This window comes from Nocardioides bruguierae, from assembly GCF_023554635.1.
In the GTDB taxonomy this organism is placed as follows: domain Bacteria; phylum Actinomycetota; class Actinomycetes; order Propionibacteriales; family Nocardioidaceae; genus Nocardioides; species Nocardioides bruguierae.
Window position 1 is genome coordinate 57672 of record NZ_JAMJPH010000025.1, and the last position, 57042, is coordinate 114713.

51 protein-coding genes and 1 riboswitch (2 of these 52 running past the window's edge) are annotated in these 57042 nt (G+C 74.9%); of the genes, 32 read left to right on the forward strand and 19 right to left on the reverse strand.

The window, feature by feature from the left end:
- The 7 genes from gatA to M8316_RS14050 all read left to right on the forward strand — a co-directional run.
- Nucleotides 1–1299 carry the 3' portion of an Asp-tRNA(Asn)/Glu-tRNA(Gln) amidotransferase subunit GatA gene (gatA, locus tag M8316_RS14020; RefSeq protein WP_250055518.1) on the forward strand. It extends 258 nt beyond the left edge of the window, so only the last 1299 of its 1557 coding nucleotides appear in the window; the start codon falls outside the window, past its left edge; its stop codon occupies nucleotides 1297–1299.
- Nucleotides 1296–2795, forward strand: coding sequence for an Asp-tRNA(Asn)/Glu-tRNA(Gln) amidotransferase subunit GatB (gene gatB / locus M8316_RS14025; protein ID WP_250055520.1), 1500 nt, complete (start codon nucleotides 1296–1298; stop codon nucleotides 2793–2795). Before gatA ends, gatB begins: the two co-directional genes overlap by 4 nt.
- Before the next feature lie 120 nt (nucleotides 2796–2915).
- Nucleotides 2916–3007: riboswitch (cobalamin riboswitch) on the forward strand.
- Between the two features lie 107 nt (nucleotides 3008–3114).
- The gene (locus M8316_RS14030) at nucleotides 3115–4254 is read left to right on the forward strand and encodes a prenyltransferase/squalene oxidase repeat-containing protein (RefSeq protein ID WP_250055522.1); all 1140 of its coding nucleotides are present in this window, start codon (nucleotides 3115–3117) and stop codon (nucleotides 4252–4254) included.
- Nucleotides 4255–4256: 2 nt separating this feature from the next.
- Nucleotides 4257–5330: a hypothetical protein gene (locus M8316_RS14035; protein WP_250055523.1), complete on the forward strand. Its 1074-nt coding sequence runs from the start codon at nucleotides 4257–4259 to the stop codon at nucleotides 5328–5330.
- On the forward strand, nucleotides 5327–6586 hold the full coding sequence (locus M8316_RS14040; protein WP_250055525.1) for an energy-coupling factor transporter transmembrane component T family protein: 1260 nt from the start codon (nucleotides 5327–5329) through the stop codon (nucleotides 6584–6586). The genes M8316_RS14035 and M8316_RS14040 overlap by 4 nt, the downstream gene beginning before the upstream one ends.
- Complete coding sequence (locus tag M8316_RS14045; protein ID WP_250055527.1) at nucleotides 6583–8244, forward strand: ABC transporter ATP-binding protein; 1662 nt, start codon at nucleotides 6583–6585, stop codon at nucleotides 8242–8244. Before M8316_RS14040 ends, M8316_RS14045 begins: the two co-directional genes overlap by 4 nt.
- Nucleotides 8241–9170 carry an ECF transporter S component gene (locus tag M8316_RS14050; protein WP_250055529.1) on the forward strand — a complete coding sequence of 310 codons (930 nt, stop codon included), beginning with the start codon at nucleotides 8241–8243 and terminating at the stop codon, nucleotides 9168–9170. The genes M8316_RS14045 and M8316_RS14050 overlap by 4 nt, the downstream gene beginning before the upstream one ends.
- On the opposite strand, the gene M8316_RS14055 is transcribed toward M8316_RS14050, so the two are convergent.
- Together M8316_RS14055 and M8316_RS14060 are read right to left on the reverse strand one after the other, a co-directional pair.
- On the reverse strand, nucleotides 9157–9432 hold the full coding sequence (locus M8316_RS14055) for a hypothetical protein (protein ID WP_250055531.1): 276 nt from the start codon (nucleotides 9430–9432) through the stop codon (nucleotides 9157–9159). The two genes, M8316_RS14050 and M8316_RS14055, sit on opposite strands and share 14 nt — an antisense overlap.
- A gap of 57 nt (nucleotides 9433–9489) precedes the next feature.
- On the reverse strand, nucleotides 9490–10461 hold the full coding sequence (locus M8316_RS14060) for an EamA family transporter (protein ID WP_250055533.1): 972 nt from the start codon (nucleotides 10459–10461) through the stop codon (nucleotides 9490–9492).
- A 204-nt stretch (nucleotides 10462–10665) separates the two neighbouring features.
- Between M8316_RS14060 and M8316_RS14065 the strand changes: the two genes are divergently transcribed.
- Nucleotides 10666–11136, forward strand: coding sequence for an SRPBCC family protein (locus tag M8316_RS14065; RefSeq protein ID WP_250055535.1), 471 nt, complete (start codon nucleotides 10666–10668; stop codon nucleotides 11134–11136).
- Between the two features lie 16 nt (nucleotides 11137–11152).
- Here the strand turns inward: M8316_RS14065 and M8316_RS14070 are convergent, their stop codons facing one another.
- Nucleotides 11153–13747 (reverse strand): glycoside hydrolase family 65 protein, encoded by a 2595-nt coding sequence (locus M8316_RS14070; RefSeq protein WP_250055536.1) that lies wholly within the window; start codon nucleotides 13745–13747, stop codon nucleotides 11153–11155.
- The gene (locus M8316_RS14075; RefSeq protein ID WP_250055537.1) at nucleotides 13744–14514 is read right to left on the reverse strand and encodes an HAD family hydrolase; all 771 of its coding nucleotides are present in this window, start codon (nucleotides 14512–14514) and stop codon (nucleotides 13744–13746) included. Before M8316_RS14075 ends, M8316_RS14070 begins: the two co-directional genes overlap by 4 nt.
- Before the next feature lie 173 nt (nucleotides 14515–14687).
- On the opposite strand from M8316_RS14075, the gene M8316_RS14080 reads away from it, so the two are divergent.
- Nucleotides 14688–15806 (forward strand): FUSC family protein, encoded by a 1119-nt coding sequence (locus tag M8316_RS14080; protein ID WP_250055538.1) that lies wholly within the window; start codon nucleotides 14688–14690, stop codon nucleotides 15804–15806.
- On the opposite strand, the gene M8316_RS14085 is transcribed toward M8316_RS14080, so the two are convergent.
- On the reverse strand, nucleotides 15773–16102 hold the full coding sequence (locus M8316_RS14085) for an antibiotic biosynthesis monooxygenase family protein (protein WP_250055539.1): 330 nt from the start codon (nucleotides 16100–16102) through the stop codon (nucleotides 15773–15775). The genes M8316_RS14080 and M8316_RS14085 overlap by 34 nt on opposite strands.
- A gap of 94 nt (nucleotides 16103–16196) precedes the next feature.
- Between M8316_RS14085 and M8316_RS14090 the strand changes: the two genes are divergently transcribed.
- Nucleotides 16197–17432, forward strand: coding sequence for a kynureninase (locus M8316_RS14090; protein WP_250055540.1), 1236 nt, complete (start codon nucleotides 16197–16199; stop codon nucleotides 17430–17432).
- A gap of 5 nt (nucleotides 17433–17437) precedes the next feature.
- Entirely contained in the window at nucleotides 17438–18493 is a 1056-nt protein-coding gene (locus M8316_RS14095) for a S66 family peptidase (protein WP_250055541.1), read from the forward strand.
- A gap of 10 nt (nucleotides 18494–18503) precedes the next feature.
- Here the strand turns inward: M8316_RS14095 and M8316_RS14100 are convergent, their stop codons facing one another.
- A complete protein-coding gene (locus tag M8316_RS14100) occupies nucleotides 18504–19157 on the reverse strand; it encodes a Pr6Pr family membrane protein (protein ID WP_250055542.1) in 654 nt (217 codons plus the stop codon).
- Between the two features lie 91 nt (nucleotides 19158–19248).
- On the opposite strand from M8316_RS14100, the gene M8316_RS14105 reads away from it, so the two are divergent.
- The 5 genes from M8316_RS14105 to ilvC all read left to right on the forward strand — a co-directional run bounded on the left by M8316_RS14105 (nucleotide 19249) and on the right by ilvC (nucleotide 24109).
- The gene (locus M8316_RS14105; RefSeq protein WP_250055544.1) at nucleotides 19249–19668 is read left to right on the forward strand and encodes a VOC family protein; all 420 of its coding nucleotides are present in this window, start codon (nucleotides 19249–19251) and stop codon (nucleotides 19666–19668) included.
- The gene (locus M8316_RS14110; protein ID WP_250055546.1) at nucleotides 19665–20396 is read left to right on the forward strand and encodes a 4a-hydroxytetrahydrobiopterin dehydratase; all 732 of its coding nucleotides are present in this window, start codon (nucleotides 19665–19667) and stop codon (nucleotides 20394–20396) included. The genes M8316_RS14105 and M8316_RS14110 overlap by 4 nt, the downstream gene beginning before the upstream one ends.
- 309 nt (nucleotides 20397–20705) lie before the next feature.
- Nucleotides 20706–22460 carry an acetolactate synthase large subunit gene (locus M8316_RS14115; RefSeq protein ID WP_250055548.1) on the forward strand — a complete coding sequence of 585 codons (1755 nt, stop codon included), beginning with the start codon at nucleotides 20706–20708 and terminating at the stop codon, nucleotides 22458–22460.
- On the forward strand, nucleotides 22460–23005 hold the full coding sequence (gene ilvN / locus M8316_RS14120; protein ID WP_250055550.1) for an acetolactate synthase small subunit: 546 nt from the start codon (nucleotides 22460–22462) through the stop codon (nucleotides 23003–23005). The genes M8316_RS14115 and ilvN overlap by 1 nt, the downstream gene beginning before the upstream one ends.
- Before the next feature lie 75 nt (nucleotides 23006–23080).
- Entirely contained in the window at nucleotides 23081–24109 is a 1029-nt protein-coding gene (ilvC, locus tag M8316_RS14125; protein WP_308196027.1) for a ketol-acid reductoisomerase, read from the forward strand.
- Nucleotides 24110–24216: 107 nt separating this feature from the next.
- Here ilvC and M8316_RS14130 read toward each other — a convergent pair whose 3' ends face one another.
- Nucleotides 24217–25083 (reverse strand): ABC-2 transporter permease, encoded by an 867-nt coding sequence (locus M8316_RS14130; RefSeq protein ID WP_250055552.1) that lies wholly within the window; start codon nucleotides 25081–25083, stop codon nucleotides 24217–24219.
- Nucleotides 25080–26012, reverse strand: coding sequence for an ABC transporter ATP-binding protein (locus M8316_RS14135; RefSeq protein ID WP_250055554.1), 933 nt, complete (start codon nucleotides 26010–26012; stop codon nucleotides 25080–25082). The genes M8316_RS14130 and M8316_RS14135 overlap by 4 nt, the downstream gene beginning before the upstream one ends.
- 187 nt (nucleotides 26013–26199) lie before the next feature.
- Here M8316_RS14135 and M8316_RS14140 point away from each other — a divergent pair, with 187 nt between their 5' ends.
- The 4 genes from M8316_RS14140 to efeB all read left to right on the forward strand — a co-directional run bounded on the left by M8316_RS14140 (nucleotide 26200) and on the right by efeB (nucleotide 30489).
- Nucleotides 26200–26916: a DsbA family oxidoreductase gene (locus M8316_RS14140; protein WP_250055556.1), complete on the forward strand. Its 717-nt coding sequence runs from the start codon at nucleotides 26200–26202 to the stop codon at nucleotides 26914–26916.
- Between the two features lie 122 nt (nucleotides 26917–27038).
- Entirely contained in the window at nucleotides 27039–27908 is an 870-nt protein-coding gene (gene efeU, locus M8316_RS14145) for an iron uptake transporter permease EfeU (protein ID WP_250055558.1), read from the forward strand.
- Between the two features lie 73 nt (nucleotides 27909–27981).
- The gene (gene efeO, locus M8316_RS14150; protein WP_250055560.1) at nucleotides 27982–29187 is read left to right on the forward strand and encodes an iron uptake system protein EfeO; all 1206 of its coding nucleotides are present in this window, start codon (nucleotides 27982–27984) and stop codon (nucleotides 29185–29187) included.
- A gap of 33 nt (nucleotides 29188–29220) precedes the next feature.
- Nucleotides 29221–30489 carry an iron uptake transporter deferrochelatase/peroxidase subunit gene (efeB, locus tag M8316_RS14155; RefSeq protein ID WP_250055562.1) on the forward strand — a complete coding sequence of 423 codons (1269 nt, stop codon included), beginning with the start codon at nucleotides 29221–29223 and terminating at the stop codon, nucleotides 30487–30489.
- On the opposite strand, the gene M8316_RS14160 is transcribed toward efeB, so the two are convergent.
- Complete coding sequence (locus M8316_RS14160) at nucleotides 30471–32204, reverse strand: ABC-F family ATP-binding cassette domain-containing protein (protein WP_250055565.1); 1734 nt, start codon at nucleotides 32202–32204, stop codon at nucleotides 30471–30473. The two genes, efeB and M8316_RS14160, sit on opposite strands and share 19 nt — an antisense overlap.
- A gap of 238 nt (nucleotides 32205–32442) precedes the next feature.
- Nucleotides 32443–33879 carry an MFS transporter gene (locus tag M8316_RS14165; RefSeq protein WP_250055567.1) on the reverse strand — a complete coding sequence of 479 codons (1437 nt, stop codon included), beginning with the start codon at nucleotides 33877–33879 and terminating at the stop codon, nucleotides 32443–32445.
- A 186-nt stretch (nucleotides 33880–34065) separates the two neighbouring features.
- Between M8316_RS14165 and serA the strand changes: the two genes are divergently transcribed.
- Nucleotides 34066–35886, forward strand: a complete 1821-nt coding sequence (serA, locus tag M8316_RS14170; RefSeq protein ID WP_250055569.1) for a phosphoglycerate dehydrogenase — start codon at nucleotides 34066–34068, stop codon at nucleotides 35884–35886.
- Nucleotides 35887–35913: 27 nt separating this feature from the next.
- Nucleotides 35914–36378, forward strand: a complete 465-nt coding sequence (locus M8316_RS14175) for a globin domain-containing protein (RefSeq protein WP_250055571.1) — start codon at nucleotides 35914–35916, stop codon at nucleotides 36376–36378.
- Between the two features lie 34 nt (nucleotides 36379–36412).
- On the opposite strand, the gene yczR is transcribed toward M8316_RS14175, so the two are convergent.
- Nucleotides 36413–37861 carry a MocR-like transcription factor YczR gene (gene yczR, locus M8316_RS14180; protein WP_250055573.1) on the reverse strand — a complete coding sequence of 483 codons (1449 nt, stop codon included), beginning with the start codon at nucleotides 37859–37861 and terminating at the stop codon, nucleotides 36413–36415.
- A 62-nt stretch (nucleotides 37862–37923) separates the two neighbouring features.
- Between yczR and yczE the strand changes: the two genes are divergently transcribed.
- Nucleotides 37924–38628 (forward strand): membrane protein YczE, encoded by a 705-nt coding sequence (yczE, locus tag M8316_RS14185; protein ID WP_250055575.1) that lies wholly within the window; start codon nucleotides 37924–37926, stop codon nucleotides 38626–38628.
- Nucleotides 38629–38678: 50 nt separating this feature from the next.
- Here the strand turns inward: yczE and M8316_RS14190 are convergent, their stop codons facing one another.
- Entirely contained in the window at nucleotides 38679–39248 is a 570-nt protein-coding gene (locus tag M8316_RS14190; RefSeq protein ID WP_250055576.1) for an O-methyltransferase, read from the reverse strand.
- Between the two features lie 348 nt (nucleotides 39249–39596).
- Between M8316_RS14190 and M8316_RS20740 the strand changes: the two genes are divergently transcribed.
- The 5 genes from M8316_RS20740 to cimA all read left to right on the forward strand — a co-directional run bounded on the left by M8316_RS20740 (nucleotide 39597) and on the right by cimA (nucleotide 45904).
- Complete coding sequence (locus M8316_RS20740; RefSeq protein ID WP_272495245.1) at nucleotides 39597–39725, forward strand: hypothetical protein; 129 nt, start codon at nucleotides 39597–39599, stop codon at nucleotides 39723–39725.
- Between the two features lie 10 nt (nucleotides 39726–39735).
- Nucleotides 39736–40851, forward strand: coding sequence for a 3-isopropylmalate dehydrogenase (locus M8316_RS14195; protein ID WP_250055579.1), 1116 nt, complete (start codon nucleotides 39736–39738; stop codon nucleotides 40849–40851).
- A gap of 283 nt (nucleotides 40852–41134) precedes the next feature.
- Nucleotides 41135–42214, forward strand: coding sequence for a branched-chain amino acid aminotransferase (locus M8316_RS14200; RefSeq protein ID WP_250055581.1), 1080 nt, complete (start codon nucleotides 41135–41137; stop codon nucleotides 42212–42214).
- A gap of 93 nt (nucleotides 42215–42307) precedes the next feature.
- Complete coding sequence (locus M8316_RS14205; RefSeq protein ID WP_250055582.1) at nucleotides 42308–44056, forward strand: serine/threonine-protein kinase; 1749 nt, start codon at nucleotides 42308–42310, stop codon at nucleotides 44054–44056.
- A gap of 255 nt (nucleotides 44057–44311) precedes the next feature.
- Nucleotides 44312–45904 (forward strand): citramalate synthase, encoded by a 1593-nt coding sequence (cimA, locus tag M8316_RS14210; protein ID WP_250055583.1) that lies wholly within the window; start codon nucleotides 44312–44314, stop codon nucleotides 45902–45904.
- Here cimA and M8316_RS14215 read toward each other — a convergent pair.
- Nucleotides 45873–46490 (reverse strand): TetR/AcrR family transcriptional regulator, encoded by a 618-nt coding sequence (locus M8316_RS14215; protein ID WP_250055584.1) that lies wholly within the window; start codon nucleotides 46488–46490, stop codon nucleotides 45873–45875. The genes cimA and M8316_RS14215 overlap by 32 nt on opposite strands.
- A gap of 161 nt (nucleotides 46491–46651) precedes the next feature.
- On the opposite strand from M8316_RS14215, the gene M8316_RS14220 reads away from it, so the two are divergent.
- The 3 genes from M8316_RS14220 to M8316_RS21175 all read left to right on the forward strand — a co-directional run bounded on the left by M8316_RS14220 (nucleotide 46652) and on the right by M8316_RS21175 (nucleotide 49397).
- A complete protein-coding gene (locus tag M8316_RS14220) occupies nucleotides 46652–47191 on the forward strand; it encodes an NADPH-dependent FMN reductase (RefSeq protein ID WP_250055585.1) in 540 nt (179 codons plus the stop codon).
- A gap of 149 nt (nucleotides 47192–47340) precedes the next feature.
- Nucleotides 47341–48774, forward strand: a complete 1434-nt coding sequence (locus tag M8316_RS14225) for an amidase (RefSeq protein ID WP_250055586.1) — start codon at nucleotides 47341–47343, stop codon at nucleotides 48772–48774.
- On the forward strand, nucleotides 48771–49397 hold the full coding sequence (locus M8316_RS21175) for a GNAT family N-acetyltransferase (RefSeq protein WP_250055587.1): 627 nt from the start codon (nucleotides 48771–48773) through the stop codon (nucleotides 49395–49397). Before M8316_RS14225 ends, M8316_RS21175 begins: the two co-directional genes overlap by 4 nt.
- Nucleotides 49398–49444: 47 nt before the next feature.
- Here M8316_RS21175 and M8316_RS14235 read toward each other — a convergent pair whose 3' ends face one another.
- The 3 genes from M8316_RS14235 to M8316_RS14245 form a co-directional block, all read right to left on the reverse strand.
- Nucleotides 49445–50071, reverse strand: a complete 627-nt coding sequence (locus M8316_RS14235) for a CbiQ family ECF transporter T component (protein ID WP_250055588.1) — start codon at nucleotides 50069–50071, stop codon at nucleotides 49445–49447.
- Entirely contained in the window at nucleotides 50068–50727 is a 660-nt protein-coding gene (locus tag M8316_RS14240; protein WP_250055590.1) for an energy-coupling factor ABC transporter ATP-binding protein, read from the reverse strand. The genes M8316_RS14235 and M8316_RS14240 overlap by 4 nt, the downstream gene beginning before the upstream one ends.
- 81 nt (nucleotides 50728–50808) lie before the next feature.
- Nucleotides 50809–51414, reverse strand: a complete 606-nt coding sequence (locus M8316_RS14245) for a biotin transporter BioY (RefSeq protein ID WP_250055592.1) — start codon at nucleotides 51412–51414, stop codon at nucleotides 50809–50811.
- A gap of 115 nt (nucleotides 51415–51529) precedes the next feature.
- On the opposite strand from M8316_RS14245, the gene M8316_RS14250 reads away from it, so the two are divergent.
- Entirely contained in the window at nucleotides 51530–52123 is a 594-nt protein-coding gene (locus tag M8316_RS14250) for a TetR/AcrR family transcriptional regulator C-terminal domain-containing protein (RefSeq protein WP_250055594.1), read from the forward strand.
- On the opposite strand, the gene M8316_RS14255 is transcribed toward M8316_RS14250, so the two are convergent.
- The 3 genes in view from M8316_RS14255 to M8316_RS14265 are tightly spaced (each overlapping or abutting the next) and all read right to left on the reverse strand, a layout consistent with a single transcriptional unit that may run on beyond the window.
- The gene (locus M8316_RS14255) at nucleotides 52110–54533 is read right to left on the reverse strand and encodes a GNAT family N-acetyltransferase (RefSeq protein ID WP_250055596.1); all 2424 of its coding nucleotides are present in this window, start codon (nucleotides 54531–54533) and stop codon (nucleotides 52110–52112) included. The genes M8316_RS14250 and M8316_RS14255 overlap by 14 nt on opposite strands.
- A complete protein-coding gene (locus M8316_RS14260) occupies nucleotides 54530–55840 on the reverse strand; it encodes a lysine N(6)-hydroxylase/L-ornithine N(5)-oxygenase family protein (protein WP_250055598.1) in 1311 nt (436 codons plus the stop codon). The genes M8316_RS14255 and M8316_RS14260 overlap by 4 nt, the downstream gene beginning before the upstream one ends.
- On the reverse strand, nucleotides 55837–57042 hold the 3' portion of the coding sequence (locus tag M8316_RS14265) for a pyridoxal phosphate-dependent decarboxylase family protein (RefSeq protein ID WP_250055600.1). The gene runs 351 nt beyond the window's last position; only the last 1206 of its 1557 coding nucleotides appear in the window; the start codon falls outside the window, past its right edge — the gene reads right to left on this strand; it ends in the stop codon at nucleotides 55837–55839. Before M8316_RS14265 ends, M8316_RS14260 begins: the two co-directional genes overlap by 4 nt.

The window sequence follows — 57042 nt, forward strand, 5'->3', positions numbered from 1 at the left end:
GTGCTGGCCACCACCGGCCTGCCCACCACCTGCGGCTCGAAGATGCTCGAGGGCTGGGTGCCGCCGTACGACGCGACCGTCGTGGCCCGCCTCAAGGCCGCCGGCCTGCCGATCCTCGGCAAGACCAACATGGACGAGTTCGCGATGGGCTCCTCCACCGAGCACTCCGCCTACGGCCCGACCCGCAACCCGTGGGACACCACCCGCATCCCGGGCGGCTCCGGCGGCGGCTCGGCCGCGGCCGTGGCCGCGTTCCAGGCCCCGCTGGCGCTGGGCACCGACACCGGCGGGTCGATCCGCCAGCCCGGTGCCGTCACCGGCACCGTCGGCGTGAAGCCCACCTACGGCGCGGTCTCGCGCTACGGCCTCGTGGCGATGGCCAACAGCCTCGACCAGGTCGGCCCCGTGACCCGCACGGTCATGGACTCCGCGCTGCTCCAGGAGCTCATCGGCGGGCACGACCCGCTCGACTCCACCTCGGTGGTCGAGCCGCTGCCCTCGCTGGTCGAGGCCGCGCAGCAGGGCGCCACCGGCGACCTGACGGGCCTCAAGGTCGGCGTCATCACCGAGCTGGGCGGCGACGGCTACCAGGCCGGCGTCCGCGCCCGCTTCACCGAGGCCCTCGACAAGCTCGTCGCCGCCGGCGCCGAGGTCGTCGAGGTCTCCTGCCCGAGCTTCGTCCACGCCCTGGCGGCCTACTACCTGGTCATGCCGTGCGAGGCGTCCTCGAACCTGGCCCGCTTCGACGCCATGCGCTACGGCATCCGCGTGATGCCGGAGGGCAACGACTCCCCGTCGGCCGAGGCGGTCATGCGCGCCACCCGCGACGCCGGCTTCGGCGACGAGGTCAAGCGCCGCATCATCCTCGGCACCTACGCGCTCAGCTCGGGCTACTACGACGCCTACTACGGCACCGCGCAGAAGGTCCGCACGCTCATCCAGCGCGACTTCGACGCCGCGTTCGAGTCCGTGGACGTCCTGGTCAGCCCCACCGCGCCCACCACCGCGTTCAAGCTCGGGGAGAAGCTCGACGACCCGCTGGCGATGTACCTCAACGACCTCGCCACCATCCCCGCGAACCTCGCGGGCGTGCCCGGCATGTCGCTGCCCGCCGGCCTGGCGGAGGAGGACGGGCTGCCCGTCGGCTTCCAGATCCTCGCCCCGCAGCTGGCCGACGACCGGCTCTACCGCGTCGGCGCCGCCCTCGAGGCCGCGCTGGAGAAGGAGTGGGGCGGCCCGCTGCTGGACCAGGCCCCCGAGGTCGCGACCCTCACGAGCACGGAAGGGGCCCTCCGATGAGCGCCACCACCGAGACGCTCGTCGACTTCGACGAGGTCCTCACCCGCTACGAGCCCGCGCTGGGCCTCGAGGTGCACGTCGAGCTGTCGACGGCCACCAAGATGTTCTGCGGCTGCTCCACCGCGTTCGGCGGCGAGCCGAACACCCAGGTCTGCCCGACCTGCCTCGGACTGCCCGGCTCCATGCCGGCGGTCAACAAGGGCGGCGTCGAGGCCGCGATCCGCATCGGCCTCGCGCTGAACTGCGAGATCGCGGAGTGGTGCCGCTTCGCCCGGAAGAACTACTTCTACCCGGACATGCCGAAGAACTTCCAGACCTCCCAGTACGACGAGCCGATCGCGTTCGAGGGGTACATGGATGTCGACGTGGACGGCGAGACCTTCCGCGTCGGCATCGAGCGCGCCCACATGGAGGAGGACACCGGCAAGTCGACCCACGTCGGCGTCACCGGCCGCATCCAGGGCGCCGACTACTCGCTGGTCGACTACAACCGCGCCGGCATCCCCCTGATCGAGATCGTCACCAAGCCGATCACCGGCGCCGGCGCCAAGGCCCCCGAGGTCGCCCGCGCGTACGTGCAGCAGCTGCGCGAGCTGATCGTGGCCCTGGGCGTCTCCGAGGCCCGGATGGACCAGGGCAACCTGCGTGCCGACGTGAACCTCTCGCTCGCCCCGATCGGCACCGAGAAGCTCGGCACCCGCACCGAGACGAAGAACGTGAACTCGTTCCGCTCGGTCGAGCGCGCGGTCCGCTTCGAGATGAGCCGGCACGCCGGCGTCCTCGACGCGGGCGGCAGCATCCTCCAGGAGACCCGGCACTTCCACGAGGACTCGGGCATCACCACCTCCGGGCGCGAGAAGTCGGACGCGGAGGACTACCGCTACTTCCCCGAGCCCGACCTCGTGCCGGTCGCGCCGAGCCGGGAGTGGGTCGAGGAGCTGCGCGGCACCCTGCCCGAGAACCCGACCGCCAAGCGGGCCCGCCTGCAGGCCGAGTGGGGCTTCTCCGACCTGGAGATGCGCGACACCGTCGGTGCCGGCGCGCTCGGCCTGGTCGAGGAGACCATCGCGCTGGGTGCGGCACCGCAGGCCGCCCGCAAGTGGTGGCTCGGCGAGATGGCGCGCAGGGCCAACGACACCGGCGCGGAGATCTCCGAGCTCGGCGTCAGCCCCGCCGACGTCGCCGCCGTCCAGAAGCTCGTGGACGCCGGCACCCTGAACGACAAGCTCGCGCGCCAGGTCTTCGACGGCCTTCTCGCGGGCGAGGGCACCCCGGACGAGATCATCGCCGCGCGCGGCCTCGGCATCGTCTCCGACGACGGCGCGCTCTCGGCGGCCGTCGACAAGGCGATCGAGGCCAACCCGGACGTCGCCGACAAGATCCGTGACGGCAAGGTCGCCGCGGCCGGCGCCCTCATCGGTGCGGTGATGAAGGAGATGCGCGGGCAGGCCGACGCGGGCAAGGTCCGCGAGCTGATCCTGGCCAAGCTCACCTGACCCACCGCCACGCGCGGGTCAAGACCAGAAGGAGCGGCCCCGCTCACCATCCTCCGGGTAGGTGAGCGGGGCCGTTCGTCGTAGGGTGAGCCCACCAACTCCAGACATGCCCGTGCGCGGGGGAAGCCGGTGGAAAGTCCGGCGCTGACCCGCAACCGTAGGCCCGTGGTCGCCGCCCCTGGGGCGTGGCGGCGCGGGCGAGCCGGAACACCTGCACCCGGGCCGTCCTGATCACACGCTGTCGAGGAAAGCAGCGAGTGGGCACGCCGGGCACCGGGTCCGGCAACGCCTTCTCGCTGTGCAGCGGGAAGGAACACCAGTGAAGACCCCTCTGCGCCGCGTCGCGGCGCTCGCCACCGTCGCGCTGACCACCGGAGCCCTGGCCCTGGGCACGGTCGCCCCGGCCGGTGCCGTCACCGCCCAGAAGCGCGAGACCAAGGCCGCCCAGTGGCTGGCCAAGCAGCCGGCGGAGAACGGCCTCGTCGAGGTCTTCTACGACTACGACGGCTCGACCTACTCCTACTCCGACTACGGCGTCTCCATCGACGTCGCGACCGCCCTCCTCGAGCTGGGCGCCGGTGCGGACACGGTGGACGCGGTGGCCCAGGCCGTCAGCGAGGGCGTGCGTGGCTACACCTACGCCGACGGCGAGGTCCTCGGCTACGCCTCCGCGACCGCCAAGGCGGCCGCCTTCCTCCAGGACGCCGGCCTCAGCCCGGCGAACGCGCAGGACGACCTGATCGTCAACCTCAAGGCCATGCTCAGCACCGACGACGGCATCGTCGGCCGCGTCCAGGACGACACCGGCTACGCCGACACCGCCAACGTCTTCGGCCAGGCGTTCGCCGCACAGGCGCTCGCGGAGGACGGCTCGCGCAAGAAGGCCATCGCGGCCACCCGGTTCCTGCTGCGCCAGCAGTGCGACGAGGGCTACTTCCGGCTGAACTTCAACGACGCCTCGGCCAAGCGCCAGGGCTGCAAGAGCGGTGCCGACGACTCCGGCGCCGACACCGACAGCACCGCCCAGGCCGTCCTGTCGCTCACGGCCATCGCGACCTCCGGCTCCCCGGTGCTGGTCCGCAAGGTCGACGCCGCGCTGGCCGACGCCCTGTCGTGGCTGCGCACCGGCCAGAAGCGCAACGGCTCCTACGGCGGTGGCTCCAGCACGGAGTCGTCCAACACCGACTCCACCGGCCTGGCCGCCCGGGCCCTGACCGCCCTCGGTGCCTGCACCCGGGCCCAGGACGCGGCCCAGTGGATCACCCGCTCCCAGGTGCTCGGCGCCCGCAGCGGCGACGCGCTCGCCGGCCAGAACGGCGCCATCGCCTACGACCCGAAGACCCGCCGCACCGGCGAGTCCGACGGCATCAGCGACACCGGTGCCTACCAGTGGCAGAAGGCCACCGCCGACGCCGCCCCGGCGCTGGCGAGCCTGACGATCGCCGGTTGCAAGGGCTGATCGTGCCCACCGGCACGGCCACCAGGGCCACCCGGGCCGCCGCGGGCCTCGTGCTCGCGGCGGCCTCGGCCTGCCTGGGCTCGCTCGCCCTCGCCGCGCCCGCCGGCGCCGCCACCTGCGCAGACGCCGGCGGGGTCAGCGTCGTGGTCGAGTTCAACGGCCTCGGCGGAGGCGTGCAGACCGCGTGCGTGGACGGCGGCGGGGACACCGCGGCCACCCTGCTCACCGCGGCCGGGCACAGCCTCACCCAGCCCACGCGCCAGCCCGGCTTCATCTGCCGGGTCGACGGCGTCCCGGCCGACGACCCGTGCGTGAACACCCCGCCTGCCAGTGCGTACTGGAACCTGTGGTGGAGCGACGGCGAGGGCGGCTGGACCTACTCGCAGCAGGGCGCCTGGTCGCTCACGGTGCCCGCGGGCGGCTCCGTCGCCGTCACCTGGGACGACCAGAGCGGCACCGTCACCCCGGCCACCAGCGCCCCGCAGCACGGCGCGTCCGCGTCGCCCACGTCGGGCTCCGGGTCGGGCTCCGGGTCGGGCTCCGGCTCGGGCAGCGGGTCCTCCGGCAGCTCCGGCAAGGGCAGCTCGGGTGGCTCGGGCTCCGGCTCGGGCGGTTCCGGCGGCTCGGGCGGTTCCGGCTCCTCGGGCTCCGGCTCGTCGAGCGGCGCCTCCGCCGACGCGAGCGCCGACCCCTCGACGGATACGTCCGCCGAGGCCGGCGACGACGCCACCGAGTCCGCCACCGAGTCCGCCACCGGCGACGCCCGCGCGAAGGCCCGGCGCGCCGAGCGGCGCAAGGCCGCGCGTGCGGCCGCCTCGGCGAGCGCGGAGGCCTCCGCGAGCGCCGAGCCGAGCACGGACCCGAGCGCCGAGGCGACCGACGACGGGGACACCGTCAGCGACGACACGTCTCTGGCGGCGTCCGAGACCGACGGCGGCATCCCCGCCGGGATCGCCGGCGCCGCCGTGCTGGCGGTGCTCCTCGGCGCGGGCGGCGTCGCCCTCGCCCGCCGCCACCGAGCCCGCACCGCCACGGGCAGCAGCAACACAGGGAACGGGGGGCCCGACCCCCGGTGACCAGCACCCAGGACCGCTCCTCCGCGCCCGGCACCCCGGACGCGGTGGCCGCCGCGCCCACGGGCCGGGCCGGGGGAGCGGTCCAGGATGGGCCGGGTAGGCCCGGTGGGCCCTCGGGCGCCCGCGCCCGCGCCCGCACCGGTGCCGGTCGACGACTCCTCGCGCGCGCCCGCGCGGCCCGGCTCCCGCGCGACCTGCACCCGGTCGCGTGGTGGGTCTGGGCCCTCGGCCTGGCCACGGCGGCCTCGCTGACCACCAACCCGTTCGCGCTGCTGCTGCTCGTCGGGTCGGCGGCGCTCGTCGTCTCCGCACGCCACGGCGACCAGCCGTGGTCGCGCTCCTTCCGGTTCTACCTCGCCCTGGGGGCCGCGATCGTGGCCCTGCGGGTCACCTTCCGCGTGCTGCTGGGCGGCGCCTACGCCACCGGTCCGGTGCTGCTGGACCTGCCGAGCATCCCGCTGCCCGGGTTCGCCGCCGGCATCGCGCTGCTCGGCCCCGTGACCACGTCCACCGTGCTCAGCGGGCTCTACGACGGCCTCCGGCTGGCCGCCATCGTCATCGCCGTGGGTGCCGCGAACGCGCTGGCCAACCCCAAGCGGCTCCTGCGCTCGGTGCCCGCGGCGCTCTACGAGGTCGGCACGGCCCTGGTCGTCGCGGTCACGGTGCTGCCGCAGCTGGCCGAGTCCGTGCAGCGGGTGCGCGCCGCGCAGTCGCTGCGCTCCGGCCCCAGCGGGCGGGTGCGCGGCCTGCGACGCCTCCTGGTCCCGGTGCTGGAGGACGCGCTCGAGCGGTCCCTGGCGATGGCGGCCAGCATGGACGCCCGCGGCTACGGCCGCACCGCCGGCGCCGACGCCCGCTCCCGGCGACGCACCGGGGCGCTCATGCTCACCGGCCTGGTCGGCGTCTGCGTCGGCGTCTACGCCGTGCTCGACCAGACCGCCCCGCGGGTGCTGGCCCTGCCCATGCTGGGGGTCGGGCTGCTCGCCGCCGTCCTGGGGCTGCGCGCGGCCGGTGCTCGCGTGCCCCGCACCCGCTACCGCCCCGACCGCTGGCGCTGGCCCGAGGTCGTCGTCGCCCTCGGCGGCGTGGCCGTCGGCGTGCTGGCCTGGCACACCTCCACCCACCAGGTCGCGCTCGCCTACCCGGGCACCGACGCCCTGCCGGGCCTCGCGCCGGGGGCCCTGGTGGTCTGCGTCGTGGCCGTGCTCACCGGCCTCGTCGCACCGCCTCCGCCGGTGACGGGGGAGGACGCATGAGCGCCCCGCTGCTGGAGCTGCGCGGGATCACCTTCAGCCACCCCGCCACCGCCGAGTCCCCGGCCCGCCGCGTGCTCAGCGACGTCGACCTCGTCGTGGAGGAGGGCGAGCTGACCGTGCTCGCCGGCCCCACCGGCGTCGGCAAGTCCACGCTCCTCGGGGTCGTCGCCGGGCAGGTGCCCCGCTTCACCGGCGGCGTGCTGGGCGGCGACGTGCTGCTCGACGGCGCCTCGGTGCTGCACGCGCCACCGCGCGAGCGCGCCCACCTGGTCGGCTACGTCGGCCAGGACCCGGCGCTGGGCTTCGTCACCGACACGGTCGAGGAGGAGCTGGCCTACGGCATGGAGCAGCTCGGGGTCGCCCCCGGCACCATGCGCCGTCGGGTCGAGGAGACGCTCGACCTGCTCGGCATCGCCGACCTGCGCGCCCGGGCGCTGCGCACGCTCTCCGGCGGCCAGCAGCAGCGGGTCGCGGTCGGCGCCGTGCTCACGATGCACCCGCGGCTCCTGGTGCTCGACGAGCCCACCTCGGCCCTCGACCCGACCGCGGCCGAGGAGGTGCTCTCGACGCTCACCCGCCTCGTCCACGACCTCGGCACCAGCGTGCTCGTCGCCGAGCACCGGCTCGAGCGGGTGGTGCCCTTCGCCGACACCCTGGCCCTGCTCGGCACCGACGGGCACCTGGACGTCGGCGCCCCGGCCGGCCTCCTCGCGACCGCGCCCGTGGCGCCCCCGCTGGTCGAGCTCGGCCGGGCCGCCGGCTGGAGCCCGCTGCCGCTCTCGGTCCGCGATGCCCGCCGCCGCGCCCGCGGCCTCACCACCGACCTGCCCGCGCCCGCGACCCCCGTCCGCGAGCGCCCGCCCGGCGGCCTCGGCGCCCGCGACCTCACCGTCACCGTCGGGCCGGGCGGGCGGCACGTCGCCGTCCGTGAGCTGGACCTCGACCTGCCCACCGGCCGCGTCACCGCCCTCATGGGGCGCAACGGCGCCGGCAAGTCCACGCTCCTGTGGACGCTCCAGGGCACCCGCGAGCGCGCGGGCGGCAGCGTCGTGGTCGTGCCCGACCCCGACCAGCACGGCGGCGGCACCGACCCCGCACGCCTGCCCGCGGACGCGCGCCGCGGCCTCGTCGGCCTCCTCCCGCAGGACGCCGGCGACCTGCCGTACCTGGAGACCGTGGCCGAGGAGCTGGCCAGCGCGGACCGCGAGGCCGAGGCCCCCGGCACGGCCCGGGCGCTGCTCGACACCCTCGCGCCCGGCGTGCGCGACGAGGCCCACCCGCGCGACCTGTCCGAGGGGCAGCGACTCGCGCTGGCCCTGGTGCTGGTGCTCGTCCCGCGGCCGCCGGTGCTCCTGCTCGACGAGCCGACCCGCGGCCTGGACTACCGCGCCAAGGGCGCGCTGGCCGCGGCCCTGCGCTCGCTCGCGGACGAGGGCCGGGCGGTGCTGGTGGCCACCCACGACGTGGAGTTCGCCGCCCTCGTCGCCGATGACGCGGTCGTGATGGCCGAGGGCGAGGTGGTCTCGGCGGGGCCCGCTCGCGCCGTGCTCGCGGAGTCCCCGGCGTTCAGCCCCCAGGTGACCAAGGTGCTCGGCGCCCCCTGGCTGGTCGTGGACGAGGTCCGCGCCGCCCTGGCCGGTTCGGGAGGTGCGCGATGACGGCCGCCCCCGACCCCCGCCTCGAGACCGGCCTCGAGACCCGCCTCCACCAGGACGTGACGGCGGCGGTGCCGCTGAGCCGCCGCTCGGCGCTGGTGCTCGGTCTGGCGTCGCTGGCCGGGCTGATGATGCTGGTCTGGCCGCTGCTGGTGCAGGTGCCGCCCGGCTGGGCGGGGGACCAGCGGATGGACCCGCCGTTCCTGTTCCTGGCGCTGCTGCCGGTCGTGGTGGCCGTGGTGCTGGCCGAGATCTCCGAGGGCGGCCTGGACGCCCGGGTGCTGGCCCTGCTGGGGGTGCTGAGCGCCGTCAACGCGGTCGCGCGGGCGCTCTCCCCGGGGCTGGCGGGCATCGAGCTGGTCTTCTTCCTGCTGATCCTGGCGGGCCGGGTGCTCGGCCCCGGGTTCGGCTTCGCGCTGGGCTGCACCTCGTTGCTCGCCTCCGCGCTGATGACCGGCGGCGTGGGGCCGTGGCTGCCGTTCCAGATGCTCTGCTCGGCCTGGGTGGGGATGCTGGCGGGCCTGCTGCCGCAGCGGCTCGGTGGACGCCCGCTGCGCGGTGCCGCGGAGATCGCGCTGCTGGCGGTCTACGGGGTGCTGGCCGCCTACCTGTTCGGCGCCCTGATGAACCTCTCGTCCTGGCCGTTCGCGCTGGGCGTCGCGGTGCCCGGCCACGAGGGCGACCTCACCTACGTGCCCGGTGCCCCGCTGCTGGAGAACCTCCAGCGCTTCGGCGTCTACACGCTGCTGACCTCCACCGGCGGGTGGGACTCCGTCCGCGCCGTCACCAACGCGGTCGCGGTCGTGGTGCTGGGCCCCAGCATCCTCGCGGTGCTGCGTCGGGCCGCGCGGCGCGCGACCGTGACGGGCCGCGTCGAGCAGGGCCAGGAGGCCGCGGACGAGTCGACGGGCGGGGTCAGCGAGCGCTGACGCCCCGGGGCTCGGCACCGGCGCGACCCGCAGAGGCCACCGCAGGGGCCACGGCCTGCTCGCGCAGGCGCAGGAACTCCTCCACGTCCTCGCGCTCGGCGCGGGCGGCGGCGAGCGCGGTGGCCGCGAGCATCGCGTTGCGGCGCGAGCCCAGCACGCTCGACTCGACCACGTGCTCGGCGGCACGACGGATCACGGCCAGGGGCGCGCGCGGCCGCTCGGCCACGAGACGCAGCAGCGGGGTCCGCGGTGCGTGGGTCACGGCTCGCCTCCCAGGGAGTGGTCGGCCGGCGGGCTGGAGCTGCCGGCACCGTCCACGCTAGGAGCGCTCGGGAGCCTCCGGGCTAACGCCGTGTGACCGTTCTGTGACGGGCACCAGCCCCGACGGGTCCGGTACCACCGCCGGCTCCCCGGGCGGGCCGCCGGAGCGGGTCGCCCCGACGCTGGCCACCACCACGCACACGATCGCCGCCCACTGGGCCGCCCCCAGCAGCTCGCCGAGCACGAGCAGGCCGGCGAGCGCGGCCGCGGCCGGCTCCAGGCTCATGAGGATGCCGAAGACGGAGGGGCGCAGCGTCCGCAGCGCCACCAGCTCGCACGAGTAGGGGACGACGGAGGAGAGCAGCCCCACCGCCGCGCCCAGCAGCAGCACGTGCGGGTCGGTCAGCGCGGCGTCGTGCCCGCCGGTCGCGACCGGCCCCAGCACGAACGGGGTGAGCCCCAGGGTGGCCACCGTGCTGGCCACGGCCAGACCGTCCAGGCCCTCCCAGGCGGCCCCGGTGCGGGCACTGGCGAGGATGTAGGTGGCCCACGCGGCACCCGCGAGGAGCGCCAGCAGCGCGCCGACGAGCGTGAGGCCGCCGTCGCCGAGGCCGAGCAGCGCCACGCCGAGCCCGGCGAGACCCACCCAGACCAGGTCGCGCGCGCGGCGGGAGCCGGCCACCGCCAGCAGCAGCGGCCCGACGAACTCCAGGGTGACGGCCACGCCGAGGGGGATCCGGGCGAAGGACTGGTAGATGGCCCAGTTCATCAGTCCGAGGCTCGCGCCGAAGGCGAGGACGACGCCCCAGTCGGCGCGGCTGCGGCCGCGCACCCGCGGCCGCACGAACGCCAGCAGCAGCACCGAGCTGGTGACCAGCCGCAGCCAGACCAGCGTGGTCGGCGAGGCCTCGTCGAACAGGGACTTGGCCACGCCGGCGCCCAGCTGCACCGACGCGATGCCGATCAGCACGAGCACGACCGGGGGCACCCGGGGCCGGGGTGCCGCGGGGGCGGGGGAGCGTGCGGTCACCCGGGCAGCCTAGGGTCCGCGGAAGAGGTGCCCGACATCCGTCCCACGGCGGCGGCGCGGCGTCGGCGCGGCGTCAGCCCCAGTCCCGTCCACACCGGTCGTGCCGACGCTCCGCGGCAGCCGGACGCGGGCCCACCTGCACCGGACCAGCCAGGTCCGCAGTTCCGCTCGCGCGAGGGCCGCCCTGACCCTAGGCTCGCCCACATGGGTGAGTTCCAGATCGCGCGGAGCACGAGGGTCGCCGCGGACCCGGCGGACGTGCAGGCGCTCGTCGTCGACTTCCACCGGTGGCGCTCCTGGTCGCCGTGGGAGGACACGGACCCGGGCATGGAGCGGGTCTACAGCGGCGCCGAGTCCGGCGTCGGGGCCGCCTACGCGTGGTCGGGCAACCGCAAGGCCGGTGCCGGCTCGATGCGGATCGTCGAGGTCACGCCCACCGCGGTGACCGTGGGCCTGGCCTTCACCCGGCCCATGCGGGCCGAGAACACGGTGGTCTTCGGCACCGAGCCGGTCGCCGACGGCACGCTGGTCACCTGGACGATGCAGGGCGTGCACGCCGGCCTCATGGGGCTGCTCGCCCGGTTCGTGCCGATGGAGAAGCTGGTCGCGGGCGACTTCGAGAAGGGCCTGGCCGCCATGAAGACGCAGCTGGAGGCCGGCGTCCCCGAGGCCTGAGGCAGGCCTCCCCGGCTCAGTACTCCCCGTCGATCGTCGGGTCGGGGCCCAGCGCCGAGTTCATCGGCTGGCTCATCGCCGTGGCGGTGGCCTCGTCGACGTCCTCGTCCAGCGCGATCGGCTCCGGCACCCCCGCGGTGATCCGCGTGCCGTCGGCGCGCACGCCGCCCAGCTGGGGCTTCTCGGTCAGCGTGCCGGCCAGCCGGGTGCCGCGTCCGTCGAGCTCGACCCGCACCGGCGCGCCCGGCGCCACCACGTGCTCGGTGCCGCGGACGCTGATGGTGACCGGCTCGGTGCCCTCCACGACCTCCACGGAGAAGAAGTCCGCCTCCAGGTGCAGCTGGAGACGCGTGCCGTGCCAGACCAGGCCCGAGCGCAGCAGCGGGAACGTGTCCGGCAGCCGCGGGTCGAACGAGAGCCGCCCGCCCCGGTCGCGCATGCCGGCGAAGCCACAGACCAGCGCGGACCAGATGCCGCCGGTGGAGGCGATGTGCATGCCGTCCACGGTGTTGCCGTGCAGGTTGGCCAGGTCGACGTAGAGGGAGTTGAGGAAGTAGCTCCAGGCCACCTCGTGGTAGCCGACCTCGGCCGCCACGATCGACTGCACGACCGCCGACAGCGTCGAGTCGCCGGTGGTGATCGGGTCGTAGTACTCGAAGTCGGCGCGCTTCTCCTCGGGCGTGAACCGGTCGCCCTGGAGGAACAGCGCGAGCACCACGTCCGCCTGCTTGAGCACCTGGAACCGGTAGATCACCAGCGGGTGGTAGTGCAGCAGCAGCGGGCGCAGCTCGTCGGGCGTCTTGGAGAGGTCCCAGACCTCGCGGTCGAGGAAGAAGTCGTCCTGCGGGTGGATGCCCAGGCCGGCGTCGAACGGCACGTGCATCCCGGCCGCGCAGCGGCGCCACTCCTCGATCTCGTCCTCGGAGATGTCGAGGCGGCGGCGCACCTGGTGCCAGTCCTCGGGGAAGTCCTTCTCGACGATCTCGCAGGCGGCGACGGCCTCCTCAAGGTTGTAGCGCGCCATCACGTTGGTGAACAGGTTGTTGTTCACGACCGTCGTGTACTCGTCCGGGCCGGTCACGCCGTGGATGTGGAACGAGGGGGTGCCGTTGGAGCGCCAGAAGCCCAGGTCGGCCCACATGCGCGCGGTCTCCACGAGGATGTCGATGCCGTCGCGGACCAGGAAGCCGCGGTCGCCGGTGGCGTTGACGTACTGGCTCAGCGCGTAGGCGACGTCGGCGTCGATGTGCACCTGCGCGGTGCCGGCGGCGTAGTAGGCCGAGGCCTCCTCGCCGCTGATCGTGCGCCACGGGAACAGCGCACCCGACTGGGCCATCTCGCGGGCGCGCTGACGCGCGGCCGGCAGCATCCGGGAGCGGAAGTGCATGAGGTTCCGCGCCAGCTGCGGCTGGGTGTAGGTCAGGAACGGCGAGACGTAGATCTCGGAGTCCCAGAAGTAGTGGCCCTCGTAGCCGGAGCCGGTCACGCCCTTGGCGGGCACGCCCTGCTGGTCGGCGCGCGCGGAGGCCTGGGCCAGGCTGAACAGGTTGAACCGGATGGCCTGCTGCACGGCCAGCTGTTCGGCGTCGGCGTGCTCGTCGGTGACCAGCACGTCGGCGGTCTCCCAGAACGCGTCGTACCAGGCGCGCTGGTCGGCGTGGTAGGCCTCGATGCCGTGCCGCGTGGCCCGGTCCAGCGTGCGGTTGCAGCGGTCGGAGAGCTCGCGCACGGGCACGCCGCGGGAGGTGTGGTAGGCGACGTACTTGTCCACGCGGATGCTCTGGCCGGCGCAGGCGTCGGCGCGGAAGACCATCTTGGCGAGGTCCTCGTCGCCGCGCACGACGATCTCGTGGTCGGCCTGCGTGGTGAGGACGTGGTCGGCACCCACGGCGATGGTCATGGCCGAGTTCGCGCACTGGTAGCCCAGCATCATCCGGTCCTGGCGGGCGTAGTGCACGCGCGGCAGGAGCACGCGGTCCTCGAACTTCGCGGCCTTGCGCGGGTCGACGCCCTCGCCCATGGCGGCGGACGGGTCGTGGTACTCGTCCTTGCCGTCCTGGCGGTTCAGCAGCTGGGAGGAGATGACGATGGGGGCGTCGCCCTCGAGCATCGTCACCTCGAGGCTGAGCAGCGCGAGGTGGCGCTGCGTCATCGAGACCATCCGGGAGGACTCGACCTTCACCCGCTTGCCGGCGGGAGTGCGCCAGATCAGCGTGCGGCGCAGGACGCCGTCGCGGAAGTCCAGGCTGCGCTCGTAGTGCTCCAGGTCGGCGGTGCCCAGGATGAGCGGCTCGTCGTCGACGTAGACCTTCATCAGCTTGGCGTCGGGGACGTTGACGATGGTCTGGCCGGTGCGGGCGAAGCCGAAGGCGGCCTCGGCGTGCCGGATCGGCCAGGTCTCGTGGAAGCCGTTGACGAAGGTGCCGTGCGCGTAGGCGTCCCGGCCCTCCTCGGGGTTGGCGCGCATGCCCAGGTAGCCGTTGGCGACGCTGAACAGCGTCTCGGTCACGCCGAGGTCGTGGGAGCGGTAGGCCCACTCCGTCAGCTTCCAGGGGTCCAGCCCGAAGCGGCTGCGGTCCAGCGGGTCGCTGTGGACGTGGACGCGGCTCATGCGGGGTCTCCGGGGACGAGCTCGGCGAGGTCGGAGCAGACGAGGGTGGCGCCGTTCTCGCGCAGGGTCTCCAGCCCCACGCCGCGGTCGACGCCGATGACCTCGGCGAAGTCGCCGGCCGCACCGGCACGGACGCCGGAGACGGCGTCCTCGACGACGACCGCCTGCGACGACGGGACGCCGAGGCGCTCGGCGCCCGCCAGGTAGGTGTCGGGCGCGGGCTTGCCCGGCAGGCCGTCGGCCGCGGCGACCTTGCCGTCGACGACGACGCCGAAGCGGTCGGCGATGCCGGCGGCGGCGAGCACGGCGGGCGCGTTGGCCGAGGAGGAGACGACGGCCAGGGGCACACCGATCTCGGCCAGGTGGTCGAGCAGGAGGACGGAGCCCGGGTAGGGCTCGACGCCGTCACGCTCGAGCACCTCGTTGAAGGCGAGGTTCTTGCGGTTGCCGAGCCCGCGGACGGTCACCGCGTCGGCGTCGTCGTCCGCGGAGCCCTCCGGCAGCTCGATCCCCCGGGAGGCGAGGAAGTCGCGCACACCGTCGTAGCGGGGCTTGCCGTCGACGTGGGCGAAGTAGTCGGCGTCGGTGTACTCCGAGGTGTCGGCGCCCTCGTCGTCCACGGTCGCGAGGAAGGCGTTGAACATCTCGCCCCACGCGACCATGTGCACCTCGGCGGTCGGCGTGAGCACGCCGTCGAGGTCGAAGAGGACGGCGCCGACGGAACGCCAGTCGGGGGTGCTGCCGGGCGTGATCGTCTCCTGGGTCACCAGGCGAGCCTAGGCGGTGCGTCGCGCGTCACCTAGCAGGAGGGCCTGAGACGCATCTGACACCCGGGGGAGGGTGGGCGGCGGTCCGGACGGGTGCCCGGGAGTGACCCACCTCGCTTCCGCTCAGCAGAAGGAACGGGAGGACGCGGCCGCGCGCCGCGGTTCCAGGGGGCATGACGCCGCCGACGACCTCCGTGCCGCCCTCCTCGACGCCGTCCACCCCGACGTCCGCGACGTCGGCGAACGGGAACGCCTCGACCCGCGCCCGCCTGGCCTCCGGCCTGCTCGCCGTCGGTCCGCACGCCGGCGCGCACCGGGTCGCGCTGCGGGCCGGGCTCAGCGTCGCGGTGCCGCTGCTGGTGCTGTGGGCCACCGACCACCTGGAGTGGTCCGCCTACGCCACGTTCGGCGCGTTCGCCTCGATCTACGCCCGCAACGACCCCTGGCGCCAGCGGGTCCGCATGCAGGCGCGCGCCGGCGCCTGGCTGGTGCTCGCGGTCGTGCTGGGAACGCTCGTCGCCACCTCCTCGGAGCGGGCCTGGCTGGCGGTGCCGGTGGCCGCGGTGCTCGCCGGCGGCGCGTCGCTGCTCTCCGACCACTGGGGCTGGCGCCCGCCCGGCCCGCTGTTCACCGTCTTCGGCTTCGGCGCCTCCTCGGCCATCCCCGCGGACGCCGGCACCGTGCTGGCCGCCGTGCTCGTCGGGATCTCCGGCGCCCTGCTGGCCCTCCTCGTCAGCGCGCTGGGCGGCCTGGCCGAGCGCGGCGCGGTCGGTGACCGCCCCGGTGGGGTGCGCACCGCCCCGCCCCACGTGCGACCGACCGACATGACCCGGCACGCGCTGCGCGGTGCCGTGGCGGTCCTCGTCGCCGGCGCCCTCGCCACCGGCGTCGGGATCGGTCACCCCTACTGGGCCATGGTCTCCGCCGTCGTCCCGCTGATGGCGCGGGAGTGGCTGCCGGCGCTGGAGCGCGGCATCCACCGCGTCGTCGGCACGTTCGTCGGCCTCGGCCTCGCGGCGCTGGTCCTGACCCTCGACCCGCCCGGCCTCGTCGTGGTGCTGCTCGTCGTCGTGCTCCAGGGCGCCGCCGAGTTGCTGGTGATGCGCAACTACGCGCTCGCGCTCGTGGTCATCACGCCCCTGGCGCTGCTGATGGTGCACCTGGCCAGCCCCGAGCCGATGAGCAGCCTGCTGCTCGACCGGGGCGTGGAGACGCTGCTCGGCGTGGCCGTGGGGCTCGTCGTCGGTTGGGCGGCCGCTCAGCTGCTGCCGCGCTCGAAGGCGCTGGCGTAGGTCGTCTCGCCCACGGCGATCGAGTACTGCGCGTAGAACTGCGCCACCCCGCGGCGCTGGGCCTCCCGGTGCCGCGGGTGCTCGGCCCACGCACGGTGCGAGGCCGCGTCCGCGAACGTCACCACCGTGCAGCGCTCGCCGTCCTCGGCCGTGAAGGTCTTGGTCTCCACGAAGCCGGGCATGGCCGTGGCCAGGGCGGCCACGACGGCCAGCTCGTCGCGGTAGGCGCGCCCGTGCTCGGCGTCGAGGCGGTTGCGGAAGACGGTGACGACCTGGCCGGTCCGGGGCACGTGCACGAGCCCCATCCTGCCTGCTCCGGGGGGCCGGTGTCGGCGGCCGCCGGGTGAAGCGACTGGGACCCCCGGGGCCTCGCGGGATAGAACGGACCGAGTGAGCACCAGCCCTGACCTCGTCCCCGCGCACGCCCTCGACGCCGCAGACCCGCTCGCGGCCCACCGGGACCGGTTCGTCGGCGCGGAGCAGCCCCTGGTCTACCTGGACGGCAACAGCCTCGGGCGCCCGCTGCGGGTGACGGGGGAGCGCCTGCGCTCGTTCGTGGACGAGGAGTGGGGCGGCCGGCTGATCCGCGGCTGGGGCGACGTCGGCGAGGGCGGCTGGATGGACCTCCCGCTCACCCTGGGCGACCGGATCGCCCGCACCTGCCTGGGCGCGGCCCCCGGCCAGGTCGTGGTGGGCGACTCCACCACGGTCAACCTCTACAAGCTGCTGCACGCCGCGGCCGCGCTGCGGCCGGGCCGCACCGAGGTGGTGCTCAGCGCCGACGACTTCCCGACCGACCGGTACGTGGCCGAGTCGGTGGCCCGCGAGCGCGGCCTGCACCTGGTCTGGATCGAGCCCGCCGAGCCCACCACCGGGGTCACCGACGACGAGGTCGCCGCCGTGGTGGGCGAGCAGACCGCCGTCGTCCTGCTCTCGCACGTGGCCTACCGCTCCGCGGCGATCGCGCCGCTGGCCGCCGTCGCCGAGGTGGCCCACGAGGTGGGCGCGCTGGTGCTGGCCGACCTCTCGCACTCGGTCGGGGTGCTGCCGGTGCAGCTGGACCGCACGGGGGTCGACCTCGCCGTCGGCTGCACCTACAAGTTCCTCAACGGCGGCCCGGGCGCCCCGGCGCTCGCCTACGTCGCCGCCCGCCACCACGCGGGCCTGGCCCAGCCGGTCACGGGGTGGATGGGCCACACCGACCCGTTCGCCATGGGGCCCGGCTACGAGCCGGCGCCCGGCGTGCGCCGCCTGGTCGCGGGCACCCCGTCCGTGCTCTCGATGCAGCCGGTCGCCGACATGCTCGACCTCCTCGACGAGGTGGGCATCGAGGCGGTGCGCGCCAAGTCCGTCGCCCTCACCACCTTCGCCGCGGACGCCGGCCGCCGACTGCTCCCCGACGCCCGGCTGGGCTCCCCGGCCGACCCCGAGCGCCGGGGTGGGCACGTGACGCTGCTGCACCCGCGGATGCGCGAGGTCGTCGCCGGCCTGTGGCAGCGCGAGGTGCTGCCGGACTACCGCGACCCCGGCGGGCTGCGCCTCGGGCTCTCCCCGCTCTCGACCTCGTTCGCCGAGGTGGAGGCCGGGATCTCGGCTGCGGCGGAGGTGCTCGCGGGCCTAGCGTGAGGTGCGTGAGAGCACCGCTGCGCTTCCCCCGTCCGCTCCGCCCCGGCGACACCGTCGGGGTGACCGCGCCGTCCTCGGGCGTGGCGCCGCCGATGGTGCCGCGGCTGCGCGAGGCCGTGCGCGTGGTCCGCGAGCGCGGCTACGAGGTCCGGCTGGGGGAGTGCCTGCTCACCGAGGGGGACCCGGTGCTCTCCGCCCCGCGGGAGGCACGCGCCGCGGAGCTGACCGCGATGCTGCTCGACCCCGACGTCGCCGCCGTGGTGCCGCCGTGGGGCGGGGAGCTGGCCATCGACCTGCTCGGCGTCCTGGGCTGGGAGGCGCTGGCCGCGGCCGAGCCCACCTGGGTCGTCGGGTTCTCCGACACCTCCACGCTCATGCTGCCGCTCACCGTGCACTGCGGCTGGGGCGCCCTGACCGGCCACAACCTGATGGACACCCCGTACACGGCCGCCCGTGGCCTGGTCGGCTGGCTGGACGCGCTCGAGCACGACCCGCGCAGCGGGCCGCTGGTGCAGACCTCGCCGGGGCGCTGGCGCACCAGCGGGTGGGACGACTACGTCGCCGATCCCGGCGTCGCCCGGATGTCGCTCGACGGCGAGGCCGCGTGGTCGGTGCTGGGCGGCGGGGAGGCCGCGTTCGCGGGACGCCTCGTGGCCGGGTGCCTGGAGACCGTGCACCACCTGGCCGGCACACCGGTGGGCGACGTGCCCGCGTTCGCCGCGGCGCAGGCTGCCCAGGGCGAGGGGGTCGTCGTGCTGCTCGAGGCCGCCGAGTGGGGCGCGCTGGACGTCGCCCGTGCCCTGCACGGCCTGCGCCTGGCCGGCTGGTTCGACCACGCGCGCGGCGTGCTCGTGGGACGCACCGCGGCGCCGGCGTCCGGGGACCTGGGCCAGCACGACGCGGTGGCGCACGCGCTGGGCGACCTGCGGGACGCCGAGGGTCGCCCGGTGCCGGTCGTGCTCGACGTCGACCACGGGCACACGCAGCCGTGCGGGGCGTGGGTGACCGGGGCGCTGGTCGAGGTCGACACCGCCACGCGCACCTGGCGCCAGACCTGGTGAGGGGTGCGCCTCAGGCGGAGCGCGGGCTGCGGCCGGCCCGCCGGTCGACGAGGGCGGCCAGGCCGCACAGCGCCAGGAAGAACACCGTGATGCCCAGGCAGACCACGGCGACGCCGCCCCAGCCGTTCTCCTCCACGTCCAGGAACGGGTAGGGCACCCACCCGGTGAGCCGCCCGTAGGTCAGCGTCACCACCAGCCAGGCGACGGCCCAGCCGACCGCCACGCCCACGGCCCGGGCGTCGACGCGCGGCCGCGGCCCCGCGGCCACGAAGGCCAGCACCGCCAGGAGCGGGACGGCCACGTGCAGCGCCTTGTCGGCCACCCAGCTCGCCCCCTCGAGGCTCAGCAGGGGCCGGAGCAGGAGGAAGTGGACGACGCCGGTGACCGTGATCCCCACGACCCCGGCCAGGCGCAGCCCGCGCCACCAGCGGGTGCCGTCGCGGTCGGGGTCGGCCACGAGCGTCCACGCGGCGAGGGCGACGAGCACGTTGGACTGGATGGTGAAGTAGGCGACGAACCGCACCAGGGCGAGCCCCAGCGGCGGTGCCGCGGCCTCGTCGAGCACGGCGTCGCCGAGGAGGACGAGCACCAGCTGGAGGACGATCGCGGCGGTGGCGACGACGGCGGTGACGGCGTGCAGGGCACGCGCGGCGGTGGTGGGCACGCGGGCAACCTAGCGGGGAGCGCGGCCGGGCGCGGGAGTGCAGCAGGAGGGAGGGTGGCGGGTGTCGGCGCCGGGTGGAATCGTCGGCGTCATGGACCAGCGGATCAGCTTCGTGACTCTCGCGGTGGCCGACGTCGAGGCCAGCAGACGCTTCTACGTCGACGGCCTCGGCTGGGAGCCCGAGCTGCTCGTGCCCGGCGAGGTGCTGATGCTCCGGGCCGGCGAGCGGCTCGTCCTCTCCCTCTGGGACGCGGCGGCCTTCACCGCCGAGGTCGGGGAGGCGCCCCGCAGCGGCCCCGGCGTCTCACCGATCACCCTCGCGCACAACGTCGCCACGCCCGCCGAGGTCGACGCGGTCCTCGCCGAGGCGCGGGCCGCGGGCGCGGACCCGGTCGCCGACGGGGTGGCGCGCGAGTGGGGCGGGTACTCCGGCTACTTCGCCGACCCGGACGGCTTCCGCTGGGAGGTGGCCCACAACCCGGGCCCCATCGGCCTGTCGGTGCTGCCGTGAGCGGCGCGGGGGAGCAGCCCGGCGCGACCGGGCACCCGGTGCCCGAGGAGCGCGAGGTCTGGTCCACCACGCAGGTGGACGAGGCGGGGCTCTCCGGCTGGCGGCCGCTGCTCGGCCGCCTCCGGGTGCGCTACCTGACGCAGGACTTCGCCACCGGTGCCGCGTTCGTGGCCGAGCTGGCCCGGCTCGCGGACGCGGCCGACCACCACCCCGACGTCGACCTGCGCTACGGCCACGTCGAGGTGGGGCTGGTCAGCCACGACGTCGGCGGGCTCACGGTCCGCGACGTGATGCTGGCCCGGGAGGTCTCCGAACTGGCCGCCGAGATGGGGGTCGTGGCCGCTCCGGTCTCCCTGCGCGTCCTGGAGCTGGCGCTGGACACGTGGGACGCGGAGGAGGTCGCGCCGTTCTGGGCGGCGGTGCTCGACGGGGTGCTCGAGCGGGTGGAGCACGAGGACGGCGTCGAGCTCCAGGTGGTGGATCCGGGCGGCACGCTCCCGACCGTGTGGTTCCAGCCCTGCGACCGGCCACGGGCCCGGTCGGCACCGGCGCAGCGGTGGCACGCCGACGTCCGGGTGCCGCCAGAGGTGGTGCGCGAGAGGATCGACGCGGCCCTGGCCGCCGGTGGCACCATGGTCTCCGACGAGGAGGCGCCCGCCTTCTGGGTGCTCGCGGACCCGCAGGGCAACCAGGCCTGCCTGACCACCTGGCACGGCCGGGGGGAGTGAGGCCGGGACCGGCCGCAGGGGCGTTCACGATCCGAGAAGCCCGTCCCGGATCGTGGGACAAGCGTCACTTCCCGATGACGAGGAGGAATCAGTGCCGTTACCGTGGCGTCATGCGACTGTTCCTTCTCGTACGCACACGACGCGCCGTCTGAGCACGATCCACGCTCACTCAGCGCGTCATCCCCTCGCAGCCTGTGGCCGGGGGGCTTTTTTGTGGGATCAGCACGAGAGCAGCACGCGGTCGGCCGGCCACCCGGAGCGGGAGGCGGCACCGGCCGGACACAACCCGAGGCAAGGAAGTAGCAGGGCATGAGCGAGATCACGGGCGCACAGAGCCTGGTCACGTCGCTGGAGGCGGCGGGGGCGAAGAACGTCTTCGGCATCCCCGGAGGTGCGATCCTCCCGGCGTACGACCCGCTGATGGACTCCACCAAGGTGCGTCACATCCTCGTGCGCCACGAGCAGGGCGCCGGTCACGCGGCCCAGGGGTACGCGGCCGCCACCGGTGAGGTCGGCGTCTGCATGGCGACCTCCGGCCCGGGCGCGACGAACCTGGTCACCCCGATCGCGGACGCGCACATGGACTCCGTGCCGATGGTGGCCGTCACCGGTCAGGTCGGCGCGTCGATGATCGGCACCGACGCCTTCCAGGAGGCGGACATCCGCGGCATCACGATGCCGATCACCAAGCACAACTTCCTCGTCACCGACCCCGACGAGATCCCCACCAAGATCGCCGAGGCGTTCCACCTCGCGCGCACCGGCCGCCCGGGCCCGGTCCTCGTCGACATCGCCAAGTCGGCGCTGCAGTCAACGACCACCTTCCGCTGGCCGACCGAGCTGGGCCTGCCCGGCTACCGCCCGGTGACCAAGCCGCACGCCAAGCAGATCCGCGAGGCCGCCCGGATGATCGGTGACGCCCGCCGTCCGGTGCTCTACGTCGGTGGCGGCGTCATCCGTGCCCGCGCCTCCCGCGAGCTGCGCGTCCTGGCGGAGCTCACCGGCATGCCGGTGGTCACCACGCTGATGGCCCGCGGCGCGTTCCCGGACTCCCACCCGCAGCACCTGGGCATGCCGGGCATGCACGGCACCGTGGCGGCCGTCGCGGCGCTGCAGAAGTCCGACCTGATCATCAGCCTCGGCGCCCGTTTCGACGACCGCGTCACCGGCAACCTGGACGCCTTCGCCCCGCACGCGCAGGTCATCCACGCCGACATCGACCCGGCCGAGATCGGCAAGAACCGGCACGCCGACGTCCCGATCGTGGGCGACGCCCGCGAGGTCATCTCCGACCTCGTCGTCGCCCTGCAGGCGGCGGCCGAGAACGGGCAGACCGGCGACTACGAGCAGTGGGTCGGCTTCCTGGCCGGGATCAAGCGGAAGTACGCGCTGGGCTGGGAGCAGCCGCCCGCCGGCCTGCTCTCCCCGCAGTCGGTGATCCAGCGCCTCGGGCAGATCTCCGGCCCCGAGACCGTCTTCACCTCCGGCGTCGGCCAGCACCAGATGTGGGCGGCGCAGTTCATCGGCTACGAGAACCCCAACACCTGGATCAACTCCGGCGGTCTCGGCACGATGGGCTTCTCCGTGCCCGCCGCCATGGGCGCCAAGGTCGGCCGCCCGGACGCCACCGTCTGGTCGATCGACGGCGACGGCTGCTTCCAGATGACCAACCAGGAGCTCGCGACCTGCGCGATCGAGAACATCCCGATCAAGGTCGCGATCATCAACAACGAGAACCTCGGCATGGTCCGGCAGTGGCAGACGCTGTTCTACGGCGAGCGCTACTCCAACACCGACCTGCAGAAGCACGGTGGCCCGGTGCGCATCCCGGACTTCCCGAAGCTGGCCGAGGCCTACGGCTGCGTCGGCCTGTCCTGCGACCGCCCCGAGGACGTGGACTCCACCATCGAGAAGGCGATGGAGATCAACGACGTGCCCGTGGTCGTCGACTTCCGCGTGCACAAGGACGCCATGGTCTGGCCGATGGTCGCCGCCGGCGCGTCCAACGACGACATCAAGTACGCCCGCGACCTGGCCCCCGAGTTCGACGAGGACGCCATCTGATGACCAAGCACACCCTGTCCGTCCTCGTCGAGGACAAGCCCGGCGTCCTGGCCCGCATCGCCGGCCTCTTCAGCCGCCGAGGCTTCAACATCGACAGCCTCGCCGTCGGCCCGACCGAGCACCCGGAGATCTCCCGGATGACGATCGTGGTCAACGTCGAGTCGCTGCCCCTCGAGCAGGTGACCAAGCAGCTCAACAAGCTCGTCGAGGTCATCAAGATCGTGGAGCTGGACCCCGAGCACTCCGTGACCCGGGAGCTCGTCCTGCTCAAGGTCGGCGCCACCGCGGAGACCCGCGGCCAGGTGCTCGACACCGTCCAGCTGTTCCGCGCGAAGGTGATCGACGTCGGTACCGACGCGGTCACCGTCCAGATCACCGGGAACGCCGGCAAGATCGCCGACTTCCTCCGGGTGCTCGAGCCCTTCGGCATCCGTGAGATCGTCCAGTCCGGGATGGTCGGCATCAGCCGCGGCTCCCGCTCGATCTCCGAGCGCAGCCTCAAGCCGGTGGCCGTCCCCGCGCCCCCGGCCGCGCACGTCGGCTGACCCCGACCCGCACGACGCGCACCGCACCACACGCACCGCACCAGACCCCAGAAGCAACCAGAAGGAGAAGCCCCCGTGGCTGAGATGTTCTACGACGACGACGCCGACCTGTCCCTGATCCAGGGCAAGAAGGTCGCCGTGATCGGTTACGGCAGCCAGGGCCACGCCCACTCGCTGTCGCTGCGCGACTCCGGCGTCGACGTGCGCATCGGCCTCCAGCCGGGCTCGAAGTCCACGCCGAAGGCCGAGGCCGAGGGCCTCACCGTCGGCACGCCCGCCGAGGTCTCCGCCTGGGCCGACGTGATCGTGATCCTGACCCCGGACCAGCACCAGCGCAAGGTGTACGCCGAGGAGATCGAGCCGCAGCTCAAGCCGGGCAAGACCCTGGTCTTCGGCCACGGCTTCAACATCCGCTTCGGCTACATCACCGCCCCCGAGGGCGTCGACATCTTCATGGTCGCCCCCAAGGGCCCGGGCCACCTGGTCCGTCGTGAGTACGTCGACGGCCGCGGCGTCCCCGTGCTCGTCGCGGTGGAGAAGGACGAGACCGGCAACGCCTGGCCCCTCGCCCTGTCCTACGCCAAGGGCATCGGCGGCCTGCGCGCCGGCGGCATCAAGACCACCTTCACCGAGGAGACCGAGACCGACCTGTTCGGTGAGCAGGCCGTCCTCTGCGGTGGCGCCTCCCAGCTGGTGATGTACGGCTTCGAGACCCTGATCGAGGCCGGCTACCAGCCCGAGGTCGCCTACTTCGAGTGCCTCCACGAGCTGAAGCTCATCGTCGACCTCATGTACGAGGGCGGCATCGCCAAGCAGCGCTGGTCGGTCTCCGACACCGCCGAGTTCGGTGACTACGTCTCCGGCCCGCGGGTCATCACCCCCGAGGTGAAGACCAACATGCAGGCCGTCCTCGCCGACATCCAGAACGGCGCGTTCGCCAAGCGGTTCATCGACGACATGGACGCCGGCTCCCCGGAGTTCAAGCAGCTCCGCGCCGCGGGCGAGTCGCACCCGATCGAGAAGACCGGCCGCGAGCTGCGCAAGCTCATGGCGTGGGTCAAGAGCCACGACTCCGACTACGTCGAGGGCACCGCGGCCCGCTGAGCCGGCCCGCCCCACGCACCACCACGACCCGCCGGGTCGACGGCTTCGCGCTGTCGACCCGGCGGGTCCGGTGCTTGTCGGAGGGTCTCCTCCGGTCGGCTGGGACGTCACTTCACCTCGGCACGGACGAGGCGCCACAGGCCGAGGGCCAGGGGCACGACCAGCCAGACCACGGCGGTGACGCCGAGCTGGGCCCAGCCCTCGCCGGTCTCGGGGAACCCCTCGAACAGGTTGCCCTGGTGGAAGTTGAAGTCCACCCACGGCTGGGCGTCGGCGAACCACTCCTGCACGCTCGCCAGCATCGTGGTGAGGCCCACCAGCACGTAGCCGTAGACCAGGTAGCCGACCATCGCGGCCGGGGTGCTGCGCAGCAGCGTGGCGAGCATGAACCCGACGAGCACGCCGAGCACGTTGCCCAGCACGATCGAGCTGAACAGGGCGAACGAGACGTCCCACACGGGGTCGATACCGACGAGCGCGGCGCCCACCAGGTTGCCCAGCGCGCCCACGCCGGCCGCGACGACCATCCCGAGCACGCCCACGGCCACGGCGTTGACGAGCTTCGCCGCCACGACGCGGCCGCGGTGCGGCACGAGGGTGAACGTGGCCAGGCCGGTGCGCTGGCTGAACTCCGAGGTCACGGACAGGATCGCGATGATCGGCAGCATGACGGCCATCGGGATGCCGATCGCGGTGGAGAAGCTGCTGTAGTCGATCATCGAGTCCGGGGCCCAGAGCACGACGGCCGCGCTCGCCAGCACCGAGGCGACGGCGATGCCGACCATGAGCCACAGGCCCGCCCGGGTGTCGACCATCTTGCGGGCCTCGACCAGCAGCAACCGGCTGAACGGGATCGGGGACGGGGCGGGGCGCCGCGCGTCCCGGGTCGCCGTGTCGGTGACGGCCGCGTGGGCGGGCCCGGGTGCCTGCGTCGTGGCAGGGGTGGTGGCCGGGGTGGTGGCTGCGGTGCTCATGCTGCTGCTCCTGCGGTCTCGCGGGCGTGCGCGTCCCGCTGGGTCTGGGCGGTGAGCTGGAGGAACATCTCCTCCAGGCCGGCACCGTCGGCGGTGCGCAGCTCGGTGAGGGCCAGGCCGGCCGCGAGCGCGACCAGTCCGGCGGTGGTGGGGTCGGCGTCGGTGCGCAGCCCTGCGCCGGCGTCCGCGGGGTCGACGCGCTCCACGTGATGACCGGCGCCGGCCAGGGACTCGGCCAGGCGCGCCGTGTCGGCGCAGCGCACCAGCGTGCCGGTGCCGGCGAGGAGCTCCTCCTTGGTGCCGCCGGCCACGATGCGGCCCTGGCCGATGACGACGATGTCGTCGGCCACGACCTCGATCTCGTGCAGCAGGTGGCTGGAGAGCAGCACGGTGCCGCCGTCGCGGGCGTAGCCGGAGAGCAGGTCGCGCATCCAGCGGATGCCGGCGGGGTCGAGGCCGTTGGCGGGCTCGTCGAGCACCAGGACGTCCGGGTCGCCGAGGAGGGCGTGGGCCAGGCCGAGCCGCTGGCGCATGCCCAGGGAGTAGTCGCGGACGCGGCGCGAGGCCTCGTCCTGGGTGAGGCCGACGAGGTCGAGGATCTCGTCGACCCGGGTGCGGGGGAGGCCCATGGTGATCGCGGCGACCCGCAGGATCTCGCGGCCGGTGCGGCCGGCGTGCTGGGCGGAGGCGTCGAGGAGGACGCCGATCTCGCGGCCGGGGTTCGGCAGCCGGTGGTAGGGGCGGCCGAGCACCGTGGCGGTGCCGGAGGTCGCCGGGGTCAGCCCCGCGAGGATGCGCAGGGTGGTGGACTTGCCGGCGCCGTTGGGGCCGAGGAAGCCGGTGACCCGCCCGGGGCGGGCCGTGAAGGAGACGTGGTCGACGGCGGTGTGCCCGCCGTAGCGCTTGGTGAGTCCGTCGATGACGATCATGGGCCCATCCCACCGCCGGCGGGGCCCGCCCCGCATCGGGTGGACGACGGGGCCCGACCCTGGCCCGCCCCCGGGCACCTCGGGGTCGGACCAGGGTCTGGACCAGGGTTCCGGACCCCGATGCCCGTCCGGTGGTCGCTCCCGCCGGGCGGGAACAGGCGGTGCCCGTCAGGTGTTGGGCGCGGACGTGGAGATCGAGATCTGGTCCGACGTCGTCTGTCCCTGGTGCTTCATCGGCAAGCGCCGCCTGGAGGCCGCCCTGGCCGACTTCGAGCACGCCGACGAGGTGCAGGTCGTCTACCGCTCCTTCGAGCTGGACCCGACCGCCCCGCAGCACGGCCACGAGAAGACGCTGACGACCCTGGCGCGCAAGTACGGCCGCTCCGAGGACGAGATGCGCGGCATGATGCAGCACGTCACGGACACGGCCGCCGAGGTCGGCCTGGAGTTCCGGCTGCTCGACAACGTCCACACCAACACCGTCGACGCGCACCGGCTGCTGCACCTCGCGCTGGCCGAGGCGGGCGTCGAGACCCAGCGCGCGTTGAAGGAGCGGCTGCTCAGCGCCTACTTCGAGCGCGCCGAGGACGTCGGCGACCACGCCGTCCTCACCGCCGAGGCGCTCGCGGTGGGCCTGTCGGCCGAGCGGGTCGCCGCCGTGCTGGGCTCCGACGAGTTCCGCCGCGAGGTGTGGGCCGACGTCGACCAGGCCCGCCGCTACGGCGCGACCGGGGTGCCGTTCTTCGTCATCGACGCCGCGTTCGGCATCTCGGGTGCGCAGCCGGTCGAGGTCTTCTCCTCGGCGCTCCAGCAGGCCTGGGACGCCTCGCACCCGACCCTCACCACCGTCGGCTCCGACCAGGGTGACGCGGGCGTGTGCGGGCCCGACGGCTGCGCGATCTGAGGCTCGGACCGCCTCGAGCGGGGGCCCTCGCCGGCCGCTGGTCTGGACGACACCTGCCGCACAAGTGAAGGCACCCTCATCTTAGTTAGGCACGCCTATCCTTCGTGCTTTACAGTGCTGCCATGCTCGGCAACTTCCTGATCGGCCTGCGTGAGGGCCTCGAGGCGACGCTGGTCGTCTCCATCCTCGTGGCCTACCTCGTGAAGTCGGGGCGCTCGCACCTGCTCCCGCGGATCTGGGTCGGCGTCGCCGCCGCGATCGCCGTCTGCGTCGCGATCACCGTGGGCCTGGGGCTGCTCGGGCGCCAGCTCACCTTCCAGTCGCAGGAGATCATCGGCGGCACGCTGTCGATCGTCGCGGCCGCGTTCGTGACCTGGATGATCTTCTGGATGGCCGGCGCCGCCCGCACCATCGGAGCGGAGCTGCGCGGCCAGGTCGACGCCGCCGCCCAGGGCTCGGCGCTCGGGCTCGTCCTCGTGGCCGTCCTCGCCGTCGGTCGTGAGGGCCTGGAGACGACGCTCATCCTGTGGTCCAACACCCGCCAGGCCACCGGCTCGGCGCTGGGGGAGCAGACCGCCACGCCGGTCGTCGCGGCCCTGCTGGGCATCGCCACCTCGATCGTGCTGGGCTACCTGCTCTACCGGGGCGCGATCAGCATCAACCTCACCAAGTTCTTCACCTGGACCGGCGCGCTGCTCATCTTCGTCGCCGCCGGCGTCCTCGCCTACGGCATCCACGACCTCCAGGAGGCCGGCGTCCTGCCCGGCCTGAACAGCTACGCCTTCGACGTCTCCGGCGTGATCAGTGCCGGGTCGTGGCTGGGCACCCTGCTCAAGGGCATCTTCAACTTCTCCCCGCAGACCACGTGGCTCGAGGCGATCGCCTGGGTGGCCTACGTGGTGCCGGTCCTGACGCTGTTCGTGCGTCGGGTCCGCAAGCCGGCCGCGCCCGCCTCCCCGGCGGACACGCAGCCGGAGCGCGCCGCCGCCTGACCGGTCGCGCCACCGCCCCGGGCCGGCCCCGGCACCCCTCTCGTCCCGTCCCTCGCACCAGAGAGAAACCTCGATGCGCCGTTCCTCGCTGACCCCTGCCCGCACGACCGCGCCCCGCCTGCTCGGCCTGGCCGCCGCCGTCCTCACCCTGCCGGTGCTGGCCTCCTGCACCGAGGCCGTGCCGTCGGCCGAGTCCGACGCCGACGGGGACGGGCGCACCGTCTCGGTCACCTCCAGCGCCGACGAGTGCGAGGTCTCCACCGGCGAGGTGCCCTCGGGCACGCTCACCTTCAACGTGACCAACACCGGCAGCGAGGTCACCGAGTTCTACCTGCTCGCCGAGGACGGCCTCACGATCAAGGGCGAGATCGAGAACATCGGCCCGCAGGCCACCCGCCAGCTGGTGCTCGCGGCGCCGGCCGGCGACTACGTGACCGCCTGCAAGCCGGGCATGGTCGGCGAGGGCATCCGCTCCGACTTCGTCGTGACCGACTCCGGCGAGGACGTCGCCGTCACCGCCGACGAGCAGGAGCTCGTCGACACCGCGGTGGCCAACTACGCCACGTACGTGGAGGACCAGGCCGACCAGCTGCTGGAGAAGACCCGGCAGTTCGTCGAGCTCTACGAGGACGGCCAGGACGACGAGGCCCGGGCGCTGTACCCGATCGCCCGCACCCACTGGGAGCGGATCGAGACGGTCGCGGAGTCCTTCGGCGACCTCGACCCGAAGATGGACCTGCGCGAGGCGGACCTCTCCGAGGGCGAGGAGTGGACCGGCTGGCACCGGATCGAGAAGGACCTGTGGCCGGCCCGCGCCACCGACTACACGGCGCTGAGCGCGAAGGAGCGCTCGTACTACGCCCAGGACCTGCTGGCGAACACCGAGGAGCTGGTGACCCGCATCGGCGACCTCACCTACACCGTCGACCAGATCGCCAACGGCTCGCGCGGCCTGCTCGAGGAGGTCGCGACCGGCAAGGTCACCGGCGAGGAGGAGTACTGGTCGCGGACCGACCTCTACGACTTCCAGGCCAACGTCGACGGCGCCCGCGTCGGGTTCGAGGGCGTCGAGCCGCTGCTGGAGACCAAGGACCCCGAGCTCGCGGCCTCGCTGCGCACCCGGTTCACCCAGCTGGACGACCTGCTGGCCCAGTACCGCACCGGCGACGACTTCGTCGGCTACGACGAGCTCACCCAGGCCCAGGTCAAGGAGCTCTCCGACGCCGTCAACGCCCTCTCCGAGCCGCTCTCCCAGCTCACCGCCGCGCTGCTGGCGTGACGGTCGGGCCGACTCCTTCCTAGGCTGGTTCGCATGGCAGGCATCTCCAGGCGTGGGCTCCTCGGCGGCGGCGCGGCACTGGCCGCCACCGGGGCGGCCGCGGGCATCGCCGTGGGCGGCTACGCCCTCGGCCGCGAGTCCGAGGACGCGGCGGTCGACGCCGCCTCGGACACCTACCCGTTCCGCGGCACCCACCAGGCCGGCATCGTCACCCCGGCGCAGGACCGGCTGCACTTCGCCGCGTTCGACGTCACCACCGACGACCGCCAGGCCCTGGTGGACCTGCTGGTCCAGTGGACGGCGGCCGCGGAGCGGATGACCCAGGGTCTGGACGCCGGCCCCGTCGGCGCGGTGGACGGGCCCTACAACGTGCCGCCCGACGACACCGGCGAGGCGATCGGCCTGCCGGCCGGCGGCCTCACGATCACCTTCGGCTTCGGCCCCGGCCTGTTCGAGAAGGACGGCGTCGACCGGTTCGGCCTCGCCGACCGGCGCCCGGCCGCGCTGCGCGACCTGCCGCACTTCCCCGCCGACGTCCTGGACAGGAACCGCAGCGGGGGAGACCTCTGCATCCAGGCCTGCGCGCAGGACCCGCAGGTCGCGGTGCACGCGATCCGCAACCTGGCCCGGATCGGGTTCGGCACGGTGGCCGTGCGCTGGAGCCAGCTCGGCTTCGGCCGCACGTCCTCGACGTCGACCAGCCAGGAGACCCCCCGCAACCTGTTCGGCTTCAAGGACGGCACCGCCAACGTCAAGGCGGAGGAGACCGCGGAGCTGGAGGAGCAGGTCTGGGTCCAGCCCGAGGACGACGGCGGCGACTGGCTCGCCGGCGGCTCCTACCTGGTGGCCCGGCGCACCAACATGACCATCGAGGTCTGGGACCGCCAGCCGCTGGCCGACCAGGAGGGCTTCATCGGCCGGACCAAGGGCACCGGCGCCCCGCTCTCGGGCGGGGACGAGTTCACCGAGCCGGACTTCTCCATGCCCGGCTCGAACGACCAGCCGGTGATCCCCGTCGACAGCCACGTCGCCGTCGTCCACCCCTCGGCCCACGGGGGCGCGCGGATGCTGCGCCGCGGCTACAACTTCGTGGACGGCACCGACGACCTGGGCGGGCTCAACGCCGGGCTGTTCTTCATCGCGTTCGTCCGCGACCCCGACACCCAGTTCATCCCCGTGCAGCAGGCCATGTCCCGCAACGACACCCTGATGGAGTACCTGAAGTTCACCGGTTCGGCGCTGTTCGCCGTGCCCGGCGGCGTCGGCGAGGGCGAGCACGTGGGTCAGGCCCTCTTCGCCTGAACGACCCCCTCCTCGTCCGGCACGTCGAGGTCGAGGAGGACGTCGGCGCGCAGGTCCTCGAGGAAGGCCTGGTCGTGCGTCGCCACGACCAGCGCCCCCGGGTACCCGCGCAGCGCCTCCACCAAGGCGTCGTAGGTCGGCAGGTCCAGGTTGTTGGTGGGCTCGTCGAGCAGCAGCAGGCGCGGTGGCGGCTCGGCGCCCAGCACCACCGCCAGCGTCGCGCGGAAGCGCTGCCCGCCCGACAGGGTGCCCGCCGGCACCTCGGCCCGGCCGCCCCGCAGGCCCAGCCTGGCCAGCCGGGTGCGCACGGCCGCGGGGTCCGCGCCCGGGCCGGCGGCGGCGAGGGCCTGCGCGGCGACGCTGCGCCCCGGGTCCAGCACGTCGAGGCGCTGCGGCAGGTGCGCGAGCGGGACGTGGCGGCGCACGGTGCCGGCCCGGGGCGCCGCGTCCCCGGCCAGCACCCGCAGCAGCGTCGTCTTGCCGGTGCCGTTGCCGCCCACCAGCGCCACCCGCTGCGGGCCGGCCAGGGAGAGCCGCACCCTGGGCCCGGTGCTGGGTCCGGTGCTGGGTCCGGTGCTGCGCCCGGTGCTGGGTCCGGTGCTGACTCCGGTCGGCAGCAGCACGTCGGCGTCGAGCACCTGCCGTCCCCGGGGCACGGCGCACGCGGCCAGGTCCCGGGCGAGGTCGACCGCCACGCCGTCGGCCGGGGCCAGGGCCGCCTCGGCCTCCTGGACGCGGTCGCGGGCGCTCGCGAGCCGCTCGGCGTGCACGGCGGTGAAGCCGGCGGCCGCCTTCTCGGCCCGGTTCCGCTCGTAGTCGCGCACGGCCTTGGAGACGTTGCCGGCGTTGCGTCGGGCGTCGCGGCGGCGCGTGGCCAGCCGCTGCTCGGCGGCCACGGCGTCGCGCTGCTCGCGGCGCAGCAGCGTCCGCGCGCCCGCCACGGCGTCGGCAACGGCGGCCTGCTCCTCGGCCACCTGGGTGGCGTAGCTGCTGAACCCGCCCGCGAACCAGCGCACGCTCAACCGGGGGTCCGGCGCCTCGCCGCGGCCCCGACCCGCCGGCCCGGGTCGGCGCAGCTCCCCGACCCGCTCCACGTGCTCCAGCAGGGCCCGGTCGTGGCTGACCAGCACCAGCGTCCGCGGCCACGAGGCCACCACGTCGGCCACCCGCGCCCGTGCGTCGCGGTCGAGGTCGTTGGTGGGCTCGTCCAGGAGCAGCACCTCCGGCTCGGCCAGGAGCGCGGCGGCCAGCCCGATGCGCACGGTCTGCCCGCCCGAGACCTCGCCGACACGGCGGTCCAGGAGCGCCGCCGGCAGCCCGAGGCGCTCGAGGAGCGCGCCGACGCGGGCGTCGACGTCCCAGTCGTCACCGATGGCCTCGTAGTCGGCGGGCTCCACGGACCCGGCCTCGACGGCGGCCAGCGCGCGTCGGGCGGGGCCGACCCCGAGGACGTCCTCGACCCGGGCCGCGACGTCGAGGGTGAGGCCTTGCGGCAGGTGGGCGACCCGGCCCGGCACCGACACGTGCCCGGCGCTCGGCCGCAGCGTGCCGGCGGCCAGGCGCAGCAGCGTGGTCTTGCCGGTGCCGTTCGCGCCGACGAGCGCGGAGCGGCCGGGCGGGACGAGCAGGTCGACGTCACGCAGGGCGGGGGTGCCGTCGGGCCAGGTCAGGCCGACCTGGTGGAAGCGCACGGCGGGCGCGGGGGAGTGAGGCATCGCTGGTCTCTCGAGGACGCGGCGGTCCACCGTCCTGGCCGGGCGAGCGTGCGCGGTGCGTGCGCGTGCGCGGTGGGGGACGGGGGCTGGGCGGCGTGGCCTCAGATCAGCAACGGGTGCTCCCGGGTCGGCGGCAGGTCGGGACCACGGTAGGCAGGCGGGCCCCGGACGTGCCACGGGTTATCCGCTGCCACTCGCTCCGGCGGCCGGGCGGTGCGGGTGCGGGGTCAGGTGGGGGTCAGGCGGCGGTCGACCGGCGGGAGACCAGCAGCGCCAGCAGCGCCCAGACGAGCGCGAGCGCGAACGCGCCCGCGAACGGCACCGGCTCGGCCACGGCCTCGGCGGCCAGCGCCGTGAAGACCACGCCGGCCAGCGCCACCGCCGTGGCTGCGCCCAGGGAGTCGGCGATGGTGACGGCGGCCGAGGCGGTGCCGTGCTGGGCGGGCGGCGTGCGCCCGAGCACGTTGGCCGTCACCCGCGGGTAGGACCAGCCCATGCCGGCCGCCGAGAGCAGCCACCCGCCGGCGGCCAGGACGCCGGCGGCGAGCCCGGGCAGCGGTGCCGCGGCGACGAGCACCTGCACCGCCACGCCCGCGACCAGGAGGGACGCACCGACCCGGAGGGCGCGGTCGTCGCTGACACCCGTGGCCCGCCCCTGCACCTGGGAGGCGGCCGCCCAGCTGGTCGCGGCCACGGTGAGCACGAGGCCGGCCACCGCGGGGGCGGCGCCGTACCGGTCCTGGAGGAGGTAGGGCAGGTAGGACTCGGCGGCGAAGTAGCCGCCCGCCACGAGGCCGCGGAAGGCGACGACGGCCGGGATCCCGCGGGACGCGCGCAGCGTGCCGGGCGGCAGCAGGGGCCGGACCGCGGCCAGCGCCACGAGCACCGCGGCGACGGCGACCACCGGCCGCGCCGCGCCCTCGAGCGCCGAGGCGAGGTTGAGGCCGAGCACGGCGCCCGCCACGACCGCGGCCAGCGCCAGGCGGGTCGCCGCCCGGGTCACGACGGGCCCGCCGTCGTCCGGCGTGCCGGTGTCGCGGTCCGGGGTCGGTGCCGCGCTCGATCCCGGGCTCGCCGCCGAGGCCCGCCGCAGCGCCGGCACGAGCAGCGCCAGCGCGAGGGCCGCGAGGACCACGACGCCGAGGAAGACCCAGCGCCAGCCGACGAGGTCGGTGACCAGCCCGGCCAGGAACGGGCCGACCAGCCCCGGCAGCACCCAGGCGGCGGCGAAGGCGCCGAGGATGCGGGAGCGGTCGGCCGGTGCGTAGACCTGCCCGACCAGCACGTACACCGTCACCTGCGCCGCCCCGCCGCCGAGGCCCTGGAGGAACCGGCCGACGACCAGCGCCGGCATCGTCGGTGCCAGGCCGGCCAGCAGCAGGCCCGCGGCGAAGGTGGCCACCGCGACCAGCATCGGCCGGGTGGCACCGACCCGGTCGGCCCACGCGCCGCCGGCGACCATGCCGACGATGCCCGCGGCCAGCGTCGCGGAGAAGGCGACGGCGAACAGCGAGCGTCCGCCCAGGTCGGCGGCCACGACGGGCATGACGGTCGCGACGGCGAGCGCCTCGAAGGCGATGAGGAAGACCAGCGTCAGGGAGCCGATCGTGGCCGAGCGGTAGGCCGGTGCCAGCAGCGAGGTGGGGGGCGGTGCGGGCTGCTGCTGGGTGGTCACCGGCGTGACGCTAGCCCCCGGCGACCCGCGCGGTGGTGCGCGGGCCGGGTCGTGGTCACCGGGCAGCCGCTAGGATGGCCTGCGCCACAGTGTCGTGCGCTCCCCACGTCCGCGCCGCCTCCCAGGCCCACGCAGCCCCGTGCTGCACCGGAGCCGGGTCGCCGCCCACCCCCGGAGCAGCCCGCTGTGTCGCTTCCCGTCGATGCCCCCACGTCGGCCGACCCGCTCGAGCCCCCGCCCGTCGAGTCGCTGCCGGTCGAGACCCTGCCCGTCGAGACCCTGCCCGCCGACCCGGCACGCCCGGTCCCCACGCTGCGCACCGCGCACCAGCCCGGCCTGAGCGCGGCCTCGGCGGTGCTGGACGCGGCCGCGGGGCGCGAGGACGCCCAGCCCTACCCGGTGCCCACCAGCCCGCTGCGTCCGGTGGCTCGGCCCGTGGCGGTGATCGCCGAGGCGCTGCACCCGGTGACCGACGCCGAGCTGGGCCCGGGCGTCGACGTGCGTCGGGTGGACGGCGGCGACCGGGCCGCCCTCCTGGCCGCGGTGCGCGACGCGCAGGCGCTGCTGGTGCGCTCCGGCACCGTGGTCGACGAGGAGCTGCTGGCGGCCGCGCCGCGGCTGAAGGTCGTGGCCCGGGCGGGCACCGGCCTGCGCAACGTGGACGTGCGGGCCTGCACGCACGCCGGCGTCATGGTGGTCACCGCGCCCACCGCGAACCTCGTCTCCGCCGCCGAGCTGACGGTCGGCCTGATGATCGCCGCGGCCCGCCGCGTCGGTGCCGCGCACGCGTCGCTGCGGCACGGCGAGTGGCAGCGCGACCGGTTCGTCGGCACCGAGCTGCACGGCAAGACGCTGGGCATCCTGGGCCTCGGGCGCGTGGGTGTGCTCGTGGCGCAGCGGATGGCGGCGTTCGGCATGCGGCTGGTCGCGCACGACCCGTTCGTCCAGGCGGGGCGTGCCGCCCAGCTGGGCGTGCAGCTGGTCGACCTGGACACCCTGCTGCGCGAGTCCGACGTCCTCAGCGTGCACCTGCCCCGCACCACCGAGACGCTGGGCCTGCTGGGCCGCGAGCAGCTGGCCCGGGTCAAGCCCGGCCTGGTGCTGGTCAACGCCGCCCGCGGCGGCATCGTGGACGAGTGCGCGCTCTACGACGCCCTCCTCGAGGGCCGGGTCGGCGCCGCGGGCATCGACACCTTCGCCGAGGAACCGGCCGCGGGCAACGCCCTGCTCGCCCTCGACAACGTGGTCGCCACCCCGCACCTGGGCGCCTCCACCGAGGACGCCCTCGAGAAGGCCGGGCGCTCGGTCGCCCGGTCCGTGCGACAGGCGCTCTCCGGCGAGCTGGTGCCCGACGCGGTCAACGTGCACGGCGGGGTCATCGCCGAGGAGGTGCGCCCCTCCATCGGGCTCACCGAGCGCCTCGGGCGGCTGTTCACCGGGCTCTCCGGCGGCAGCGCCGTCTCCATGGACGTCGAGGCGCGCGGCGAGCTCGCCGACCACGACGTCCGGGTGCTCGAGCTGGCCGCGCTCAAGGGCGCGCTCTCCGGCGTGGTGCTCGACGACTCGGTCAGCTACGTCAACGTCTCGCTCCTGGCGGCCGAGCGGGGCACCGCCGTCCGCCTCATCACCGATCCCGAGAGCCCCGACCACCGCACCCTGGTGACCGTGCGCGGCACGCTGGCCGACGCCCACCAGGTCTCGGTCTCGGGCACCCTCGTGGGCACCGGGGAGCGACAGCGGCTGGTCGCCGTCGACGGGATCGACCTCGACGTGGAGCTGGCCGACCACCTGGCGTTCCTGCGGCACCCGGACCGCCCGGGCACCGTGGGCGTCCTCGGGCAGGTGCTCGGCGCCGCCGGCGTGAACATCGCCGGCATGCAGGTGGTCCGGCTGGACGGGGAGGTGCTGGTCGCCCTGGCCCTCGACTCCGCGGTGCCCCAGCCCGTGCTCGACACCCTCGGCAACGCCCTCTCCGCGTCCTGGGCCCGCACGGTCAGCCTGGTCTGACCGGCGCCGCGGGTGCAGGCTGTGCCCGTGGAGCAGGCCCTGTACACGGCCCTCGGCGGCGCGGACGTCGTCGCCGCGCTCGCCCGGGCGTGGCACGCCCGGGTGCTGGCCGACCCGGTGGTGAGCCACGCCTTCTCGCACGGGTTCCACCCGGCCCACGAGGACCGGCTCGCCGCCTACCTCGGCGAGGTCCTGGGCGGGCCGGCGACCTTCACCGGTGGCGCACGCCCGCTGGGCACCGAGTCGCAGGTCGTGCGCGACCACTCCGGCAACGGCGAGCACCCGGAGATGGACGACCGGGCGATCGCCTGCTGGCAGGCCGCGCTCGTCGACGTCGGCGTGCCGGAGGACGCTGTGCTGCACGCCCGGCCGCGGGACTGGTTCGCCTGGGCCACCCGCGTGCAGATGGCCGCCTATCCGCGCAGCGCCGAGGACGTCCCGGAGGGCCTGGCGCGGCCCACCTGGACGTGGGACGGGCCGCCCGCGGGCTGACCGGCGCCGTGGGTCCGCGGGTCCCGACCCGGTCTCAGGCGACCGTCATGCGCTCGGGCCCGCGGGCACCGGCCGGCGCCCCGTGCAGGGTGTGCGCCCACGCCGCCGCGAGGCGCGGCACCGCGTCCGCGAGCTCGGCGGCCGGCCGCGTCCAGGCGATGCGGACGTAGCGGGACAGGCCCGTCTCGATCGCGAACACGGGCCCGGGGGTGATCGCGACGCCGCGCTCCTCGGCGGCCGCCGCCAGCGGCACCGCCAGCGGCGCGGGCAGGGCGCACCACAGGGAGAGCCCGCCCGCCGGCACCCGGAAGCGCCAGGACGGCAGGTGCTCGCGCAGACCGGACACGAGGGTGTCGCGCTGCTCGCGGAGCCGGTCGAGGTGGCCGGGCAGCACCGGCCCGGCGTCCAGCAGCCGGCGCAGCACGAGCTGCTCCATCACCGGGGTGCCGAGGTCGAGGCCGAGCCGGGCCCGGAGGAGGTCGTCGACCAGCGCGTGCGGGGCGCGGACCCAGCCCAGCCGCAGCCCGCCCCAGTAGGCCTTCGCGGCGCTGCCGAGGCTGATCGCCCCCGGGGCGTGGGCGGCCAGGGGGAGGGGCAGGTCGACGTCGTCCAGCGCGATGGCGTGGTGCGCCTCGTCCACGACGGCGGTGGTGCCGGCGGCGGCGAGGTGGTCGGCCAGCTGGGCGCGCTGCTCGTCGGCCATGAGGTGGCCGGTGGGGTTCTGGAAGTCGGGCACGAGGTAGGCCAGCGCGGGCCGCACCTGGCGCAGCCGGGCACCGATCTCGTCCATCGCCCAGCCCCCGGCCTCGCCCTCGACGGCGCCGCTGTCGACGGGGGAGGGGAGCACCCGCGCGCCGGCGGTGCGCAGCGCCTGCACGGCGTTGGGGTAGACGGGGGACTCGACCAGCACCCGGGTGCCCGGCTGCGTGAGGGCCACGCTCACCAGCGCCGAGGCGGCCAGGGCCCCGGGGGTGACGACGACCTGGCGCGGGTCGGTGGGCAGGCCGCGGCGGGTGTACTGGGCGGCGATCGCTTCCTGGAGCACCGGCAGGCCCGCCAGGAAGTACCCGTGGCCGCCGAGGTAGGCGGGGAGGTCGGTGGCCGCACCGGCGAAGGCCTCGGTGAGGCCGGGAGCGGCCCCGGTGGCCGCGCAGCCGAGGTCGATCTCCTCGTCCATCCGCGGGGAGAGCGCGTGGTCGTGGGTGACCGAGCGGCCGCCGGGCACCCGGGTGAACGTGCCGGAGCCCTGGCGCGCGGCCGCGTAGCCGCTCTCCCGCAGGCCGGCGTAGGCGCGCGCCACGGTCGTGCGCGAGAGCCCCAGCGCCGCGGTGAGGTCGCGCTCGCTGGGCAGCCGGACGTCGTAGCCGATGCGGCCGTCGCCGATCAGCAGGCGCAGGGACGCCTCGAGGGAGGCGTACGCGGGGCCGCCGTCGAGCGGGCCGACGAGCGCCGCGACGCGGCCTGCCGAAATGGACTGCTGCATGCAGGCCACTGTCTCAGAATTGGCTCTTCCTGGCCAGGCCAGTGCTCCCACATCCTCGAGGGGTGACCACGACCTCCGTCCCCCGCCCCGCGTCCCAGCAGCCCCTCCTGCTGCCCGCCCACCTCGGTCCGCTGGCCCAGCTGCGCACCGGCCGCCTGGCGCGCCGCCTCCCGCAGCTGCTGGTGGGGCTCTGGCTCTACGGGGCGTCGCTCGCGCTGATGGTGGCCTCGGGGCTCGGCGTGCCCCCGTGGGGCGTCCTGGACGTGGCGGTCTCGGCGTACCTGCCGCTGACCCTGGGGGAGACGATCGTGCTGACGTCCTTCGTGGTGCTGCTGCTGTGGCTGCCGCTGCGCGAGGTGCCCGGCATCGGCACGCTCGCCAACGCCGTGCTGGTGGGGCTCTCGACCGACGCCACGCTGGCCGTGCTGCCCGGCTCGCTCGGGCCCGACGCCGCGCTGGGCGTGCGGGTCGCGCTGGTGGCCGCCGGCGTGCTGCTCAACGGCGTGGCGACCGCGCTGTACATCGGTGCCCAGCTGGGTCGCGGACCGCGCGACGGGCTGATGACCGGCCTCGCCCGCGTCTCCGGACGCTCGCTCCGCCTCGTCCGCACGTGCCTGGAGGTCGTCGTCGTGCTCGTCGGCCTCGCCCTCGGCGGCCCCCTGGGTGCGGGCACCGTGCTCTACGCGCTGGCGATCGGACCGCTGGCCCAGCGCCTGCTGCCCCTGGTCGCGGTCCGCCTGGACGTCCCCGCGCCGAGTCGGCAGTAGCTTGCTGCCGGGTCACTGCCGAGTCGGCAGTAACTTGCTGCCGGTGGCTCTCAGTGGCGGGTGGCGACCACGCAGGCGGCGTCGGGGGCGACCATCACCTCGACGGCGGTGAACCGCTCGTCGGTCAGCCAGTCCTGGCGCAGCGTGTCGACGCGGCCGTAGGAGATGGGCGGCCAGAGCTCGCAGGGCGTGAAGTCGTCGAGGACGACGAGGCCGCCGGGCTCGACCAGGTCGGCGATCGCGTCGGTGCCGACCTCGTCCGGGGCACCGGAGTCCAGGAAGAGCAGCGAGTAGGGGCCGCGGTCGCGCAGGCGCGACCAGTCGGCCGCCAGCACCTCGACGCAGGGGTCGTCGGCGAAGATCTCCGAGGCGAACCCGGCCAGCCGCGCGTCCAGCTCGGCGGTGACGATCTGGGCCTTGTCGTGCCGGACGCCGCTGCGCAGCCAGGCGGTGCCCACGCCGCAGCCGGTGCCGAACTCGGCCATGGTGCCCTCCCGGGTGGCGGCCAGGGTCGCCAGGAGGCGCCCCGTCTCGTTGCGGCAGAACGAGACGTAGCCGGCACGGCGGGAGACCTGGAAGGCCCGCTCGACGACGTCCGGGAGGTCGGGTGGCGCGCTCACGTGGACCAGTGTCCCACCACGTGAGCCGCGTCTCGCCACGCGGACAACATCCGAAATGCGGTGTCCCGCGTCCGCTCACCGGTTATGGTGCTCTCATCATGACGCGCATCCTTCTCGTACTCCTCCGCCACGGCGAGGCCCGGCAGGCCTGACGACCTGCCCCAGAGGCCCCCTCGCCGTGGTGACCGGCGCGGGCAGGGACTGCGCACACGGCCTCGCACCGGCACATCACCGTCGATGAGCCCGATCCGTCCCTTTCCTATCCATCTCTCAGGACTCCTTGAGGGTGGCGAGGGACGGTCGATCCCCAGGACAGCAGACGACGCACGAGTCGAGGAGCGAACACCGATGTACGACATGTACCCCGAGGGCTGGGGCCCCGCCGCGCACGACCCCGCCAACCCCACCAGCCGTGAGGCGGTCCAGCGGTCTCTCGACCTGCGGGACAACGGCGGGGAGCGACCCGACGACAACTAGGCTCGTCGGCATGACGAGCACCACGGCGCAGGCCGCCTCCACCACCGAAGCCACCGCCCCGGCAGCCGGGTTCATCGACCTCGCGGTCATCGAGGGCGACGGCATCGGCCAGGAGGTCGTCCCCGAGGCCCTCAAGGTCCTGGAGGCGGCTGCGCCGTCGGGCGTCACCTTCAACCGCACCGCCTACGACCTCGGCGCCGAGCGCTACCTGCGCACCGGCGAGGTGCTGCCGGACTCGGTGCTGGAGGAGATCAAGGGCCAGGGCGCCATCCTGCTCGGCGCGGTCGGCGGCAAGCCCGGCGACCCGAACCTGCCCCCGGGCATCCTCGAGCGAGGCCTGCTGCTGAAGCTGCGCTTCGCGCTCGACCACTACGTGAACCTGCGCCCGAGCAAGATCTACCCGGGCAGCGTCTCGCCGCTGGGCGAGCACGTGCTCAAGGGCGAGGACGTGGACTTCGTCGTCGTCCGCGAGGGCACCGAGGGCCCCTACACCGGCAACGGCGGCGCCCTGCGCGTCGGCACGCCGGCCGAGGTCGCCACCGAGGTCAGCGTCAACACGGCCTTCGGCGTGGAGCGCGTCGTCCGCGACGCCTTCGAGCGCGCCAGCAAGCGCCCCCGCAAGAAGCTGACGCTGGTCCACAAGACCAACGTGCTGGTCAACGCCGGTGCGGTCTGGTGGCGCCTGACCCAGGAGATCGCTGCCGAGTACCCCGACGTCACCGTCGACTACATGCACGTGGACGCGACGATGATCCACCTGACGGTCAACCCGCAGCGCTTCGACGTCATCGTCACCGACAACCTGTTCGGCGACATCGTCACCGACCTGGCTGCCGCGATCACCGGCGGCATCGGCCTGGCCGCCTCGGGCAACGTCAACCCCGACCGCACCTACCCGTCGATGTTCGAGCCGGTCCACGGCTCCGCGCCGGACATCGCCGGCCAGCAGAAGGCCGACCCCACCGCCGCGATCCTCTCCGGCGCGCTGCTGCTCGACCACCTCGGCCACCCCGACGCCGCCGCCGCGGTCGAGAAGGCCGTCCTGGCCGACCTCGCCGACCGGGGCGCCGAGCCGCGCACCACCTCCGCGATCGGCGACGCGATCGCCGCCCGAGTAGCCGGCTGACGCCCGAGGACGTCCGCCGCGCACCGCCGGGGCCCCGCAGCACGCGGGCCTGACCCCGACCCTCGCGACACCGACGACGTCGGGCCGCCGCACCGCCGACAGGCGGGTGCGGTCGCCCGACGTCGGCGCTTTTACGCCGCCGTCCCCGCACGTCAGGCCACCGCAGGCCCGCCGCACGACCCCTGACCCTTCTGCGCGGACAGGGTGACGACGCGCTCCAGGCAGCCCCTGCCGACGCGGCACCCCTGTCTCACCACGAGAGAGACCCACTAACGTGACCCCCATGCAGATCAGCACGACCGTCTCGGACCACCCCGTCGACGACGCCCGGCTCGCCGAGATCTTCGCGAACCCCGGCTTCGGCACGTACTTCACCGACCACATGCTCACGGTCGAGTGGACGCCGGACGCCGGCTGGCACGCGGCTCGCATCGAGCCCTACGCGCCGCTGTCGATCGACCCCGCCGCGGCCGTGCTGCACTACGCCCAGGAGATCTTCGAGGGGATGAAGGCCTACCGGCACCCCGACGGGTCGGTCTGGTCGTTCCGCCCCGAGGCCAACGCCGCGCGCATGGCCCGCTCCGCCGAGCGCCTCGCGCTGCCCGTCCTGCCCGAGGACGAGTTCGTCGAGTACGTCGACGCCCTGGTCCGCGCCGACGAGCGCTGGGTGCCGACGTCCGAGGGCGCGAACGAGAAGAGCCTCTACCTGCGCCCCTTCATGTTCGCCTCCGAGACCTTCCTCGGCGTCCGGCCCTCGCAGCACGTCACCTTCATGGTGATCGCCAGCCCCGTCGGCTCCTACTTCAAGGGCGGGGTCAAGCCCGTCACCATCTGGCTGACCGAGCAGTACTCCCGCGCCGGCCGCGGGGGCATGGGCGCGGCCAAGACCGGCGGCAACTACGCCGCCTCGCTGGTCGCCCAGCAGGAGGCCTCGGCCCACGGCTGCGACCAGGTCGTCTTCCTCGACTCCACCGAGCAGAAGTACGTCGAGGAGCTCGGCGGCATGAACCTCTACTTCGTGCACGCCGACGGCCGCATCGTCACCCCGGCGACCGGCACGATCCTCGAGGGCATCACCCGCGCCTCGATCATCACGCTGGCCGAGAAGATGGGCTACACCGTCGAGGAGCGGAAGTTCTCCATCGATGAGTGGAAGGACGGCGTCGCCTCCGGCGAGATCACCGAGATCTTCGCCTGCGGCACGGCCGCCGTCGTGACGCCCGTCGGCGAGCTGCGCTGGGACGGCGGCTCGCTGCCCTCGGCCCCCGTCGGCGAGGTCGCCATGGAGCTGCGCAAGCAGCTCGTCGACATCCAGTACGGCCGCGCGGACGACGGCCACGGCTGGATGCACAAGATCTGCTGAGCCCACCCGCACTGCTCGACGCCCGTCCCGGCCCGCCCGGGGCGGGCGTCGTCGTGTCGGGGGCGCCGCACCCTCGCCGGTACCCTCACGCCCATGAGCGCCCAGCCCACCGACCGCGGTGACCGCACCGGTCCCCAGCGCGTGGGGCCCTACGAGCTGATCACCAAGCTCGGCGAGGGCGGCATGGGCGTGGTCCACCTCGCGCGCACGCCCGAGGGCGACCGCGTCGCGCTCAAGGTGCTGCGCCCGCACGTGGTCGGCGACGACGAGGGACGGCAGCGGCTGGCCCGCGAGGTCGCGTCCCTCGGACGGGTCCACTCCCGCTGGGTGGCGCCGGTGCTCGACGCGGACCCCTGGGCGACCGTGCCCTACGTCGCCACCCGGTACGTGCCGGGCCTCTCCGTGCACGACCACGTTGCGGAGGAGGGCCCGATCCGCGGCGCCGACCTGCTGTGGTTCGCCGGCTGCCTCGCCGAGGGCCTGGCGGCCGTGCACGGTGCCGGCGTCCTGCACCGCGACGTCAAGCCGTCCAACGTGCTGATGGAGGGCCGAGCGCCCATCCTCATCGACTTCGGCCTCGCCCGGCTCGCCGAGGACTCCCGGCTGACCCGGACCGGCTTCCTGCTCGGCACGCCCGGCTACGTCGCACCCGAGATCCTCGTCGGCGAGGACGCCAGCGCCGCCTCCGACGTGCACGCGTGGGCCGCGACCGTCGCCTACGCCGGCACCGGCCGCGCCCCGTTCGGCCGCGGCCCGATCGAGGCGGTGCTCGACCGCGTCCGCCGGGGCGAGCACGACCTGACCGGCCTCGAGGGCGACCTGCGCCGGGTCGTCGAGGTCTCCCTCGACCCCGAGCCCGACCGCCGTCCGACCCTCGACCAGCTGCTGTCCTGGTTCCGCGCCCAGGGCGTGCCGTCCCGGCCGGCCACCGTGGCCGCCGACCCCGTCCCCGACACCCAGCCGCTCGGCCCGGCCTCGCACCCCCAGGACACCACTCGCGTCGTCCCCGTCGCCGGTGCTGCCGCCGGTGCTGCTGCCGGTGCCGCTACGAGGGCCGCTGCCGCCGAGCCCACGCTCGTGGAGGAGGCGCCCCACACGCAGGTGCTGCCCGAGGACCGGTACGACGACCGGTACGAGAGGGACGACGAGGACACCGGGGACGCTGAGGGCACCGGGGACGACGGCGACGACCTGGACGGCCTGCGCTGGGGCGGCTGGGGCGAGGAGGAGACCGAGCCGGAGCCGCCCGTCCGCGTCGGCGCGGGGGAGCGGCTGCGCCGCGGCCTGCTGTGGCTGGCGCTCGCCGCCGCCGTCGGGGCCCTGCTCTCGGCCTACCCCTACCTGGTCGGTGCCGGCCTGGCCGCGGCCACCTGGCTGCTGCGCGGGGCCTCCCGCGGTGCCAGCCGGGTCGACGAGCGCCGGGCCGAGCGCGGCAGCCGCTGGCACGACGGGCCCCGTCGCGTCGTGGGCCTGCCCTGGGACCTGCTCCAGACCCTGCCGTCGACAGGGCTGCTGCTCCTCTGGTCGGTCGGCTGGGCCGTGGCGGCCGGTCTCGTCTGCTACGCGGCCGCCGTGGGCCTGCCGCGCACCGCGCTCGTCGGCGGTGTCCTGCTCGTGCTGGCTCTGGGCGCCGGCCCGGGCTCCGAGCGGGTGCGTCGCCCGCTGCGTCGCGTGGTGCAGCCGCTGTCGGCGGGCGTGGGCACCTGGCTGGTGATGCTGGTCGTCCTGGCCGCGCTCGCCGGGGCGGGCACCACCGCCGTGCTCGACGGCGGCCCGGACTGGTCCCCGGCAGGGGGAGCGCCCTGGCGGAGCGTCACGCTGCCCGACTGGCTCGTGGGCTGACCCCACGTCCGTCCGCTCCCGGCGTCCCGCGCTCCGCGGTACCGGCACCTGGACGCGACCGCCGCCACCGCCTCGTCGTGGCACACTGGGGGCGTGCCCGACCAGCCGGTGACCCACATTTGCCAGCGCGTCGCGCTCCTGGGCTGACGCCCACCGACGGAGCACGACGCGCGCCACCTCTCGTTCGCGAGAGGTTTTTTTGTGCCCCGACCGCGGGGCGCCACCGGGCGGGAACGAGAGATGCGAGGAGAGACCATGGCGGCCGACGACGCCTTCCACGTCTACGACACGACCCTGCGTGACGGGGCCCAGCAGGAGGGGCTCAACCTCTCCGTCGCCGACAAGCTCTCCATCGCCCGGACCCTCGACGGTCTCGGCGTCGGCTACATCGAGGGCGGCTGGCCCGGCGCCAACCCGAAGGACACCGAGTTCTTCCGGCGCGCGGCCTCCGAGCTCGACCTGCGCCACGCCACGCTCGCCGCGTTCGGGGCCACCCGCCGCGCGGGCGTCGCGGCCGCCGACGACCCGCTGGTCGCCGCGCTGCGGGACTCGGGCGCGCAGGTCGTCACCCTCGTCGCCAAGTCGCACGACCGGCACGTCGAGCTGGCGCTGCGCACCACGCTGGAGGAGAACCTCGCGATGGTGCGCGACACCGTCGCCCACCTCACCGCCGAGGGCCAGCGGGTCTTCCTCGACGCCGAGCACTTCTTCGACGGCTACCGTGCCAACCGCGCCTACGCGCTGGAGGTGCTGCGCACCGCCTACGAGGCGGGCGCCGAGGTCGCGGCCCTGTGCGACACCAACGGCGGCATGCTGCCGACCTGGGTCGGCGACGTGGTCAACGACGTGGTGGAGACGACCGGCGGCCGCGTGGGCATCCACTGCCACAACGACACCGGCTGCGCGGTGGCCAACTCGCTGGCCGCCGTGGACGCGGGTGCCACCCACGTCCAGGGCACCGTCAACGGCTACGGCGAGCGGACCGGCAACGCCGACCTCGTCACCGTGGTGGCCAACCTCGAGCTCAAGCTCGACCGGCCGGTGCTGCCGCCGGGCAAGCTGGTGGAGGCGACCCGGACGGCCCACGCCGTCGCCGAGGTCACCAACGTGCCGCCGGCCTCGCGCCAGCCGTACGTCGGCACCAGCGCCTTCGCCCACAAGGCCGGCCTGCACGCGTCGGCGATCAAGGTCGACCCCGACCTCTACCAGCACATGGACCCCGCCGGCGTCGGCAACGACATGCGCCTGCTGGTCTCCGACATGGCCGGTCGCGCCTCGATCGAGCTCAAGGCCCGCGAGCTGGGCTTCGACCTCTCCGAGGACCGCGACCTCGTCAGCCGCATCACCCAGCGCGTGAAGGTGCTGGAGAACCGCGGCTACACCTTCGAGGCCGCCGACGCCTCCTTCGAGCTGCTGCTCGAGGAGGAGGTCAACGGCCACCGGCCCTCCTACGTGGACGTGGAGTTCTGGCGCGTCATCACCGAGACCGGCCCGGCCGCCGGCCCCGGCTCGGACGCGCTCTCCGAGGCGACCGTCAAGCTGCGCGCCGGCGGCGTGCGCTACGTGGTGACCGGCGAGGGCAACGGCCCCGTCAACGCCCTGGACCAGGCGCTGCGCAGCGCCATCGGGCAGGCCTATCCCGAGGTCGCCAAGCTCGAGCTGGTCGACTACAAGGTCCGCATCCTCGACCAGGGCCACGGCACGGACGCGATCACCCGGGTGCTCATCGAGACCTCGGACGGCGCCGGCACCTGGGTGACGGTCGGGGTGGGCCCCAACGTCATCGAGGCCTCGTGGGAGGCGCTGCTCGACGCGGTCACCTTCGGCCTGCGTCGGCACGAGCACTGACCACGCGCCCGGCCAGGTCCACCCACGCCGCGACCACCCGCTCGACGGGCAGGTGCTCGCGGTCGACCTGCTGGACGAGCACCGGCACCTCCAGGGGTGCCAGCAGGGCGGTGGCCAGCAGCGGCAGGTCTCCCGCCACCCCGAGCTCGCCCAGCAGGTGACGCACGTGCAGCGCCATGAAGGACGAGGCCGCCGCCGAGCGTGAGCCGGTCGCGTCTCCCGCGGCGCGGATGAGGTCGGCGTGCAGCAGCGTCGTCCGCAGCCGGGACTCGCCGAAGGCGACCAACCGCTCCCACGGCGGTGCCCCGGGGCCCAGCGGCGGCTCGCCGCCGAGCACGGAGGCCTGCCAGTCGCGCTCGGAGAGGTCGAGCACCTGGGCCATCAGCCCCTCGCGCGAGCCGAACCGGCGGAAGACGGTGCCCTTGCCGACGCCGGCCCGGTGGGCCAGGCACTCCATCGTCAGCGAGGAGGTGCCGCCCTCGGCGACCATCCGCACGGCCTCGCGCAGCAGCGCCTCGCGGTTGCGGGCCGCGTCCGCGCGCTCGGCCGGGACGGCGTCGGCGAGTGGCAGCAGCGGGCGCGTCATCGGCCCAGCCTAGGCGGCGCGGGGTGCCCGTGTGGTGGAGAACACCGCACTGCGACGTGCATGCAGGGCGAGACGGGGAACAAGAACCGGACCACGGTCCGTTAGTTTAATCGACAACTGTCCCCGATATTCAGCACTGCTGAGTCAGGAGCCCCTTCCTCATGACGACCCGCGTCGCCGTCCTCGTCGGCAGCCTCCGCGCCGCCTCCCTGAACCGCAAGCTCGCCGAGTCCCTCGCCTCGCAGGCGCCGGAGGGCGCCGAGCTGTTCCTGGTCGAGGGCCTGGAGAAGCTGCCCTTCTACAACGAGGACATCGACACCGACGACGTCGACTCCTCCGTCCTCGCGCTGCGCGAGGCCGTCGCCGGCGCCGACCGCGTCCTCGCCGTGACCCCGGAGTACAACGGCACCATGCCGGCCGTCCTCAACAACGCCCTCGACTGGCTGTCCCGCCCCTTCGGCGCCGGCGCGATCAAGGGCAAGCCCTTCGGCGTGATCGGCCTGGCCCCCAGCCCCTACGGCGGCCAGTGGGCCCACGGCGACACCGCGCGCTCGGCCGGCATCGCCGGTGCGGTCGTGGTGGAGGACGTGACCGTCTCCCAGAACTACCTCGAGACCGACGTCTTCACCGACGAGACCGTCCAGGCCAAGCTCCGGGGCGCCGTCGCCAAGCTCGTCTCCTACGAGGTCGCCGCCGCCTGAGCGACCCCTCTCCTCGTCACGACCCCGGGACCCGCCACCCCTGAAGCGGGTCCCGGGGTCGCGTCGCGTCCGGAGGGGTGCCGGCCTGAGGGGTGCCGGGGGTCCTGCGGACCTGCCGGGAGCCGCCGGTCGCGGAGTACGGTGCCCGCATGAGCGCGCTGCACGACCTCACCGCGCTGGAGCAGGGCGCGCTCGTGGCCGCCGGCGAGCTGACGCCTCTGGCGCTGGCCGAGCACTACCTGGACCGGGCGGCCCGTCTCGACGACGTCGGTGCCTTCGCCACGCTGGCCACCGAGCGCGCGCACGCCCACGCCTGGCACCTGACGCAGCGGGGCCGACCCGCCGACGCCGGGCCGCTGTGGGGCGTGCCCACTGCCGTGAAGGACCTCAACGCCACGGCCGGCGTCCGCACCACCTTCGGCTCCGCCGCCTACGCCGACTTCGTGCCGGAGGTCTCCGACTCGGTGACCCTGTCGCTGGAGGAGGGCGGCCTCGTCTGGCTCGGCAAGACCGCGGCGCCCGAGTTCGGCTCGCCCTGCTACACCGAGCCCGCGGGCCTGCCCGCGGCCGTCACCCCCTGGGACCGGGGCCGGATGGCCGGCGGCTCCAGCGGGGGAGCGGCGGCCGCGGTGGCGGCGGGCCTCGTGCCGCTGGCCCAGGGCTCGGATGGCGGCGGGTCGATCCGCATCCCGGCGTCCTGCTGCGGCCTCGTGGGGCTCAAGCCCTCGCGCGGGCGCGTCAGCGGAGCGCCGCTGTACGGCGAGCCCACCGGCCTGGCCACCTCGGGGCCGATCGCCCGCACGGTGCGCGACGCCGCGGCCCTGCTCGACGTGCTGGCCGTGCACCGCGCCGGTGACCCCTACCCGCCGCCGGCCGGCCCCGCGTCCTTCCTCGGCGCCTGCGACGAGGCCCCCGGACGCCTGCGCGTGGCTCGCTTCGCCGAGCCGGTCATCACCGACGCGCACGTGCACACCGACGTCCTGCAGGCCTGGGAGGACGCCTCCGACCTGCTCCGTTCGCTCGGCCACGAGGTCGTCGACGTGCCGGTGCCGCTGCCGCGGGAGGCCGTGGCGACCTTCGAGACCTGCTGGGCGGTGCTCACCGCGCTCTCCCCGGCGCCCGCCGGCCGCGAGCACCTGCTGAGGCCGCTCACCACCTGGCTCGCCGACCGGGGCCGGGCGGTCAGCGGCCCCGAGTTCGGGCTGGCGCTGGGCGCCATGCGCCGCCACGCCGCGACGGCGCTCGAGGCCCTGGCCGGCTTCGACGCGGTGCTGACCCCCACGCTGGCCGACGTGCCGCTGCCGGTGGGCGCCATCCGCGACGACGAGCACCCGGAGGCCGACTTCGAGGCGCAGAAGCGGTTCACGCCCTGGACGTCGCTGTGGAACGTCACCGGGAGCCCGGCCGTCTCCCTGCCCCTGCACCAGACGCCCACCGGCCTGCCGGTGGGGGTGATGCTGGCCGCCCACCCGGGCCAGGACGCCACCCTGCTGCGCCTGGCCGCGCAGGTCGAGACCGCGGCGCAGAAGCAGGAGGCCACCGCCTGGCACCACCGTCGCCCGCCGGGCTGGGAGCGTCCGTGAGCCGCGTGCCCCTGGTGCCGACGGCGCACCTGGAGGCCGGTGTCCGCGACGGCGCGCGCCGACTCTGCGTGCAGGCCTTCGACGGGTCGTTCTCCTCGGAGGACTGGACGCACGCGCTGGGCGGGCTGCACGCGGTGCTCCTGCACGGGGGCTGGTCGGAGGGCGGGTCGGGCGGCAGGTCACAGGGCGGCGGCCGCGCCGGGGAGGGTCGCCGGGAGCCGGTCGCCCCGGTCGTCGCCCACGGCGCCCTGGTGGCCCGCCGGTTCCTGCACGGCCCGCCGGGGCGGGAGCGGTCGCTGCGGGTCGGGTACGTCGAGGCGGTGGCCGTGGCGAGCGACCTGCGCCGCCGCGGCCTGGCGAGCCGGGTGATGGAGTCGCTGGAGTCACTGGCCCCCGGCCACGACCTGCTCGCCCTGTCGGCCTCCGCGCAGGCCCGGGCGCTCTACCTGGCACGCGGCTGGACGCCGTGGGCCGGCCCCACCGCCGTCCTGACGCCGTCGGGGGTGCAGGCCACCCCCGACGAGGACGACGGCGTGCTGCTGCTCCCCGGCACCCTCGACCCAGCCGCGCTGGACCGGGCGCACCCGCTCGTGTGCGACTGGCGGGACGGCGACGTCTGGTGAGCCGCCCCTGAGCCTGCGCCTCGGTCGGTCCTCCAGCCCGCCCGGCCTCAGTCCGCCAGCCCCCGGGCGGCGAGCGCGTCGCCGGTGTCGTGGGCCCGCTTGACCACCCGGATCACGAACGGCACCAGGAACGCGCGCGGGTGCCGGCCCAGCCCGCGGGCGCGGGCGGCGTCCCGGGTCTCCCAGGCCAGGCCCAGCGTGGTGGGCAGCGCGCTCACGGCCAGCGAGAAGGCCAGGGCGAACCGCTCCGGGTCCACGCCCACGCGCCGCAGCGGGCCCAGCCAGCGCACGATCGCGTCCAGCATCGCGTTGACCGCGGTGGTGGCCGTGACCACCGAGGCGCACAGGGCCAGGCCCAGTAGCAGCAGCACCGTGCGGGCCGCCTCCGCGGGGCCGGCGAGCAGCACCTGGAGCACGCCCAGCACCAGCAGCGGCAGCAGCAGCGGCCGCACCGTGGCCCGCACGTCGGCAGTGCGCAGGCCGGCGACACCCCCCGCGACCAGCCCCAGTGCCACGGCGCCGCCGGCGGAGGCGATCCCGAGCCACGCCGGCTCGTCGAGCAGGACGACGACCGCCGAGGTGACCACGAGCCCGCCGAGCTTGGCGCCGACCGGCGCCCGGTGCAGCACGCTGCTGCCCGGCCGGTGCAAGGCGACGACCTGCGGGACGCTCACGCCGGTGCGCCCCCGCCCAGCGGGGCTCCCTCGAGCACGCTGGCCACGTAGGCGTCCACCGCCTCGGGGGCGGGCGCGTCCAAGGCGACGCGGCCGTCGACCACGACCAGGGCGCGCTCGCAGCGGCGGGCGAGGTCGAGGTCGTGGGTGAGCAGGACCAGGGTCTGCTCCAGGCCCAGCAGGGTCTCGCCGACCAGCCGGGCGTTGGCCAGGTCGAGCAGGGTCGTGGGTTCGTCGGCCACGACGACGTCCGGCTCGGTGGCCAGCACGCCGGCCAGCGCGAGCATCTGCCGCTGGCCGCCGGAGAGCGTGTGCACGGACTGGTCGGCGCGCTCGGCGAGGCCGAAGCGCTCCAGCACGGCGAGGGCGGCGGCCCGGCGCTCGCGGCGCGGCACCAGCCGCCGCAGCGACAGCTCCACGTCCTCCACGCAGGTGGGCATGACGAGCTGCGCGGCCGGGTCGGTGAAGCAGAACCCGACGCGGCGCCGGACCCGGGCGGTCTCGCGCGCCACGTCCGTGCCGTCGACGAGCACGCGTCCCGTGGTGGGTGTGACCAGGCCGTTCAGCAGCCGGGCGAGCGTGGACTTGCCGGAGCCGTTGGGGCCGATGACCGCGACGCGACGCTCGGTGAGCACGACGGTGGTCGGGTGCAGCACGACGGTGCCGGAGCCTGCCGTGGTGCCGGGTCCGGGGGCGGTGACCCCGGCGCCGTCCAGCTCGAGACGGGTGCTCAGGGCTCAGCCCCGGGCGAGCAGGCGCGGGAACGCGCGGTGCACGGGCACCGCCACGAGGGCCACGAGCGCGACCTTGATCAGGTCGCCGGCCCAGAACGGCGCGTCGTAGGAGAAGGCGGTCACCCAGTCGACGCCGAAGTAGACCTTCATGCCCGCGACGCCGCCGAGGTGGTTGACCACGGTGGCGAGGACGCCGCCGACGACCACGGCGATGCCGAGGGCGAGGACGCTGCCCGTGCGGCGGGCGACGAGGGCGACGGCGAGGCCGATCACGGCGGCGGCGACCGGGAACGTGAACAGGTACCCCGCGCTGGCCCCGACGAAGGGAGCGAGGCCGCCGGCGTGGCCGGAGAGCACGGGCAGGCCGACGGCGGCGAGCACCAGGTAGAGGGCGACGGCGAGGAAGCCGCGCACCGGGCCCAGCAGGGCGCCGGCCAGCAGCACGCCGAAGGTCTGGAGGGTCAGGTTGATGCCGGAGCCGCCGAGCGGGAACCCGCCGAGCACGGCGCAGACGGCCACGAACGCGGCGAACGCGGCGACCAGGGCGAGGTCGGTGGCGCCGAGGCGGCGGCGGGCCGGGGCGGGGGCGGACTGCTCGGTCATGGTCATGGGTGGTCCTTCGTGCGGGCCTACCTGAACGTTGTTCAGGGTGAACGGCGTTCAGGTTAGGGTGGGGGCCGCCGGTCCGGCAAGCGGACCCGCACGGTGAGGAGGAGGCCCGCGCGTGGTGCACGCCCGCAGCGACGTCGTGAGCACGGCCCTGCGCGTCCTCGACGCCCACGGCCTGGCCGACCTCACCATGCGGCGGCTGGCCGCCGAGCTCGACGTCCGCCCGTCCGCGCTCTACCACCACGTCGCGGACAAGCAGACGCTGCTGGCCGCGGTCGCCGACGAGCTCCTGGCACGCGGACGACGGCCCGCCACCGCGCAGGCCTGGCCCGACCGCGTCCGCGAGGTGGCCGTGGGCCTGCGGGACGCGCTGCTGGCCTGGACCGACGGCGCCGAGCTGGTGGGCACCGTGGTGGGGTTCGGCCTGGGCGGCACGGCACCCCTGCGCGACCTGGAGGAGGCCCTGGCCGGCTCCGGGCTGCCCGACGACCTCGTGCCCGTCGCCGCGCGCACCGTCTGGCACTTCACCCTCGGGCACACCTGGGAGGAGCAGACCCACCTCCAGGCCGGGGCCGCCGGTGCCATCCCGGACGAGCCGCTGGGCACCCGCGACCCCGGCGCCGCGTTCACGGCCGGCCTCGGGCTCGTCCTGGACGGGCTGCGGGCCCGTGCCGATCGGAGCACCGGCCAGACCCTCACGGCCGGGTGAGCAGCCTCCCCACCTCCCCGGCCGCGCTCGCCGCGGCGTCGGCGGCGCCCTCGGGTCGGTGCAGCGGGTTCTCGAGCGTCCCGGCGTAGAGCAGCGACGAGGCCTGGTCGGCGATGTCGACCATCTGGCGGGCGTCGCGCAGCTGGAGCCGGTTCAGGCAGGAGTGCGGGAACCGCGGCCGCTGGAGGCCCACGGCGGCGACGGCGTCCGCGAGCTCCGGGTGGTCCGCGGCGTGCCGCTCGAGGCAGCCGGCCGCCTCGTCCCAGAAGTCGGCGACGGGCAGCACGCCGGCGCCGTCGAGCACGGCGGCCAGGTGCCGCAGGAAGCCGTCCACGACGTCGGTGAGGACGGCGAGGCACCGCTCGTCCGGGTCGACGCGCGCCCGGGCCCGCGCTGCCCCGGCGGGCAGCGGCCGGTCGGGGGAGAGCAGCGCCACCTCCTCGCCGAGGTCCTTCATCACGCAGCGCACGGGGGCGTGGTCCACCAGGGCGACCAGCAGGTTCTCGCCGTGCGGCATGAACGCGAGGTCGTGCGCGAGCAGGCAGTGGGCGACGGGTCGCAGGTAGGCGTCCAGGTAGCGCGCGACCCAGGCGCGCGGCTCCAGGCCGGAGGCGCGCACCAGTGCCGCGGCGTAGGAGTCGCCCGCCGCGTCCCGGTGCAGCAGCGCAGCCATCGTGACGACCCGCTCCCCGGGGCGGGCGGCGGAGGCCGGGCTCTCGCGCCACAGGGCGGCGAGCATCTTGCGCTGCGGGGCGCCGGGGGCGTGGCGGTGGAAGACGTCGCCGGTGTAGCCCGCCGCGGCCACCTCGCGCAGCACCTGGAACCCGCGGCCGTGGAGCTCGGGGTCGCCCTCGACCACCGAGGCGACCCAGTCGCTGACCGCGGGCGTGGCCTCCATGTAGGCGGGAGACAGCCCGCGGGTGAAGCCCATGTTCTGGATCGCCAGGGCCGTCTTCACCTGCACGCGCCGCGGGTCGTCGAGGTCGGTGAAGGTGCGGATCGACTGCATCGCCTGGTAGCGCGTCAGGCCCTCGCCGAGCGGCACCAGGTCCCGACGGGCGACGTCGGGGGCGAACGTGACCGCCACCTTCGCGTCCCACTGCCACGGGTGCACCGGCAGCAGCAGGTAGTCCGCCGGGTCCAGCCCGTGGCGGCGCAGCCGCGCGTGCAGGACGTCGCGCTCGCGGCCGGGGCCGAGCACGGGGAGGTCCTGCGCCGACCAGCCGCGGCCCAGCCACAGTCCGGAGGCGGCCCGGCGGGCCGCGACCCAGTGCAGCCGCACGGGGCGGGCGGCGTCGGGGGACCAGGCCTCGTGGGCTGCGAGGCCGAGACCGATGCGGCCGCGGTTGGCGACGAAGCCGGGATGCCCCTCCGTGACCGCGGCCTCGACCTCGGCGTGCGTGGCCCCCAGGAGGTCCTCGACGCCCATGCGCGGGCGGTCCAGCTGCCAGCAGGTCCACGCCAGGGTGGCGGCCAGCTCCTCCAGGTAGACCGCGACCAGCTCGCCGCGCAGCCCCAGGGGCTCGGCGTGCTCCGCGACCAGCTCCTGCACGTCGAGCGGGAGGAACACGCCGTCCCGGGTGCGGGTGAGCGAGGCCGGGTCGAGGTCCCAGTGCTCCAGGGGCAGCCGGCGGGCGGTGAACCGGTACTCGGTGCCGTCCGGCGCGGTCAGCGTCCACGCGGGGGCGGACTCCCCGCCGCTTCCCCCGCCCGCCCTCACCGGCGTCGCCGGCCGCGGTGCCAGCAGCCGCTCGTGGCAGAGCTCCGCGATCGCCTTGGCCACCAGCTGTCGCTGGGCCCGCGCCAGGACGTCGGGGCGCAGGTGCGGCGCGGGGTCCCGCCCGCAGGCCCAGTCGGCCCGCTCCAGGAACGACAGCCGCGCGGTCTTGTCGGGCAGCCGGACCGTGCCGACCTCCACGAAGCCGGCCTCGGCGTTGAGCCGGGCGATGGCCTCGTTCCCGACGTCCGGCTCGACCACGACCCGGGCCACCCGGGGGTCGGCGAAGCAGTGCTCCAGGACGGCGGCCATCACCGCCCGGGTCAGCCCGGCGCGCGGGGGACCCACCGGAGGGGCCACCAGGAGGTGCATGCCCAGGTCGCCCTCGCGCAGGTCTGCGCCGACGTCGGCCAGCGGCGAGCGTGACGGGTCGTAGGTCTCGGCCAGGAACGTGGGCCGTCCGTCGACCCGGCCCAGCCAGGCGTCGTGGTGCGCCGAGGCGGCGATGTCCCGGTACTCCTGGTCCACGTCGGCCGCGGTGGCGTCCTGCATCTGCCAGAACCGGGAGCGCGGGTGCGTGACCCAGGCGTGCAGCAGGGCGGTGGTGCCCGGGTCGTCGGGCAGCGGCTCGAGGGTGACACCGGGCTGGGTCGGGGCCTGGGTCGGGGGCTGGGTCAGGTCGTGGGTGCTCATGCGGTCTCCGGGTGGGCTCGGCGCAGGTGGTCGGGGATGCCGAAGGTCTGGGTGGCGACGCGTTTCTCCACCGGGTAGACCTCGCGGCCGGTGAGGGCGTTGACGATGCAGGCGCTGCGGTGGGCGCCCATGCCGAGGTCGGGCGCGACGAAGCCGTGGGTGTGCTCCTCGCCGTTCTGTACGTAGACCTCGCCGCCGTGCACGTCCACGGCGTAGGTGTCGTCGGCCAGGTAGCGGCCGGCCTGGTCGAGCCGCAGGTGCGGGCGCAGGTCGTCCAGGAAGGCCGGAACGCGGGCGGCGTAGCCGGTGCCGAGCACGAGCCCGTCCGTGCGCAGGCCGAAGTCCTCGTCGGTCTCGTCGTGGTGCAGGCGCAGGTCGTAGGAGGTCCCGTCCCACCGGGCGTCGACGAGCGACGTGCTCGTCACCAACGTCGTCCGCGGCCCCTGCCCCTGCACCCGCAACCGGTAGTGCAGGTCGGAGATGGCGTCGACCAGGTCGCCGCTGATCCCCTTGTAGAGGCTGCGCTGCTCGCGCAGCAGCCGGGCGCGGGTGCTGCCGGGCAGGGAGCGGAAGTAGGCCGAGTACTCCGGCGAGGTCAGCTCGAGGGTGAGCTTGGTGTACTCCATCGGGAAGAAGCGGGGGCTGCGGGTCAGCCACACCAGGTCGTAGTCGTGCTCGGGGGAGGCCGCGAGGAGGTCCTGGTAGACCTCGGCGGCGCTCTGGCCGCTGCCGACGATCGTCACCGTGCGGCACGAGGTGAGCCGCTCGCGGGCGGGCAGGTAGCCCGCGGTGTGCACGGCCGGGCCGCCGGCGTCCCGCACGCAGGTGGGCAGGGTGGGCGAGGTGCCGGTGCCGAGGACGAGGCGGCGACCGCGCCAGGTCTCGCCGCGCGCGGTGGTGACCCGGTAGGTGCCGTCGTCCTCGCGTCGCACGTGGGTCACGCGCCGGCCGAGGTGGACGGACGGGAGCCGGTGCGCGACCCACCGCAGGTAGTCGTCGTACTCGCTGCGCAGCGGGTAGAACGACTCGCGCACGTAGAACGGGTACAGCCGGTCGCTCTCCTTGAGGAAGGAGAGGAACGACCAGCGCGAGGTCGGGTCGGCCATCGTCACCAGGTCGGCGAGGAACGGCACCTGCAGGGTCGACTCCGGCAGCATCATCCCGGGGTGCCACGACACCTCGTCGCGCGCCTCGAGGAAGACGGCGTCCAGGTCCGGCACCGGGTCGGCCAGCGCGGCCAGCCCCAGGTTGAAGGGGCCGAGGCCGATGCCGACGACGTCGTGCACCGGCTCGGTCCACGCGCTCACGCGGCCCGCTCCCCGGCCAGGGCCCGGGCGGTAGCGGCGACGGCGCGGGTCACCCCGAGCACCTCGTCGACGCCGGCCAAGGGGTTGAGCAGGGTCAGCTTGAGCCAGCGGCGGCCGTCGACCACGGTCGCGGCGACCACGTGCTCGCCTCGCTCCCACAGCGCGGCCCGGACGTGGGGCACCAGCGCGTCGACCTCGCCGGCGCCGAGGCCGGGCACGACCGGTCGCAGCAGCAGCGTGCTGAGCTCCGGGGCGGCGCGCACCTGGAGGTCGTCGACGGCGAGCAGGCGCCGATGGGTCTGGCGGGCCAGGTCGACCAGCGCGTCCACGAGGTCCCCGACGCCGTCCGCGCCCATGACGCGCAGCGTCAGCCACAGCTTCAGGGCGTCGAAGCGGCGCGTGGTCTGGAGGCTCTTGGTGACCTGGTCGGGCGCGGCTCGCCCGAGCCCGCCGCCGTCCGCGGGGTTGAGGTAGTCGGCGCGCGCGGCGACGTGTCGCAGGTGGGTCCGGTCGGCCACGACGACGGCGCTGCACGAGACCGGCTGGAACCACGTCTTGTGGAAGTCGACGGTCACCGAGTCGGCGTGCTCGATGCCGGCCAGCAGAGCCCGGTGGGAGGAGACGAGCAGCCCGCCGCCGTACGCAGCGTCGACGTGCACCCAGGCGCCGTGCCGGTGGGCCAGGTCGGCGACCTCCGTCAGCGGGTCGATCGCCCCGTGGTCGGTGGTGCCGGCGGTGGCGACGACGGCCATGAGCCGGCCGCCCGTGCGCGTCACCTCCTCCAGCGCGGACGTCAGGGCGGCGGTGTCCATCCGGCGCCGCTCGTCCACCGCGACCGGCACCACCGCCGAGGCGGGCAGCCCGAGCAGGCGTGCCGCGCGCTGCACGGAGTAGTGGCCGTCCGCCGAGACGAGCACCCGCAGGTCCTGCAGCCGGGCGCCGGACTGGCCGAGCGCGTGGTCGCGGGCGAGGTGCAGGGCCTGGAGGTTCGACTGGGTGCCGCCGGAGGTGAACACGCCGTCGGCCTCGGGCCCGAACCCGATCCGCTCGGCGGTCCAGGCGACCAGGCGCTGCTCGATGAACGTGCCGCCCACGCTCTGGTCGAAGGTGTCGAGGCTGGGGTTGACCCCGCTGATCAGCACCTCGGCGACCAGGGCGGGCACCAGTACCGGGCAGTTCAGGTGCGCGGCGAGGCCGGTCTC

Coding starts and splice junctions, on each gene's coding strand:
- gatB (WP_250055520.1), top strand. CDS start 1,296: ATGAGCGCCACCACCGAGACGCTCGTCGACTTCGACGAGGTCCTCACC.
- M8316_RS14045 (WP_250055527.1), top strand. CDS start 6,583: ATGAGCGCCCCGCTGCTGGAGCTGCGCGGGATCACCTTCAGCCACCCC.
- M8316_RS14050 (WP_250055529.1), top strand. CDS start 8,241: ATGACGGCCGCCCCCGACCCCCGCCTCGAGACCGGCCTCGAGACCCGC.
- M8316_RS14065 (WP_250055535.1), top strand. CDS start 10,666: ATGGGTGAGTTCCAGATCGCGCGGAGCACGAGGGTCGCCGCGGACCCG.
- M8316_RS14070 (WP_250055536.1), bottom strand. CDS start 13,747: ATGAGCCGCGTCCACGTCCACAGCGACCCGCTGGACCGCAGCCGCTTC.
- M8316_RS14080 (WP_250055538.1), top strand. CDS start 14,688: ATGACGCCGCCGACGACCTCCGTGCCGCCCTCCTCGACGCCGTCCACC.
- M8316_RS14105 (WP_250055544.1), top strand. CDS start 19,249: ATGGACCAGCGGATCAGCTTCGTGACTCTCGCGGTGGCCGACGTCGAG.
- M8316_RS14115 (WP_250055548.1), top strand. CDS start 20,706: ATGAGCGAGATCACGGGCGCACAGAGCCTGGTCACGTCGCTGGAGGCG.
- ilvN (WP_250055550.1), top strand. CDS start 22,460: ATGACCAAGCACACCCTGTCCGTCCTCGTCGAGGACAAGCCCGGCGTC.
- M8316_RS14130 (WP_250055552.1), bottom strand. CDS start 25,083: ATGAGCACCGCAGCCACCACCCCGGCCACCACCCCTGCCACGACGCAG.
- M8316_RS14135 (WP_250055554.1), bottom strand. CDS start 26,012: ATGATCGTCATCGACGGACTCACCAAGCGCTACGGCGGGCACACCGCC.
- efeU (WP_250055558.1), top strand. CDS start 27,039: ATGCTCGGCAACTTCCTGATCGGCCTGCGTGAGGGCCTCGAGGCGACG.
- efeO (WP_250055560.1), top strand. CDS start 27,982: ATGCGCCGTTCCTCGCTGACCCCTGCCCGCACGACCGCGCCCCGCCTG.
- efeB (WP_250055562.1), top strand. CDS start 29,221: ATGGCAGGCATCTCCAGGCGTGGGCTCCTCGGCGGCGGCGCGGCACTG.
- M8316_RS14160 (WP_250055565.1), bottom strand. CDS start 32,204: ATGCCTCACTCCCCCGCGCCCGCCGTGCGCTTCCACCAGGTCGGCCTG.
- yczR (WP_250055573.1), bottom strand. CDS start 37,861: ATGCAGCAGTCCATTTCGGCAGGCCGCGTCGCGGCGCTCGTCGGCCCG.
- M8316_RS20740 (WP_272495245.1), top strand. CDS start 39,597: ATGTACGACATGTACCCCGAGGGCTGGGGCCCCGCCGCGCACGACCCC.
- M8316_RS14195 (WP_250055579.1), top strand. CDS start 39,736: ATGACGAGCACCACGGCGCAGGCCGCCTCCACCACCGAAGCCACCGCC.
- M8316_RS14200 (WP_250055581.1), top strand. CDS start 41,135: ATGCAGATCAGCACGACCGTCTCGGACCACCCCGTCGACGACGCCCGG.
- M8316_RS14205 (WP_250055582.1), top strand. CDS start 42,308: ATGAGCGCCCAGCCCACCGACCGCGGTGACCGCACCGGTCCCCAGCGC.
- cimA (WP_250055583.1), top strand. CDS start 44,312: ATGGCGGCCGACGACGCCTTCCACGTCTACGACACGACCCTGCGTGAC.
- M8316_RS14215 (WP_250055584.1), bottom strand. CDS start 46,490: ATGACGCGCCCGCTGCTGCCACTCGCCGACGCCGTCCCGGCCGAGCGC.
- M8316_RS14220 (WP_250055585.1), top strand. CDS start 46,652: ATGACGACCCGCGTCGCCGTCCTCGTCGGCAGCCTCCGCGCCGCCTCC.
- M8316_RS14225 (WP_250055586.1), top strand. CDS start 47,341: ATGAGCGCGCTGCACGACCTCACCGCGCTGGAGCAGGGCGCGCTCGTG.
- M8316_RS14245 (WP_250055592.1), bottom strand. CDS start 51,414: ATGACCATGACCGAGCAGTCCGCCCCCGCCCCGGCCCGCCGCCGCCTC.
- M8316_RS14255 (WP_250055596.1), bottom strand. CDS start 54,533: ATGAGCACCCACGACCTGACCCAGCCCCCGACCCAGGCCCCGACCCAG.